This window comes from Acinetobacter sp. 148, from assembly GCF_031196675.1.
Classification (GTDB): Bacteria; Pseudomonadota; Gammaproteobacteria; order Pseudomonadales; family Moraxellaceae; genus Acinetobacter; species Acinetobacter baumannii.
The window spans coordinates 173015-230685 of sequence record NZ_JAVIMT010000085.1 but is presented as its reverse complement, the minus strand read 5'-3'; the positions used below and the strand labels follow the sequence as shown (position 1 = coordinate 230685).

The window sequence follows — 57671 nt, the reverse complement described above, 5'->3', positions numbered from 1 at the left end:
CTAATTGTGTTTTATCAGCGTGTTTGTAATAGTACTGATAGTGGGGTGTTTCAAAACCACTATCAAGATATTGGGTTGCATCAGAAAATTGGGCTTTTGCAACGGGCTTATCCTTTTTAAATTTAACAATAATAGGATTAACGGAATTTAATTTAACAGGAACACCGTTCTCGAATTTGGCTGTTTCAATGAGTAGAGATATTTTAAAATCACCAAATACTACACAAAACTGTCCTCCATTTTCTGTTTTAATTTCTCGATCATGAAAAAGTTCTTTAAATAAATTTTTTAATGATTCTCTATGCTTGTCTAAAGCTAACTGAAAATCATGATCTTGCTGTTCTAGTTTCTCTTGCTCTTCTTTTAGCAATTTGGCCTGTTTTTCGATAGTTGTAAAATCCAAATTCATCTTAATTCTCCTTGTTGTGTTTTAAAACTATATATGGCAACCATTTGTTAAGTTTTAAAGAAACATACATTCTTTGTTACAACGCAATAATTAAGATGAATTTGTGTGATCATTACTTTGTGCAAGGCTTAGCTATAAGTGCAGGACGTTTAATCTGAATAAATCCTCCACTACTCATCACGCCAAGCATGACTAAAGCTGTGCCTATAAGTTGCCAGATATTAAGTGATTGACCAGCTAACAAGGCAACTAACATACTAAAAACTGGAACAAAGTTAAAAAAGATTGATGCTCGGCCTGCACCTAGTTTTTGAATACCATTAAACCAAAATAAATAAGCAATCATGGTAGAACAAATAATGACGTATCCCATAGCTAAGTGTGCAGTGATAGGCGCCATAGCAATTGCTTGAGAAGGGTGCTCAAAAATTACACTTAATATGATTAAAGTCAAAGCACCGAACATCATAGAAAATGTTGTGGTCTCTAAAGGTGTAGCATTTTTTACATAACGGCGTGATAGCACATTCGCTAAACAAAAACTGACACCACCTAGTAAGATGAATAAGTCACCGATTGCTATTTTTAAGTATAATAGCGTTGAAATATGGCCATGACTAATAACAAAAAGTACACCACTTAAGCCAAATACAACACCAATAGACTTATTAAGTGTTAGTTTTTCTCCATCAAGTAAAATTGTTAACAATAAAGTAATTAAAGGTGTTGTGGCCATGATTAAAGCGCCATTGACTGCTGAGGTGGTTTGTAAACCATAGAAACAGCCTAGGTTAAAACCGGCAATACCTATAATTCCAATAATAAGATAGATAGCTAAATTTTGCCGTAATGCGGCCCAACGTAGCTTTCCTATAGCTGCAAAAAGAATAAATAGACCAAGGCTTGCAATTGTAAAACGTTCAGCTGCTGCTGAAAGAGGTGGCATATATTGAATCACATAAGACATCGCATTAAATGCCGAGCCCCAAAACAGCATTGTGATTACAACACCAGTATAGGCATACACCATTGATTTATTCATGATTAGGCTCCGAAAAAGAATGTCTTTATTCTGAGTAATCACATAAAGGTGTACAATTCCATATTAATTCATCTCTGATGTGAAAATTTGCACAATGATTGATTGGGAAAATTTACATTACTTTTCAGTTTTTTCTGAAGAGAAGACACTTTCAGCTGCTGCAAGAAAGTTAGGTGTTGACCATGCTACTGTTGCAAGAAGAATTGCCCAGTTAGAAGATAATTTAAAACTAAAATTAGTGGACCGTAGACCTCGTACTTATATTTTAACTTCAGAGGGGGAGCGTCTGGCCAAAATTGTGACACGTATGATGGAAGAAACATTTTCTATTGAACGTCTGGCTCAGGCAGGACAACAGGAAATTAGTGGAGTAGTTTCGGTAAGTCTACCGCCAGCTACGGCTGCACATTTGGTAATGCCTCATCTTGGTAAGTTTTATCGTCAATATCCTGAGCTACAATTGAGAATACTCGGTGATGTTCATTATGCCTCCTTACAGCATCGCGAAGCAGATATCGCAGTTCGCTTTGGACGCCCTAAAGATGATTATCTAATTGCGCGTAAAGCTGGTGAAGTTCCTTTTGGCATATATGCAGCCCAAGAATATTTGGATGCTATACAAGAAGAAAACTATGAATGGATTAGCGTTGAAGTTGGTGGAGTTCAAGGACAAAAACAGCAAAAGCTAAAACAACGGTTAAATTATAAAGAGCCTGTTATGGTTACGAATCATCCTGAGCTTCAATGGCGGGCTACTTGTGGAGCAGTTGGCTTAGCTGTACTACCTGATTTTTTAGGCCAGCAAGGTCATTTAGTAAAATTACCTGATGATGACCCAATGAGTGCTGAAATTTGGTTAGTAATTCATGAAGATCTGCGGAGTAGTCCTGCAGTAAGGGTAGTAATGGATTTTCTTTTAGATTGTTTTGAATCTTTTCGTGTTTAATATTGCTTAAGCCTTGACTTCAATTAGCTTAATTAATTTTTATTGATCAGGAAAACTTCCTGCATCTTCTCTTGCTTGCTTCAAGGCTAGAAAAAAACACAGCAGAAAAAGTAAGCCAATAAAAAATAAGAAAAAATCTAAATAACTAATACCTAAACCAACTCCGAAAGCCCCTAAACTTAATAATAAAATACAAAATATTTTCCAAATAATGAGCATGTGGTTTTGTAATAAAAACTTGAAGTTAGGCTGTAATTGAAAAATATTTCCAGATATGTGTTTGTTTTTTTTCTTATAGGTTATGTAAAGCTTTATAATTTATCGAATTACATAATATTTACTTTTAACTAAACCCTCCTATTTGAGTACTTTTTAATTTTACTATACATTCGTATATATAAAATTTATGTTTTTTGAATTAATAGAATGATAATTCTTTAGAAAGCCTGTAAAATAGAAATTGCAAACTTTATTTTTAATTTATTTTTATTTAAAATTAAGGGGTTAAATAAATTTATCAAACTTTTGTTAAAAAAAAGACTTGATATTTAAGCTAAATTTTGAAATTATAGTCATGCAAATTGTGATCTATTTCCCACAATTTGTATTTCAGGTTAAGTGGTTATCACTAATGCTCATTAGCTTTTTTCGCTTATGAGCATTTTTTTAATTTATTTATTAGTAAAATTTAAAAAATAATGTGTGTGATCATTTGACTTTTTTAGTATTAATTAAAAATTATTCATTCTATAAAGCCCACTACTTACTACTAAGCTCTAGCGCTCAGAAGAAATACTAATCATATTGGATCGTTACTGTTGCATTAGCTTTGACTTCACCGGCTGTTACATTCGAAGCAGTTTGATAATAACGCGCCGTTAAAGGAATATCGTACTGTACTGTCTGGTTAGAACTTACTGTACCAATATCTAGTTTATTTCCTTTTCGAATAGGATTGTTCGCGCCATTCATATTCCATAACAATTCAACACCAACTCCGTTCGCTTTAGTTGAGTCAGCAGCACTGTTATTAATAACCTGACTATTTGAAGTATCAGAAATGTAGTCAAAGCTTAAACTCAGTGTATTACTCGTTGGTACACCCGAGTTATTTTCCCCACCATTACAAAGAATCGATAAATTAAAGTTTTTCTCACCTTGAGTTGATCCAATGGCTCTAAAACCTGACTTCATCACAGTGGGAAGCTGAACAACCGTATCTATACCGTTTTGAATTTCACAAGAAGATGATGCAATAAGAATAGGGGAGCTGCTCAATACTGTAGTTGTTAAGAAAGGACGATTTTGTTGTCCTGTTACATAATAGGTACTGTAACGACCAGCAACTAATGCACCTGAACCTGTAGTTGCAGCAGTTTTAATCACTTCCATGACAAAATATCCTGGTGAAAGCGTATATGTTGTATTAGGAGTCAAGGTACGTTTATAAGGGTAATATCCAGAAAAATCTGTAGAGTCGAATGCCTCTCTATAAAGTCGAATACCTATACCCGGAATATTGGTTGCATACACATTATTTCCAATCGAGCTAACAGGATAGTTTAATGGAAGTGCCGCTGTAATTTGGTCACTGGCACGGTTGCAAGTTGCAGTAGAATTATTGGGTGAAATAGTAAAAGTATTCTTTTGGAGAACTGTTCCGATTGGATCGGTCGGGCGTACTACAATAGTCCCAATCGTCATTGGAATATCGACTGTGGTAAAGCCCTTGCTTAAAGTACAGTTGGCATAGGTTTGGTTATAAATAAAAAAACTAGTAATGAGTAAACCGCTCTTTATAAGCATTTTTTTCATTTGCAGACTGCCTCTGTCATAATAATTAATTGTTTTTCCTGTAAGATTTTTGATTGAATGTCATAATCAAGTTGACATTCTTCACTATTACTTTGTCCCCATTTCACATAAAGATGATCTTGAGTTAGGGGAGTACGTAAATAAATCCGGCTACCTTGGGCTACCATTCCGACTATTTCATTGTTTTGATTAAAAACTTGTGCTGCAAATGGCAAATGGCCGCCATTAGGTGTTTGGGTGCTAATAAAAACTGCATATCCCGTTTTTGTTGAAAAGTTAACTTTAGTGATTGATCCTGCATACGGGGCAATACGATGACTTGTTTCCGTAAGTTCAACAGTTGATGGCATCCCTTGAGGGTCAAGGCTAATGTCATTTAAGCGATAGGGGGTTACATAAGGAATGACAGCATAACCTTGTTTATTAATGCTTAGACCAGAGGTATTGCCGACTCGAGCACCAGTTGCTTGAGGCGCATATACCAATACCATGGTCTGTACTTGGTCTGGGCCAAATAAAATACCTTGTGAGTGAGCGACCAAGCTTCCATTTAAATTGATCATTTCTTGTTGGTATGTATCGGACTGACCAAAAGAAGCGCCTATAGTTGTATAGTTAGTACGGTAGGTGCCATTAATATTTAGGCTTGTCTGTCCTTGATCTTGATATGAAATTGATGAGCCATAATCAAAGCGGTTTCCGATATAACCACTCATTCCTAAAGTTCGGCTATCTTCTGAAATAGAACTATTAAAATTAACGGTATTTTTTTTAAATTGAAGTGGAAAAGATAAAGACAACAAATATTGAGTTTCATGACCAGAATTTTGATTTTCTTGGTCAAGCTCATGAGTAATTGCAGAAATACTGTAAGTCAGATCTTTAAATTGATTGCTATATCCAAATTGGAATTGTTGATTACGATTAGGCTGGTTCCAATAATTAATCCACGAGCCTACTAAATAAAAATTACCCCATTGATTTGGAAGGCCTTGGTTTAATGTGATCTGAAATTCACTTTTTTGTTTCCCCACGGAAAAGCTATCAATATCTTGTTGTTGCAAGTCTCGAATTAAAATTGAATCGCGTAATTTCAAATAATTTTCTGTGGAATATTTATACGTAGCTAAAGTTAAATTGGTGTTGGTTGAAGTAAATAGTCGGTTATAACTTAAACGATAACTTCGTCCTTTAAGGGTGGGCTTTTGTTCGAACTCAGCTGACGACTGAGTTGCATCAAATGAAATTGCACCGATTGGGGTTGCAAATGCGCTACCTATTAAAAAAGACTGGTAGTTTTCAGTTGCCTGAAAGCCTGTATAGCTTGTTAAATAGTTATTGATACCTCTTTGATATTTACCTTGCACTAGCCATGGTTTTAGATTGATATTGGCATCTCTAAAATGTCCCAAAGTAAAAGAATATCGGCTCATTTTAGGTCTTAGCATCTCAATGACAGAAGCATAAGGAATAGAAAACTTTTGAATTTCTCCATTTGTTTCATATATAGAGACTTGTAATTCGCCACCGAAGCCTGTGGGATAAAGATCATTAATTTCAAAACTTCCGGGTGTAACAGTCGTTTGATAAATTAAATTTCCTTGCTGACGTACCTCTACTTTTGCATTGGTTTTGGCATAACCTCGAATTTGGGGAGCATATCCGAGCATACTGTTAGGAAGCATGCGGTCATCACTTGATATGTTAATCCCACGATAAGGTAGGGCATCAAAAAAATTATTATTGGTAAAATAATCACCTAAAGTAACAACACTATTGAGCTTGGGAAAAGCCTTTTGGGCATATGTATTATTTGATGTGTAGGAAGAAACCTTTTCTTGTATTTCATTATGATCTTGCCATTTCCACTGCCCAGTATGGCGTAATTGCCAATCATAGAGATTTAGACCAACATTTGTACCCATAAACGCATGATTTGTTTCATGGTTATTATTTACAATACGATAGGCAGAAGCATTGTATGCAAAAAAAGCTGCATTTATACCACGGTCCCATAAACGTGGGTCGACATACCCTTGAGCATTCTTTTGTAAAGCAACTTGTGGTATTGAAATATCAAGTCTCAGACGAGAAGTATCAAATTGATAAAAAGCATCGTTAACCCACTTGTCTAAGTCATTACAGGTAAGGGTGCTACTTACTTCATGATGAAGAATTTCTGGTTTAACTCCATATTCTAAAAGCATATCTGGGGTAAAACAGGTCTTTGCATTCTCATTCGAATGAGTGCTTTTAAAAACAAACTTTCGTTTTCCTAACCACTGCCCATTAATATAGACGTCAAGACTATATTCACCCGGTAAAATAGGATTGCCGTACTTAAATCGACCAATATCAATTTTCTGTGCATTTCCCACTAAAAAATTAGTATCAAAGTCAGCTTTTAAAATATTTTCCCTATTCATATTGTCTGATGCATATACAGTTAAGGGGATATTAATTGCGAGACTCAATACTAAATAATATGTAGTGCGCTTTTTAAAGCATATACTGGATATGAACCATTCTGACATCGTCTTTATGCCTGTTCATGAGTAGGTGTTTAAATTAAAAAGTAGGTAAGCTTAGAACCTTATTACTTGTTCAATTCTTCCACCATAATCATTTATATAAACAAAGCTCATATTTGTTATATTGCTATTTTTAAGTTTTATTTGATCTTCTGAAAAAGGAGAAAGCATTAAACCCTGTTTTAATAAATCTGTTTTTTGATGATTTATTTCTTGAAAAACTGAGCTTATTGTAATGTAAAAGGGAGTAGGGTTTTTAATAAGCAAGTTTTCACCATTTTTTACCCACTGAATTTTTTCACTTAATGTATTAATATTTTCTTCTAGACTTACTGGTCGATAAAAGAACTTAATTCGTGAACGTATCGCTAATTGAAGAAAATTATTGGTTAATACTTCATTATTTTCTTGTTTTTTACCTTCCGGCCTTGGTGGTATATCTAATACATTAAGCCAAAATACACTTTCTTTATTTTGGTTTAATTGAGAAGCATTAGGTAGTGCAGTAATTCGTAAAGTTTGCCCTTTAGAGGGTTCTACTCTTGAAATAGGTGGTGTAATGATAAAAGGGACATTCGCTTCATCGGGAGTTGATTTAGCGTTTCCATCATCAATCCAAGCTTGAACCAAGGAAGGTGCTGTACCGTTATTGCTGAGTTGTAAGTTTACTTCTCGAGCATCTGATGGATAGATTACACGTGTACCATGAAGTACTATTTCGGCATGCCCTATAGTAGCAATTAATGCTTGAAGACAAGCCATTCCCCAAAAAAATTTACGACCACGAAAAAGCATGAGTCATATTCTCAATAATAAATAATAGATGAGATATAGCTTCTATTTAAAAATAGAAGCTGGTTTTAATTTATTGATAAATAATCGTGTATTTCACTTGTGACGTTACAGTACCTGCTGTAGATGCTCCAGTTGCATAATATTCAGCATAATAGTTAAGATCGGCATTCCCCCCAGCAGAAACATTTACCCATTGTGAGTTATCTTGTGCACCAGAAGCACCTTTCGCAATTACAGGAATTACTGCATTGTTGCTACCCAATAATTGGATGTTGACATTGGCAGCTGCACCAGAGGTAGCTTGGTTCAATAGTCGACCAGTATTAAAATCAACTGTTGCGCCTGGTTCAAAATAAGTCGCGACTTTACCAACTGAAGCACAATTCGTTAAATTGATTTGAAAAGGTGTACGACCAGCAACATCGCCCGCATTTTTCAAAGATTGAGATGATACTGTTGGTAAATTTACAGTAAGATTTTTATCACCAGTATCAATCGTACACGTATTATCAGTTACTAAACCATTAATAGTGATCGTACCATCAGCTGCTTGTGCTGCTGCAATATTAAAAAGAGAACTAGCCGCAATAAAAATAAATTTTTTCATAAAATCCCCAGAATATTCAATAAATATCGCTTTATTACTCTTCAGTGCTTTTATTCTGATCAAGTAATGCGGTTGAAATATAGCACCTTTCAAGTAAAAAACAAGAATAACATTATATTTTTATGTATTTTGATTGGTTATTTTTTATTGATAAATGCGGTTTTTATTTTAATTTATACCATATGGTAAAATATCATGAAATTATTTTATTTGAATTAATTTGATAATAATTTTCATTTAAGTTTTTTAATTTTTAAGAATTGATTTTTTTATTGTAATTTTATATAAATTATATATTTTTGGATAAATTAACTGGTTGATTTTTATTATTAAAATTAATTTTTATATATCGTGTAAATATATTTATTTTTTTAAGAAAATTTTAAGGTTTAATTCCTAGTGTTTTAGTTGTAATTCAATAAAAGATCATCTGGAGTTTGGTTCCATGAACAACATGAAATACACGTATAAACCGAATTATTTTTTCTTTGCTCATAAATTAGTCTTGTTTTTAAAAGACTATTTACTCAAACATCCTACTGAACAGAACACGACGTTTAATTTACAAACAATTTATGATGTCTTTAGCCACGATCTAGCCTCTAGCACAACAAATCTAGAAGGTATTCTAAACATTGCGGATGAGTATGTTTTAGAAACAGAAGAGGGCCTTTTACCATTGATTAGTAGCCACTCAATCAATTTAAAGAATCATGTACTTTCTTTAGAGTTTTCACCTAAAGCGTTAACAAGCTTATTGTCGGGGCGTTCATTAGTGAATCCGAAGGCTGCTTAGATTTTCTTTTAAGGTAGAATGAACTCATATAGAATTCATAAAATTTATTTTTAAGAGTTATTTATGAGTAAAGACTTTAAAGCCTTAACTTATATTGCGGATGATAATATAGCAGATACAGTGACTTGGCTCTTACATCATCAAGATGTTTTTGAAACTTTTCACTTTGATGTATTGAGCCAAGAATTATCGGTTACCCATGCGGCAGGTAGGGATATTATTCGAGTTGGAACCTTTCTGAATGCTACTTATGGCATATTAGTCACTTCTGTATAAATGAAAAAAAGCCCTGAATGATCAGGGCTTTTCAATTTTGATGAGGTTAAGCACTCATCGCATCTACTGATAAATCAGAAACAGTTGGTTTTGGCTTTTCAGCTGTTAACCCTAATTTATTAAATAATGCTTGGTCTTTACCTTCACCTGCATTTGGCGTCGTAAGTAATTTATCACCAGAGAACAGAGAATTTGCACCCGCCATAAATGCTAAAGCTTGATCTGAGTCACTTAAAGATTCACGACCAGCAGATAAACGAATATAACTATGCGGCATAATGATACGTGCTACCGCAATAGTACGAATCCATTCAATAACATCTAGTTTTTCAACATCAGCTAATGGTGTACCTTCAATTGGAACAAGCATGTTGATTGGCACAGATTCTGGATGAATAGGTAAGGTTGCTAACTCATGTAACAAACCAATGCGATCTTCACGGCTTTCACCTAAACCAACAATACCACCACTACATACTTTCATACCAGCTTGACGTACATAATCTAAAGTATTCAAACGGTCATCAAAAGTACGTGTGCTGATGATGTGGGAATAATACTCGCGAGAAGTATCAAGGTTATGGTTGTAATAGTCTAAACCAGCATCTTTTAGGCGTTCTGCTTGTGATTGATTAAGCATACCTAAAGTCATACAGGTTTCCATACCTAATGCTTTAACTTCACGTACCATTTCTAAAACATAAGGCATATCGCGCTCATGAGGGTTACGCCAAGCAGCACCCATACAAAAACGAGATGAACCTGAATCTTTTGCAGCTTTTGCTTCGCTAATTACTTTTTCAACAGCAATACGTTTTTCTGCTTCTAATTTTGAATCGTAATGTGCAGATTGAGAGCAATATTTGCAATCTTCAGGACATTTACCCGTTTTAATAGATAAAAGGGTGCTGACCTGAATTGTATTGGCAGTGAAGTGCTCACGGTGTACTTGTTGAGCCTTAAAAACTAAATCCAAAAAAGGTTGTTCATATAGAGCTTGGATTTCTTCACGAGTCCAATCATTACGTAGAGTCATTGTCATATCCATGATGATGGCATTAATTCACTGTACATAATCATACAGAATTCGTATTAAAGCTATAGGGCAAAAAACATCATTTTTTTAATTTGATAGCTAAAGTTGATTAAGTTGCTGTTCAATTGCCCAATCAATATGCACATTGACGATTTCGTCATGTAAACTTTTGCCTTTGTTTAGCTGATCTACAATTTCTTTTGAGTACGGTGCGTTGCCTAAACCGATAGCAATATTACGTTTGAAGGATTGATAACCTGTACGTCGTATTGGGCTGCCTTCTGTATTGGCTAAAAAAGTAGCTTCGTCCCACTGCCAAATATCAAGCAGACTAATATTATCTAAACCATGTCTAGGATTGAAATCGGGAATAGACGCTGTTTTAGCAAAACTATTCCACGGGCAAATTAATTGGCAGTCATCACAACCAAATATCCGGTTACCAATGCCTGCACGTAATTCTTCTGCAATGATTCCTTTATATTCGATGGTGAGATAAGCAATACAGCGTCTAGCATCTAACATATAAGGTTCGACAATCGCTTGTGTCGGGCAAATATCAATACACGCACTACAAGAACCGCAGTGAGAAGTAGCAGGTTCATCAAAAGGTAAGTCGAGTGATGTAAATAGTTCACCTAAGACAAAGAATGAACCCGACTTTTTATGAATGAGTAAAGTATGCTTACCTGTCCAGCCCATTCCAGCACTTTCAGCTAATGATTTCTCAAAAATAGGTGCCGAGTCTGCAAAAGGGCGGGATTCAAAATCTCCCACTTTTTCACGGATACGTGTGGCTAACGTTTTTAATCTGCCACGCATCACCTTATGGTAATCACGACCACGAGCATAACGGGCAATAATCGCAGAGTTTGGTTCGAAGGGTACATATCGTGGTTTTGGTGATTCCACCAAATAATTCATACGTACGCAAATAATACTTTTTGTTCCTGGCACCAATAAAGTTGGATCTGCTCGCTTTTCCAGATTTTCTTCTAAATAGGTCATATCTGCATGATAACCACGTTCAAGGTATTCTAAAAAACGTGGCATTTGCTCTTGAGCATCTGGTTTGGCAATGACACAATCAGCAAAACCCAAGTCTAATGCTTGAGCTTTGATCCATGCTTTTAATTCATGTGGATCAATTTGTTGCACTGCAATGCGTGATGTGTTGGAAGATGTCATAAACCGAAAAATGCAAGAGGATAAGAATATGCAGGCGGTAGTTTACCATAGCCAAGATATCCAGGCATGGGAGCAACGTTGGTTTGCTGCGCAAAACTCCTCATTAGGCCTAATGCAACAAGCAGCTTGGTCAATCACTCAACAACTCATTGTACTTTTTCAAAAACAAAATTTTAAGAATATTGCTGTTTGGTGCGGACAGGGCAATAACGCAGGTGATGGATATTTTATAGCGAGTTATTTAAAACAGACTGGATTCCATGTAGAGATATTTGCGGCTGAGTTGGGCGAGTCAGCTGATTTACACCACGCTGTCCATTTTGCTAAAGCAAATCATGTTCAAATACACCAAGGTTTTGAGATCAACGGGACATTTGATTGTCATATTGATGCATTGTTTAGGATTGGTTTAAACCGTGAATTAAACGGTTATTGGCAACACGCTATTCAACAATTTAATGGGCAAGCTGGGCTAAAAATTTCGATTGATATACCAAGTGGTTTACATGCAAATACTGGCTCTACCTTATCTTGTGCAATACGGGCTGATCATACATTTACTGTTTTAGGCCTTAAAGCAGGATTATTTACAGGCCAAGGCAAAGAATATGCAGGACAAATTCATTTAATTAATTTAATACCAATAGACCAAGAGCTGAAACCTCTTGCTTACTTGACGCCAACACATATCAAACTTCCTAAACGTTTGGCTTTTGGACATAAAGGAAGTTATGGGCATGTTTTGGTGATAGGTGGACATGAGCAAATGGGTGGGGCTGTTATTATGGCTGCTGAAGCTGCTTTTCATGCGGGTGCAGGCAAAGTGACAGTGGTTTGTCATAGCAACCACCATCAGGCTATTTTGTCGCGAGCTCCTAATATTATGCTTCGTGATATTAATGATTTCGATGAAAACGGTATTAAAGAAATTTTATCTCAGGTTGATGCAGTATGTTTCGGAATGGGATTAGGCCGTGATGAGTGGGCACACCAAATCTATCAACAGTGGTTTAATTATTTAAATCAGACTTCACATTTAGAAGTTGTATTAGATGCAGATGCCCTATGGTTTCTCGCAAAGCAGCCTGAAAAATTGAGTTTACATATTTATGCAACACCTCATCCGGGGGAGGCCGCTACATTACTTGGTTGTTCTACTTGGCAAATTGAAAATGACAGAATTGCTGCGATTTATGCGTTGCAGCAAAAATATGCAGGCCAGTGGGTGCTTAAAGGAGCAGGCAGCTTAATTTTAGAAGATAACTTGTATATTTGTACCCAAGGTAATGCAGGTATGGGAACTGGTGGAATGGGAGATGTGTTGGCGGGCATGATTGCAAGCTTAAAAGCCCAGTTCCACAAAGCAGTTACCCTACATGAGATCGTAACTCTCCATGCTCAGGCAGGTGACCAACTTGCCAAACAAGGCATGCGCGGTTTACAAGCTTATGAGATGAATCAAGCAATTACTCAAGTAGTAAATCAATAAACAATAAAACTTTAGCGTCTACGGCTACTAGAGCGACTTCGTCCACGAGCCATACCACCTAAGGCATTCAAGACGGTTAGTTTGCTCATACTTCCTGAAGCGTGGGCATGACAAATTGCAGCAGCAAGAGCATCGGCTGCATCGGCTTGAGGTTTAATGGTCAGGTTAAGTAAACGCATCACCATCATTTGTACTTGTTCTTTATCGGCAGCACCATATCCCACTACAGACTGTTTAATCTGGCGTGCAGTATATTCTGCAACTTGTAAATCTAAATTCACTAAAGCGGCTATAGCAGCTCCACGGGCTTGACCAAGTTTTAAGGCAGAGTCGGGGTTCTGTGCCATAAAGACTTGCTCGACCGCAGCTTCAGTAGGACCATGAAATTTCACAATTCGTTCAACACCAGCAAAAATACGCTTCAAGCGCTCTGGCATCTCTTGAGTTTCCGTTCGGATTGTACCGGCATCAACAAAACGTAGTTTACTACCATCTTTTTCAATGATTCCGTAACCTGTTAAGCGTGAACCTGGATCAATTCCAATAATCAATGGCATGTGAAGACTTACTTAAATAGTTTAGAGGGTATTGTTACATAGCCAAATCGGTTCTGCATGAGTAATTTAAAGAATGCTGCTATGAATGGTTATTTTTCGGTTTTTAATCCTAAAGATTTATATTGTCCACCCAATTTTCCATATATTCATAATGAAGAGTTTGAAATCATTTGATGTAATTCTATTTTAATGGAATACTTATCTATAATGATGGAATTGAGCTTCTTTAATGGATGATATCAATATAAGGATTGCACATCGAATACGAGAGCTGCGTTTAGCACGTGGATATACTTTAGATGTATTAGCTGCCCGTTGCCAAGTTAGCCGTTCAGCTATTTCTTTAATTGAAAGAGGAGAAACGAGTCCTACGGCAGTTGTTCTTGAAAAACTAGCAAATGGTCTTGAAGTACCTTTAACTCAAATTTTTACGAATGAAGCTGGGAATTCATCATCTCAACCGCTTATTCGTCGGAATGAACAAGCTGAGTGGCGAGATCCGGAAACTGGCTATATACGCCGTACAGTTTCACCTCCGAACTTAAAATTACCCTTCCAGATTGTTGAAATTGAATTTCCGCCTCATTCTCGAATTACTTATGAAACTAATGAAAGCTCTAGAGTGGTACAGCAGCAGCTTTGGGTCGTTGAAGGGAAAATTGAAATTCAATTAGGTGAAACTTCTTATGCATTAGGTCAAGGGGATTGCTTGGCAATGCAATTAGATCAACCTGTCATATACAGTAATCATTCAGCTCAAGTTGCTCGTTATATTTTAGTCGTTTCTAATCAACTGGTGCCCGCTCTTAAGGAATCTTTATGAACTATTCCCTCGATTCTAATTTCCGTTTAATTGATTGTAATGAAGCAGAGCATGCGGTAGCAATATTAGAAATTCTAAATGATGCGATTGTTAACTCTACCGCATTGTATGACTATGTTCCCCGTTCACTTGATTCAATGAAAACATGGTTTTCGGTAAAAAGAGAAAATGGTTTCCCTGTCATTGGGGTAGTAGATGAGTTAGGTAAGTTATTAGGATTTGCTAGTTGGGGAACATTTAGAGCGTTTCCAGCTTATAAATATACGGTTGAGCATAGTATCTATATTCATCATGAACATCGTGGCTGTGGTCTAAGTAAAGTTTTAATGCAAGCGTTAATTCAACGTGCTCAACAGGCTCAACTTCATGTGCTCATTGGTTGTATTGATGCGACAAATCAAGCCAGTATAGGCCTTCATGAGAAAATGGGCTTTACCCACGCTGGTACTTTTAAACAAGTGGGCTTTAAATTTGGGCAATGGCTTGACGCTGCTTTTTACCAATTAATTTTGAATACTCCATTTGAACCAATGGATGGATAGATTAGCAGTTTTAAAATAGCAATGGCCCAGATCATAATGGTAAAAAGTGAACTGGGCTATAAACTAACTCTATAAAATACCTAATTGTTCTAAACTTTTATAAGTAATCTCTTTTCGAACAGAGCTAGGTATTCCTTTTTTCATTTCTAAGTTAAGGGAGAACGCTACAATATTTCCTTGAGGCTGAACAACCCATCCAGTTAACCAGCCTACTTGTGGGTCTACATCCCATCCCCAACCACTTTTTGCGTATATTTTATTTCCATTCTTTTCTTCTATGAATAACATGGATTGCACTTCATCTTGGACTTTTAGGCTAAATGGAAGCGTTTTATTAGCTAGCTTGTAAGCAAACTGTGCCTCTTGCTGAGGAGTAATTTTTAAAGGACCCACCAGCCAAAAATTATCGACTTGGGTACCGATATCTGCATTGCCATAACCAACACGCTTCACTTCCTTAGACATGAGTTCAAGTCCAATACGACGAGCTAAATCTTGATAAACCGGAATAGCGGAAGCTTTCATAGCATCACCTAGGGTCATGTCCTTTTCCCATTCTGGGAACAGCCTTTTTTGCCCGTCCCACTTAAATATTTCTGTGGTGGTTGCCTTATGGTGCTCAAGGCCGATCAAAGCATTAAGCATTTTGAAGGTCGAAGCAGGTACATACTCGGTCGAAGCACGAGCAAGATCATTACCATAGCTTTGTTGAGTTTGGCCTTGTTGGATAACTAAAACACCCGTAGTGTGTGCTTCGTTAAATAAATTTTTAATTTTCTCTGCTTTTTCATCAGATTTTGAAGTGCTGTGATTTGGATTAGCAGTCACTATATAAGGTGAGCAGGCTGAAATAAAAATAGTGCTTGTTATAAGTAAGAGTGCTTTAATGTTCATAAGACTTATAAAATTGAATTTGAAGTTTAGCTAATTAATGTAACTTGAGTAGATCAATTATTAGATATCAAAAATGTAAGTTAAATTTTATAGAAAAGCTGCTAATAGATAAAAGCATCGGCCAATTCATGAAAAAATTGAAATCTTGTAGAAAAAACACTTGATAAAGTTGATATAGCACTCATTAATAATAGTGTATGACTGTTTTATTAAGTTAGAATCAGTCTTATTTATAGTATTGCAGAAACTTAGTTTAGCTATGATTTTAGGTTACAACAAAAACATTGTCTAAGCTTTGCAACTAAATTTAATCCATGGTTTCAAATGAAAAATGGATGAGTTTAGTTAAGTAGTAACAACTGCAATGAATTTTCTTTTTGAGATAGATAAAGTTTTACATGAATTTACTTCTTATTGTGGTTCTGGGCGCGATTGTTGAAATTGCCGTATGGATTGGCGTAGCACAGTTCATCAGTGGATGGTATGTGTTTTTCTGGTTCATTATTGCTTTCTTTATTGGTCTAACGCTTATTCGTAATAGTACGGCTGGTATTATGCCGCAATTACAACAAATGCAGATGACTGGACAATTGGGTAATGATCCGACTGTGACTAAAAAATTAGCTTATGCTTTTGCTGGTTTTTTATTAATGTTGCCAGGTCTGGTATCGGATGTATTAGCGCTCTTAATTCTTATTCCGGGCGTCCAAACTGCGTTTCGTAATATTGCAATGAGAACACTGGCAAAACGTCAGCAAGCCATGATGAACAAAATGATGGGCGGCATGGGTGGTGCAGGTGCTGGTCAAAACCCATTTGCAGATTTAATGCGTCAAATGCAGGATATGCAGAATCAACAAGGTGGTGGTAGCCAATATCATGATTCAAGTGTTATTGATGGCGAAGCGAGAGAAGTTACTCCAGACCACAAGAAAATTGAGCATAAAAATAAAAATTAATTAATCCATTATACAAAAAGGGCCTAAATCTAAAAGTTTTAGGCCCTTTTTAATTTATAACAGTTAATCATCTGAAGTTTCAGCAGTACCTGCTTTTGCTTGAATCATCTCGCTTTGATTATCTTGGAGTTTAGTTTGAGGTTGATACTTTTTTGAAGGCAGAGCTACTTGCTTGTTTTCAGATTGTTGATATTTTCGGCTTCTATTGGCTCTTTCACGAAAGCCACCTTTATTAATGAGCTGTGTCATAAATTCGCCTAGAAAATAAAATATATTTCTATTTTAACAAATTCAACAAAATATCAAAATAAGAAAAATAGTGCTAAAAAAATAATATTTAGTCTATCTCTTTGTATAAATTAAATATTTGAAATTTGAACGGATTGTTCATTCAGATTGAATTATCTTTTCATTTCACATAGGATAAATATAAAGGATGTATAAATTTAAAAATGTAGCAAACCTATTAAAACAACAACGGTTGAAGTGAGGGAAGGAGGGTTACCTATGCTATATCAATATCATTGTGCTTGTTGCGACAAAGTTGTGGCATCCACTGATAAATCATGTCCATATTGCGGTTCACACCATATTCGTAGTCCATATGGCCTATGGATGTTTTGCGTGATGGCTTGTCTAGCAGTTGTTGTCGTATTCAAAGTTGTTCATCTTTATATCCAGAATCATCAAGATACACCTGTGCAATCGACTCTGTTAGATGTATTAAATGAAGGTGATAAGAGCACAAAACAATAATATTGCTTAATACTCACTACATGCCTTTAAATAATGTATGTTGAAGGGGCTGTTATTTAATTTTAATCAAATACAAAAATAATAAAAAAGCCCGCTAAAGAGCGGGCTTTTAATATAATCAGCTTAAAGGCCTGCGGCATCTTTAAGTGCTTCAACTTTATCAGTTTTTTCCCATGTAAATGCAGTATCTGAACCTTCACGACCAAAGTGGCCGTAAGCAGCTGTTTGTTTATACATAGGTTGAATTAAGTTAAGCATGCGAGTAATACCAAACGGACGTAAATCGAAATGTTCACGTACTAACTGGATAATTAACTCATCAGAAACTTTTGCAGTACCAAAAGTATTGATTGAAATAGACGTTGGCTCTGCAACACCAATTGCATAACTCACCTGAATTTCACATTTGTCCGCAAGACCAGCAGCAACAATATTTTTAGCTACATAACGACCAGCATACGCAGCTGAACGGTCTACTTTAGATGGATCTTTACCAGAGAATGCACCACCGCCGTGACGAGCCATACCGCCATAAGTATCAACGATGATTTTACGGCCAGTTAAACCACAGTCACCCACAGGCCCACCGATAACAAACATACCAGTCGGGTTAATGTGGAATTTAGTTGCTGCATGGAACATTTCAGCAGGAATGATCGGTTTAATAATTTCTTCAATTACAGCTTCTTTAAGCTGAGTTTGAGTAATTTCAGGATCATGCTGTGTAGAAAGTACTACTGCGTCTAAACGTACAGGTTTGCCATTTTCATAAGCAAAAGTTACCTGACTTTTTGCATCTGGACGTAACCATGGTAATGCGCCTGAACGACGAAGTTCAGCTTGGCGTTCCATTAAACGGTGAGCATAAGAAATAGGGGCTGGCATAAGCACGTCGGTTTCACGACTTGCATAACCAAACATTAAACCTTGGTCTCCAGCACCTTGATCTTCAGGTTTTTGTCGGTCTACACCTTGTGCAATCTCTGGTGATTGTTTACCAATCATGTTGATTACAGCACAAGTTGAACCATCAAAGCCTAAATCTGAATGGTGATAGCCGATACCGTTAACAGTTTGGCGAACAACAGCTTCTACATCAATATTCGCAGTTGTTGTGATTTCACCTGCAAGTACAACAGCGCCTGTTTTTACCAGTGTTTCACAAGCAACACGTGCGTATGGGTCTTCTTTTAAGATTGCATCCAAAATAGCGTCGCTAATTTGGTCGGCCATTTTATCGGGATGACCTTCGCTTACAGATTCCGAGGTAAAAACAGCGTACTCGCGCATGAAAGTCCTATCTTGGTTATTTCAAAAAGACATAATATGTTACATCGACTTGAGCTTGAGGACCAGTTCATACTGACTAAAAAGCATGAATTTCTTTCATTTCTACTATGTTTTAATTGATATGTGTATCAGGGAAATTGATATAGATAGATGAAAATTAATCATTTTTATATTAGAGTTTTAACAAAGTGTTTAAATTTTAAACATTTGATTTTGTTAAATATTAATCAAGAAGATTTAGATTATGAAGTGAAAAGCTATAAATAAAGAAAATAAATACAACTCTATATGTTGATTAAGAGGAAGAAGCTTACAATCGTTGAGCATGGAAATAAGCATAAATACTATTGTTTTACACAGCTTAAGAATCTAAATGTTTTTTGAGTAACCAAGAAATAGTTAAAAATAAAGAAATATACAGTGTTGGGGTTTACCCCTAGGCGTTTTTTTAAGACAATATAGCGGCATTGAATGGTTATTCATCTTCTTCTTTTCATCAATCTATTAAAATTGGATTCTGATCTATGACGACCCCTTTAAACGAACGTCGTATTGCAAACGCAATTCGTGTATTGGCAATGGATGCTGTGCAACAGGCAAACTCAGGGCATCCGGGTGCTCCAATGGGGATGGCAGATATTGCTGATGTCGTCTGGCGCGAGTTTTTAAATCACAACCCAAATAATCCACAATGGGCAAACCGTGACCGTTTTGTTTTATCAAATGGCCATGGTTCAATGTTGCAATATGCTTTGCTTCATTTAACAGGTTATGATCTTTCAATTGAAGATTTAAAACAATTCCGTCAATTGCACTCAAAAACTCCTGGTCACCCTGAATATGGTTACGCTCCAGGGATTGAAACAACGACAGGTCCTTTGGGTCAAGGTATTGCGAACGCTGTTGGTTTTGCATTAGCAGAAAAAACTTTAGCTGCTCAGTTTAATAAAGATGACTTAAAAGTAGTTGATCACTTTACCTATTGTTTCTTAGGTGATGGCTGTTTAATGGAAGGTATTTCTCATGAAGCATGTTCTTTAGCAGGTACTTTACAGCTTGGTAAATTGATTGCTTATTATGATGACAACGGCATTTCGATTGATGGTGAAGTAGAAGGCTGGTTCAGTGATGACACTGAAGAGCGTTTCAAGTCTTATGGTTGGCAAGTTCTTCGTGTAGATGGCCACGATGCTGATGCGATTCGTCAAGCAACAGTTGAAGCTAAAGCAGAAACTCAAAAACCAACGATTATTATTTGTAAAACAATTATTGGCTTAGGTTCTCCAAACAAGCAAGGTAAAGAAGACTGTCACGGTGCACCACTGGGTAAAGATGAAATTACCTTAACTCGTGAAGCTTTAGGTTGGACTGAAGAAGCATTTGTTATTCCTGCTGATGTATATGCTGCATGGGATGCTAAAGCAAAAGGTAATGAAGCTGAAGCAGCGTGGAATGAAGTATTTGCTCAATACCAAGCAAAATATCCAACGGAAGCGGCTGAGTTACTTCGTCGTATTAGCGGTGACTTACCAGCAGAATTTTCAGCTCAAGCAGATGCATTTATTCGTGAAACAAATGCTAAAGCTGAAACTGTAGCAACTCGTAAAGCGAGCCAAAACACATTACAAGCATTTGGTCCTTTATTACCTGAATTATTAGGTGGTTCTGCGGACTTGGCAGGTTCTAACTTAACACTTTGGAAAGGTTGCCAAGGCGTTCAAGAAAACCCGGCTGGTAACTACGTGTATTATGGTGTACGTGAGTTCGGTATGACTGCAATCGCTAACGGTGTTGCATTGCATGGCGGCTTCATTCCTTACGTTGCAACGTTCTTAATGTTTATGGAATATGCACGTAATGCGGTACGTATGTCTGCATTAATGAAACAGCGCGTGATTCATGTGTATACACATGACTCAATCGGTTTAGGTGAAGATGGTCCAACACACCAACCAATTGAACAAATTGCTTCTTTACGTGGTACACCAAACTTAAATACTTGGCGTCCTGCTGATACTGTAGAAACAGCGATTGCGTGGAAATCTGCTTTAGAGCGTAAAGATGGACCTACAGCACTTATTTTCTCTCGTCAAAACTTACCATTCCAAACGCGTACTGAAGAGCAAATCCAGAATGCGGCAAAAGGTGGTTATGTTCTTGCTCAAGAGAAAGGTGAGTTGAAAGCAATTATTATTGCTACTGGTTCAGAAGTTTCTTTAGCAATGGAAGCTTATGCTCAACTTGAAGGTGTTCGTGTTGTTTCTATGCCATGTGCAGAAGAGTTCATGAAACAAGATGCTGCATATCGTGAAGCAGTATTACCAGCTCACATTCGTGCACGTGTTGCTGTAGAAGCTGCTCACGTTGACTACTGGTGGAAGTTTGTTGGCCTTGATGGCAAAGTAATTGGTATGACAACTTATGGTGAGTCAGCACCAGCAAAAGACTTGTTCCAATTCTTCGGTATTACAACTGAGGCTGTAGTTGCTGCGGTAAAAGAGTTAACTGCTTAACCTTTTGAGCAGAATAAAAAGCGTCCCGATTGGGGCGCTTTTTTATGGGCTATTTAAATGTTAAGTTCAGTTTGGATCGTAATATTAGAAGTTAAAAGCTTATGAATAGGGCAGTTTTCAGCAACTTTTAATAATCTTTTATGCTGATCCTCAGTAAATTCACCTTTTAGAGTAATTTTACGCTCAATATTATTTTGACCTGCTTCTGGATCACCATTTGGATTTAATGCTAAATCAACTTGTACATGCTCAATTTTGATGCCTTTGTGATTTGCATACATCTCTAGTGTAATTGTAGTGCAAGCTCCTAAAGCCGATAATAAAAGCTGAACCGGATTTGGAGCTGTATCTCGTCCACCTTTATCGGTGGGTTCATCTGCAAACCATTGATGGCCTGAAGGATCGGTAAGCGTTACTCGATAAGGAGTAGAAGTACTTTGTGCTTGGGCAGTGTTAACCATGTTTTACCTTGTTATTTATCAATAAAATCGTAGTAAAAATTAATAAATCTGAAAGCTTCGAATAGAAGAATATCTATACTTTATAATATGGTTTTTGAATAACAACTGTAACGCTTTTATTGTTGCATGGATGAAACATATCGTTTTATAAAGAATAGTGAATTAAATTACTTGATGTATACACTAACGACTATATCAATAAAGGATACGAAAAATGCATCTTAAAACATTAAGCTTCGGTTTAGCAGTAGCATTGGCAAGTACAGTTACATTAGCTGCACCAGTGGACTATAAAATTGATCCAACACACACAGCTACTGTTTTCTCGTGGAATCACTTCGGTTTTTCAACCCCAAGTGCTAACTTCTCGGACATCCAAGGTGTAATTAAAGTTGACAATGCTAAACCAGCAAACTCATCTGTAAATGTGACCATTCCTTTAAGCAGTGTGAATACCAATGTACCTGCTTTAGATAAAGAGTTCCAAGAAGAAGCTTGGTTTAATGCGGCTAAATACCCAAACATTACTTTCAAAAGTACGAAAGTAGAAACTAAAGATAAAAAACATTTTAAAATTACTGGTGATTTGACTGTTAAAGGTATCACTAAGCCAGTTGTACTTGATGCTGTCTTAAATAAGCAAGGCGAGCACCCAATGGCAAAAGTTCCAGCGATTGGTTTTAACGCGACAACTTCGTTCAATCGCTCTGACTTTGGTTTAGGTAACTATGTACCAAACGTGGGTGATAAGATCACTGTAAACATTACAACTGAAGCAACTGCGGCTAGTGCAGCTAAAAAATAAGTTGTAAGTTTTCTAAAAAAGTCCTCAACTTGAGGACTTTTTTAATTAGATAGTTTCTTTTTTATCTGGTTCTATAAAGACTAAAGGTGAGGTTGGGTCTATATTTCTTTTTTCGGCTTTTTCTCTTAGAAATTGATAAGTCGGAATATTCATTTTTGCCTGATCACGTAATTTCTTTTTAATATAAAGAACAAGAGCAAAGCAGGTGGTTGCTACGGTTAGCATCATGCCATTCATATAGCTCATGATTGAACTCACGTAACCAATGGTGGTTAAACGATGCATCATACGCTCAACTTGAGTACTACTTTCGATACCAGTAATCGCCCAACTGCATAAATGCTCACAATTATTAATAATCAAATGATAATGGTTTTCATGCATACGTGAACGCATACGTCGTACAACAACTTTTCCTCTGTAGCGTGGTGCATCGTAAGAACGTACATGAATTTTCTTGCCATGCGAAAAGGCATCTAGGGAAGTGATTTCAATGGGCCGTTTTTTGATGAAATGTGCGAGGCCCGAATAATGAATAACTCGACCTCTCCCAGCATAGATACCATGATGGCTATAGCCGAGATGTTTTACAATAAGATGAGCCCCTAAAGGGTAGCGTTTATTTGTTTGTTGCATATTCACGCTGATCCAATAAAGTTTAATCACTTTTATACAAAGCTGTGACTATTATAACGAATATAGTTGTGTTCTAGTGTATTGATTAGGTGGAATAAGCGACTTTCGGGTATATATCACTTCAAACATTTTTTATTTAATAAAGTGTGTTTATGAAAATAAAATGACATCTAAGGTTTGGCATTAATGAAAATACTAGTACTGTGTATCGTGAACTTCATAATCTTTACACAATCCGCTTTAGCACTAGAGTATCGACAGATTAGAAATACTACTGATGATCAGTTTGAGGTAATTGAAATTTCTAATTTAGAACAATTACGCTTATTTTTGAAAAATCCGCAAACTCATCAATATTATAAAAGTTTCGACAATATTCAATATCAACTTAAAGCATGTGAAGAGCTTACTTTTGCGATGAATGGAGGCATGTTCCATTCCGGTTTTTCTCCAGTAGGACTATATATTGAAAACGGACGAGAGAACCAACCTTTAAATGAAGATAAAGGCTGGGGAAACTTCTTTTTGCAGCCTAATGGAGTTTTAGCATGGAATGACAAACAAGCCGTTATATTGACAACTGAACAATATAAAGCAAAAGTTTTTCAACCCGATTATGCTACGCAGTCCGGCCCTATGTTAGTGATTAATGGCAAAATAAATCCCTTATTCCTAGCAAATAGTGATTCAAAGAAAATACGTAATGGGGTAGGTATAAAAAATAATAAATTGTATTTTGTGATATCTAAAAATAGAGTGAATTTCTATAGTTTTGCTCAGTTCTTCCAAAAAAATCTTGAAGTCGAGCAAGCTCTATACCTTGACGGTTCTATCTCTAGTTTATATTTGCACAAGAATAATCGAAATGATAAAAGATTTAATATGGGGCCTATTATTGGATGGGTGGATCAGGCAGATTGTAGACCCAAGTAAAATATAAAAAAGCCAGTACAAGACTGGCTTTTTAATTAATGAATAGATGGTTTTTGAGTGAGTTCATTTAACTCTTTTCGGCTATAACCACGGGAAATAAGAACTTTCTTGATTCCCTTAATGACATCTTCATCAGTCGCTTGCGCAAGCGCACTTAGAAGTTGTTCATTAGTTTTACATGAGCAGTCATTTTCAACACAAGCAGTTTGGTTTTTATGCTCGTTATGCTGTTGATCTGCCAAGAACAGCTTTTGCCAAAAACTCATAGAGCCTTCATATACAACCTAACATAGCTCGAAATATAGCCAATATAAATTAAAATACAAGACTCTATATGTGATAAATCCACCAGTTGAACTAGAGAATTTTCGATAGTAATGGTCGAGTTAAACGAAATTATGACGAATAGATGACTTGATATTTTTTTAAAATTTAAATACTTAATTAAAAGACTTTGAAAAATAAGGAGATATTTTATCTCCTTATAAAATAGGGTTACATTGAAAAATTTTGTTTAAATCTTCTCAAGTAAGACACCAGACTCTACATGATGCGTATAAGGGAACTGATCAAATAAAGCAAACTTAGTAACGCGATGAGTTTGAGTGAGCGTTTTTAAATTTTCATATAAAGTGTCGGGGTTGCATGAAATGTAGATAATACGTTCAAAGCCCTGCAATAGTTTTAAAGTTTCATCGTCAATTCCTGCGCGTGGAGGATCAACGAATACCGTATCGAAGTCGTAGCTTTGAATATCAATATCTGCTTCTTGTAGACGGCGGAATTCACGTTCACCTTGATAGGCTTGAGTGAACTCTTCAGCCGATAGGCGAGCTACTTGAATATTATCAATCTGGTTCTGTTCGATATTCCACTGCGCCGCATAAACTGATGATTTTGCAAGTTCAGTCGCAAGTACTCTTTCAAATTTTAAAGAGAGTGGAAGCGTGAAATTACCATTACCACAATAAAGTTCTAATAGGTGTTTTTTTGATCCTTCAGCTGCATCACATGCCCATTGCAGCATTTTTTTGCAAACTTGTGCATTAGGCTGCGTAAAGCTACTTTCGATTTGTTTGTATTTAAATGAACGGTTTAAAAGTTCAAATTCTTCTACAACAAAGTCATCGCCAATAACAATTTTCTGGCCGCGGCTACGGCCCATAATTTTAATATTTAATTTTTCAGCAAGTGCTTTAGCTGCTTGTTCCCATTCCTGATTAAGCTTACGGTGATAAATCAAGGTAACTAACATTTCTCCGCTTAAAGTTGCGAGAAAGTCAATTTCAAATAAACGCTGAGAAAGTAAAGAGTTGGCTTTAAGTTCTGCTAAAAGGAGTGGCATTAAGTCATTAATGCTTTTATCTGCAATAGGAAACTCATCTATACGTACAACGGTTTTTTGCTTGCCATCATCATTACGTTCAAACATGGCATAAAACATATCATTTTCTGTATGCCAGATACGAAATTCAGCACGCATACGGAAATGTTGTTCAGGCGATTCAAACACTTCTAATGTAGGCGGTGTAAATTCAGAAAATTGAGTAGTAATGCGATCAATTTTAGCTTGAAGTTGTTGACGATAAGAAGAAGTCATAGACAAAGAAAATTTAGACAGAATCAAATGGTGAATGGTACCAAAAAATTGAGCTTAAAGGAGCCAATTTTAGTTAGTTATTCATAAAGAAAAAATACTTACACTAGGAGTGACTTAAAACGCGTTCAATAAAATTAGATTTTACTGCTCTATATTGGTCATGATCTAAGTGAGTGGACTCTAACTTTAATTGATTATATTCATTAACTAATGTTGGAGAAGCTATAAGCTTATCTCTAAAGGTTAAGAAAAATGTGAATATTGAACCGGTTACTACAACTTGAAAGGCAACATCATCGTTGTTGAGTGACTCGAGCATGCAAAGCTCATTTGTTCTTAATGTATTTTGCTTTTCTATAAAATTAAGCGTTTTTAACTGTTCTATTGCAAACTCAAATTGATCGGGTAGAACCTCAATATAAATGTCTAAATCACCTTTTGAGAATGCATTAGGTATTGCAGATGAACCTATATGCTCAATTTGGGCAGATGGTAGCAGAGCGGAAATTTGTTTTCGGTATAAGTTAAAAAGCTGAGTGCATTTTTTTTGGTATTGTTCTGGTTCAAAAAAAATCATTATTAAAAACTCAAATTGATAAAATTTATATATTTAAGAATAGATTATTTTATTAAACAAAAAAGCCCAAATATCGTAATTTGGGCTTTTTAGAAAATTACTTAATTATTCAGACATTGTCATTAAGCTTGCATTACCGCCAGCCGCAGCTGTATTTACGCTAATTGCACGTTCAATTACCAAACGTTCAAGTGGAATCGACTCATTTGGTTCAACATGAGTAATACCAACAATTGCGCCAGAACGGCTAGCAATTTCTTGCTGTAATGAGAAGATCTCTTCGCGGTTGCCATGATGTAAAACTGCATCAAAATCATCTGTAGTGATGTTTTTAATGGTAGTAATCGCATCAAGTACATCTTTTGGCAACGTTTGTTTATGTTTTGCCAATAATGGACTATTTGGCATTACAGCAGCTTGGCTGCCAACTGCAAAGATTGCAAGTAACTGATGCAATTGATCTTGTTCTGTATCAGCAATTGAAAGAACACGATGACGCGGCAAAATAATATATTGGTTACTTTCCCCAGTAGGGCCTTGTAACTCATAAAACTTACCAACACCAAAAGGTTCAATTTCACGGTTTGCTTGTGGTAAATGTTGTTTCGCCCAGTTTTGTAAGCTTTGATAAACCTCACGGTTAAAGCCTTCAAAAATGGTTTGCTCATTTTTTACCGCAAATGGAGTTGCTAATACTTTGTTAGAACAATGCTGCATTAAGCGATACATATAAAGAGGGCCACCCGCTTTAGGGCCTGTACCAGATAAACCTTCACCACCGAATGGTTGTACGCCAACAACAGCACCAACAATATTACGGTTGATATAAAGGTTACCCACTTCAGCATGTTGAATTACGGTTTGGATGGTTTCATCAATACGGGTATGAAGACCCATAGTTAAACCATAACCTTTAGCGTTGATTCTTGAGATGAGTTGCTCAAGTTCACCATACTTATAGGTAATGATGTGTAAAACCGGACCAAAAACTTCACGTTGTAAGTCATCAAGATTAGGAAGTTCAATTGCTGTTGGCACAACAAAAGTTCCTTTATCTAATTCTGTTTGGCTTGTTGCACCAAACATCAATTGATGTACCGGATAACCCTTCGATTTCATTTTCTGGATGTGCTGGTCAATCGTCTGTTTTGCTTCGTCATCAATAACAGGACCAATGTCAGTTTTTAAAATTGCAGGGTTACCTACGATCAACTGTTGCATTGCACCTTTAAGCATTTTAATAACGGTTGCAGCACTGTCTTCTTGTACACATAAAATACGTAAAGCAGAGCAGCGTTGACCTGCGCTATCAAAAGCAGAACTTACAACATCTAATACAACTTGTTCAGTTAAAGCAGATGAGTCAACAATCATTGCATTTTGACCGCCAGTCTCTGCAATGAGCGGAATAGATTGACCATTTTCAGATAAACGTTTTGCAACGGTCTTCTGTAAAATTTTTGCAACTTCAGTCGAGCCAGTAAACATGATGCCATTGATACGGCTATCTTGGCTGAGCTGAGCACCTACTGTTTCACCGCGGCCAGGAAGTAGCTGTACAGCACCATGTGGAATACCAGCTTCCCATAAAATCTGAACTGCTTGGGCTGCGATCAATGGAGTTTGTTCAGCTGGTTTAGCAATAACACAGTTACCACTGACTAATGCCGCAGCAATTTGACCTGAGAAAATTGCAAGAGGGAAGTTCCATGGGCTAATACAAAGTACAGTACCTAAAGGCTGAATAACTGTATTTGCAGGAAGATTTTCAACTTGGGTTGCATAGTAACGTAGGAAATCTACAGCCTCACGAACTTCTGCAATCGCATTGGCATAAGTTTTACCACTTTCACGGCAAAGTAATACCATCAACTCTTGAATACGGCTTTCCATGAGGTCAGCTGCGTGTTTTAAGTATTGAGCGCGTTGATCCTTAGGCGTATTTGACCATTCTGATTGGGTTTGTTCAGCTGCAGTAAGAGCGATTTCGACATGCTTAAGATCAGCTTCTTGTACATAACCAACAATTTCATCATTTTGTGCTGGGTTTGTAATTGCAACAGAATGACCTTGTTCTAAAGAATCAGCATTAGCCAACAACGGATGGCTTTGCCAAATACGATTACGTAATTCTTGAGCTGTGCTATCTAAAGCTGCAAGTGGGGTGTCATTTGCTAAGTCATAACCTTTAGAGTTTTTACGAAGCGTTCCGTACATATCTAAAGGTAGTGGAATTGATGGATGTTTTAAACCAACTGAACCTTCAAGCTTAGCTGCATTACGAATATCATAAATTGGAGACTGGATAAGATCTTCAACTTTAAGTGTTTTATCGGCAATACGGTTAACAAATGAAGTATTCGCGCCATTTTCAAGTAAACGACGGACTAAATAAGCTAACAATGTTTCGTGGTTACCAACCGGAGCATAAATACGGCATGGCACGCCTAATTTATTTTGCTCACGTGGACCAACAACTTGTTCATAAAGCGGCTCGCCCATACCATGTAAGCATTGGAACTCATATTGACCAGCGTAATATTTGCTTGGGTCTGCTAAATGATAGATCGTTGCTAAAGTTTGAGCATTATGCGTCGCAAATTGCGGATAAATAAATTCTGGTGCTGCAAGTAATTTTTTAGCACAAGCGATATAAGACAAGTCAGTATGAACTTTACGTGTAAAGACAGGGTAGTCATCCATACCTTCGATTTGTGCTTTCTTAATTTCGCTATCCCAATATGCGCCTTTTACAAGACGGATCATCAGACGCTTTTGGCTACGCTTAGCAAGGTCAATAATATAATCAACCACAAAGAAGCAGCGTTTTTGATAAGCTTGAATTACGAAACCAATGCCTTTCCAGTTAGCAAGTTCTGGCTCAAAACAAAGACGCTCAAGTAACTCAAGAGAAATTTCTAAACGCTCTGATTCTTCTGCATCGATATTTAAACCAATATTGTACTGTTTAGCTAAACGAGCGAGTTCAAATACTTTGCCGTAGAGTTCTTTGTGAACACGTTCAATTTGCGCACGTTGGTAACGTGGATGTAAAGCTGAAAGCTTAATTGAGATACCAGGGCCATCATATACGCCTTTACCATTAGACGCTTTACCAATTGCATGAATGGCTTGTGTGTAATCATTAAAGTAACGTTCAGCATCATGGTCGGTTAAGGCAGCTTCACCTAACATGTCATAAGAATAGCGGAAACCTTTATCCTCAAGTACTTTTGCATGGTCGACAGCTTCTTCGATGGTTTCACCAGTCACAAACTGTTCACCCATCATACGCATTGCAACGTCAACTGCTTTACGAATAATGCCACGGCCACTACGTGCTAAAAGTCCAGTAAGTACACTTGAAAGACTGGTTTGCTTTGGTGTTTCCATAAGCTTACCAGTTAACATGAGACCCCATGCAGCAGCATTCACAAACATTAAGCTGCTTTGGCCAACATGTTCTTTCCAGTTACCTTGATTGATTTTATCGCGAATGAGCAAATCACGTGTTGCTGTGTCTGGAATACGAAGCAAAGCTTCAGCAAGACACATGAGCGCCACGCCTTCTTGTGAAGAAAGAGAAAATTCTTGTAATAACCCTTGAACAATACCTGCTTTACCTGAAGAAGTCTTACGTTCACGTAAATTATGGGCAAGGTTAAATGCAAGGTCATAAATTTTATGATCTAAATCATCAGATACCGCAGCAGCTTGTAATAGCTCTTCTACAGCTTCAGGTTCGGCACGTCGCCAAGCTGTATTAATGCGTTGTTCAAACTCACTTTTATCGTTGAATTCGGTGATATAGCCTTGGTGAGATTTATCCATTTGATGAAAAGTATCCATTGTGTTCATATCTATTTCCGCCAACCAGCTCTCGTAAACTCATCTTGAGTAGAGAGGTTTAGATAATTTATCATTACAGAAGAAACACCGAATAACTCACTATATTTTGCCCATTTTTTAGAGGAAAATTCAGATGAATGGCCCATTATTAAGCCTTGATCGCACCGATTTAAAAATTTTGGATATTCTTCAAACAGATGGGCGTATTTCCAACAGCAAATTAGCTGAACTCGTCAATTTGTCTCCAACAGCAGTTATGGCACGAGTACAGAAGCTCACCAAAGATGAATTCATCTTAGGTTATGAAGCTAAATTAAATCCAGTTAAGTTAAATGCAAATTTTTTGGTTTTTGTCGAAGTCTTACTTGATAAAACCACACCTAATGTTTTAGATGAGTTTATTGACGCAGTCGTGCATTATCCAGAAATCGTTGAATGCCATATGGTTAGTGGGGGATTTGATTTTTTAATTAAATTACGCAGTGGAAGTATGGAGGAGTTTCGACGTATCGCAGGGCAAGTGCTATGGCAATTACCCGGTGTAAAAGAGACTCGTAGTTATCCCGTGATGCAAGTTGTGAAAGATAGTTCAAAAATTAAAATCAAAACTAAAAATAAATAAGGGGCCGAAGCCCCTTTATTTATTTCAATGAGTTATGTACTTTCTTTATAGAGTTTATCTGCTTGCTCAAAGCGACCAGTCACATCAGAGTTTGGCGCTTTGCTGATCAAGCTTACTACGATGATGCTGATAAATGCACAGATAAAGCCTGGAATAATTTCGTAAACACCAGTGCTTGCGAAAAGGTTTTTCCAACCGATTACAACAACAGCACCTACGATCATACCTGCTAAAGCACCTTCTAAAGTCATACGTTTCCAGAACAATGACAAGATGATGAGTGGCCCAAATGCAGCACCAAAACCAGCCCAAGCATAAGCAACAAGGCCAAGAACTTTACTGTCAGGGTTACCCGCAAGCACAATTGCTAGAACGGCAATTGCAAGAACCATGATACGCCCAACCCATACAAGCTCTTTTTGAGATGCATTTTTACGAATGAAGCCTTTGTACAAATCTTCAGTTAGTGCACTTGAACATACCAAAAGCTGACAGCTTAATGTACTCATAACCGCAGCTAAAATAGCAGCTAGAATGATACCGACAATCCATGGATTAAATAAAATTTTAGTCAATTCCATAAATACAGTTTCAGGGTTTTTACTTACCACACCTGCAAGTTCAGGGTGTTGCTGGAAGTAAGCAATACCAAAGAAACCAGCACCGACAGCACCGACTAAACATAAAATCATCCAGGTCATACCGATACGGCGAGCAGCAGGAATTGATTTTACAGAGTCAGCAGCCATGAAACGTACAAGGATATGCGGTTGGCCAAAATAGCCTAAGCCCCAAGCCATGGAAGATAAAACGGCCACCACACTTAAATCAGAAATGATGTTAAATGCATGTGGACGAGCAGTTTCAATAAGCGTCACAAACTGAGTTGTGTCACCAATTGCGAGGTAAGTCACGATTGGAGTGAGCAAGAGGGCAAAAATCATTAAGCCCGCTTGGAAAGTATCAGTCCAGCTAATTGCTAAGAAACCACCAATACAAACATAACTGATTGTTGCAATAGCACTTAACCAGATGGCGGTGGTATATGACATACCGAATAAATTTTCAAATAAACGGGCACCAGCTACCATGCCTGAAGCACAGTAAATAGCGAAGAAAACCAAGATAATAACGGCAGAGAAAATACGAAGTATCTTTTTCTGGTCATCAAATCGACTTGTAAAATAATCTGGCAGAGTGAGTGCATTATTTTGGATTTCAGTATGAACGCGTAATCGACCAGCAACCAGTAACCAGTTAAGCCAAGCACCGATAATTAGACCAATTGCAATCCACGCTTCAGATAAACCAGAAAGATAAATCGCTCCTGGTAAGCCCATGAGTAACCAACCACTCATGTCCGATGCGCCTGCGGATAATGCAGTAACGAAACTGCCTAAACTACGACCACCAAGAATATAATCAGAGAAGTCGCTTGTAGCACGGTAGGCAAATAAGCCGATAAGTACCATTGCTACGATGTACACCATAAACATGATGAGGGTGGGATCAAAATAACTCATAATGGATGTGTGTCCTTATATCCATAATCCGTGATTGTAACCTAATCCAGGTCGCTGTTTTCTTGTACGGCATTTCAAGAGGTTGAGATTCAACCATAAAAGAATTTTTTTGCTCTGTTATCTTTGTGATGTATTTTATGTATCTTTATGTAAACAAGTGTAACTTTGATTACATATTAAATTTAGTTTAATAAAATCAATTAATTATGAATTTAAAATAATATAAAAACTTATTAAAAAACTAATAATTTAAAAAATCTAAGAGTTAAATTCAGTTTTTTAGTTACAAAAATAATAATGACAGCATGTCTTTTAAGAAAAGTTATTATTTAGATGAATAATTTCTCATCAATTTTACGCGAAAAAAATGGTTTTAATAAGAAAAAAAGAATATCAAAAGAGGAATATTAACTCGTCAATTGATTAAATAACTCGTGCATACCTTCTGTAGCCGTCATATTTAATAATTTATATTGAGGTGGAACACGAGAATGATCTGCTTGGGGATCTATATAATACGCTTTGGAATAATGAGGAATCTCATGGACCAAGGCGGCAACTGGATATACGCTTAATGTTGACCCGATTACAATAAAAATATCAGCACTTTGTACTAAACGAATTGCTTCTTCATAAGCAGGTACAGCTTCACCAAACCAAACGACATGAGGTCGAAGCGGGTAACCATTTGGACAAAAGTCCTGTTCTAAATCGAGCTTCCAACCATTAACTTCATAAAATTGAGTTGTATATTGTGCATCTGGCCCAGAACTTTTCGCTAGTCGAATATTGCCATGTAGATGTAAGACATTTTGGCTTCCAGCACGCTCATGTAGATCATCAATATTTTGTGTAATGACTTGTACATCATAATGGTCTTGTAGTTTAGCAATATATTGATGAGCTTCGTTCGGCTGGGCTTCTAAAATATTTTTACGACGTTCGTTGTAAAAGCGTTGAACTAAAGCTGGATTTCTTTCCCACGCTTCGGGAGTGGCAACTTGTTGTATATCATAATTTTCCCAGAGACCATTACTATCGCGGAAAGTACTAATTCCACTTTCTGCACTCATACCGGCGCCGGAAAATACCACAAGTTTTGTCATATGAATGACCCATTCATGAATTTGGTTTTTAAATCTGATCTATACATATATAAAAAAACCAGTTAAATCTAAACTGGTTTTTTTATTAAAACTATATCTATATTATAGACCAGCTTCATACTCTGCATTTGTTAAAAGTTTTTCAACATCTGCAATATTGTCTGGTTTGATTTTATAAATCCAGCCTTTGCCATATGGATCTTCATTTACAAAATCCGGATCATCTTCAAGATCAGTATTAACTTCTACTACTGTACCAGAGACAGGGGCATGAATATCAGAAGCAGTTTTAACTGATTCAACAACTCCGGCTTGTTCGCCAGCTGTTACTTGGCTACCCACTTCAGGAGTTTCAACATAGACCAAATCTCCAAGCTCATCTTGTGCATGGTCGGTAATCCCTGTAATAACAAGGTCTCCTTCAATTTTTACCCACTCATGTGTACGTGCATACTTCAATTCTGAAGGATGGTTCATGACAACTCCTTAAGCTTGTGTCCAATATTTTAATAACATTATAAATAGGGGTCTTTGCGCCAGTTGCTCGGACTGCGACCGCTCCAGCGTTTAAAAGCGCGACTGAAATTTGCGACATCCGAGTAACCAAGTTCATCTGCAATTTGTTCAAGACTATAATCTGTACGCGAAAGCAGAGAGGTCGCATGACGATATCGAACTTCATCTACTAAAGTAGAAAATGAAGTACCTTCGGCTGCCAATTGTCGCTTTAAGGTACGATCTGACATATGTAAATATTCTGCTACATTCTCTATGCTTAAGTAATGTTGTTCAGAATTACTTAAAATATCACGTACACGCATGGCTAGACGTCGGCGTTCACCTAAAGCAGATAGTTCCGCTTCACATTGGTTAATAGCAATTTGACTTGCGATTGGATCGGCATTAACTAACTTAAAACCTAAATATTTTTTATCAAAACTAGAGATTAGATGAGGCTGGTTAAAGCGGATGGTGCTGCTTAGCTTGCTTCTATACTTATCAAAACCTTCCGGTTCTGGAAAGTCTAAATCAACATCGCCCGCTAAATCTTCAATACCCGTAATCGCTTTAGCCATGGTCATAATACCAATAGTTAAACCTAAAACGATCTCAGTACGAAGAGGCTCTAACTCAATATCACATTGCAATTGTAATGTGGCTTTTGGTCCGAAAGTAGAAAAATATAATTGTAAAAAAGGTAAGCGTAATTGGATAAAACGGGCAGCGAGAGCAATCGCTTCTGTAATATCTTTTGCTGTCATTATCGCGTAGCCAATAAATCCGTGAATGGAAATACGCATTTGAGTGCCAATATGATAACCCAGTGTACTTTCACCGGTAAGATTTAAGGCATGTTTGACCAGCTCATTTGCTACGGGTGTTGAAATACGATATTCAGGATCGGCCAATTGCTCACTAGTAAGATGAAAAGGAGCAAATAATGTTTCATCGTTGTATCCCCAACGTGAAACTACATCTAATAGCAATAAGCCATAGACTCCTGGAATACCTTGATCTTGACGAGCTGAGGTAATTTTCATATGCGTTCCGTTGCTCTCATCAATTTTCTACGTGCATTTCTTACACATCTTGTCATGAAATATAATTTGAGTTTATAAAAACTGTTAGACAATCATATCAACGATTCATTAAACATTCTTTTTAAAGACAACGATTTTTGTCGTTGAAATAAGTAAAACATCCCCATGCTGATTTAAGGCTTGCGTAACGTAGCTTACAATACCACGATCCAATTTTGTTTTGGATGGCGTAATAGCGGAAATTTCAGCTTCAACATGAATACGGTCCCCAGGCCGAGTAGGGCGTGGCCAACGTAGACTAGATTCTGAGCCTACTAGTCCACCATGAATCGGCATGCATTCAGTCCATAAGCGCATAGTAATTGCCGAGGTATGCCACCCGCTAGCGGCGATACCTTTAAAGATTGGATCTTCTTTGGCTAACTCTTCATCTGTATGGAAAGGTTGAGGGTCATAGTGGCTTGCAAATTGTTTAATTTCATCAAGTGTAATTTCATACTCACGACTGATAAAACGATCACCAATTTTTAAATCTTCTAAATAAAGCATTAATCTTGACCCTGTACTACTTTTTGCTCAATAAGAAAACCGCCCGTTTGACGTTTCCATAATTGTGCATATATACCATTTTTAGCAATTAATTCTTCATGAGTACCTTGCTCTGCAATTTTACCTTCATCAAGAACAATTAAACGGTCCATTTGAGCAATGGTAGACAAACGGTGAGCAATTGCAATAACTGTTTTATCTACCATCAGGTCATTTAAACTAGACTGAATAGCTGCTTCAACTTCTGAGTCTAAAGCGCTAGTTGCTTCATCTAAGATTAAAATTGGTGCATCTTTTAAGAAAACACGCGCAATAGCGATACGTTGTCTTTGACCACCTGACAGTTTGACACCACGTTCACCCACTTGTGCCTCATAACCTGAACGTCCTTTTAAGTCGACAAGTTGAGGAATAAATTCAGCTGCTTTTGCCTTATGCACGGCACTTTGCATATCTTGATCAGTTGCATCTGGACGGCCATATTTAATATTTTCGGCAACTGAGCGATGTAGTAGAGAAGTGTCTTGAGTAACTAAAGCAATATTTGCTCTCAAACTATCTTGCGTAACATCTTCAATATTCTGCCCATCAATTAAAATTGCACCTTCTTTAAGATGATAAAAGTGTAAAAGTAATTGGATGAGGGTAGATTTACCTGCACCTGAACGGCCAACGATACCAATCTTTTCACCTGCTTTAATGTGTAGATTAAAGTGATCGATGACATTTTTATTGTTATAAGCAAAGGTCACATCTTTAAATACAATTTCACCTTGTGTGACTGTAAGTGGTTTTGCATCTGGCTTGTCTTGAATATTGATTTTCTTACCAAGTGTTTGCATGCCATCTTGAATGGTACCAACATTTTCAAATAATGCTGACATATGCCACATCATAAACTCAGCCATGCTATTAAGTTTTAAAATCATGGCAGTAGTGGCTGCAATTACGCCTAACGCTGCTAAACCTTGAGTCCATAACCAAACTGCGGTACCAATTACCCCAACAAATAAAACAGCAGACAGTAAATTAATGCTAACTTCAAAAAGAGTACCTAGACGCATTTGCGCATAGACTGTGGTCATAAACTCTTTCATTGACGCTTTTGCATATTGGCTTTCACGCCCAGCATGCGCAAAGAGTTTTACAGTTTGAATATTAGTGTAGGCGTCAGTTACACGACCAGTCATTACAGCGCGTGCATCGGCTTGTTGTTGTGATACTTTGCTTAAACGTGGAATAAAGAACCATGCGCTTAATAAAAATAACCCTAACCAAACCATAAGTGGAATAAGTAATGTGGGTGAGATTGCACCAAGAACAATACTTACAGTAATAAAGTAAATGCTGACGTAAGCCAACATGTCGCCTAAAATAATCCAGAATTCACGGACTGCTAAAGCTGTTTGCATGACCTTTGCAGAAAGTCGACCAGCAAAATCATTATGGAAAAAGTCTAGGCTTTGTTTCAATAAAAGGTTATGGAAGCGCCAACGCAAGCGCATTGGAAAAGTACTATATAAAATTTGATGTTTTATAATAGATTGAATATTAACAAATAAAATATTACCAAATAACACGCTAATGAGAATAAGGATGTTTGACGCATGTTGGCTTAAGAAACTTTCAGGCTGACTATTACTAAGCCAATCTACAAGTTGCCCAATTTTTGAAAAGAGCAGGGCTTCAAAGCTAGCTGCACCAGCTGTACATATAATAAGTAGCAATAAATATGGACGCACACCTTCAGTAGCTTGCCAAACAAATGGGAAAAAGCGTGTTGGTAAGGGCTCATCCAAACCTTTGGTTGGATAAGGATCTACAAGTTTTTCAAACCACTTCAGCATGAATGACTACCTTTATACATCAGCTACTTTAGTAAAATTTCGCAATTTAATTTGCAATAAAGTCAGTTAGATCAAACTTAATTAAGGTATTGATCTGTTGGGTGTGTGGATACACGTCAAAGTTTATGTTGTATATCTTTGGCTAAAACTGACATGATTTAGTCAAGACATAAATTTGGAATCGGGAAGAAGCCTAAAAGGCATCGTAAAGACAAAAAATGTTTTATTCATTATATCGATAATAATAGATGAAGTGGTGAATGAATTTGGCTTGAATGTAATTTTTATAAATTTTTTAATAAATGATAAAATATTAATATTTATTTTAAGCAGTATGAGCCTTTATCCGAATATTGATAAAGGCTCATAACAGTTACCACATTAAGTCATCCGGAATTACATATGCTGCATATGGATCTTCTTCATCAGTAGTTTGTTCATTTTTCTCAGCATTATTGATCAAAATAAATCCTTTCATTTTTTGATCAATTTTTTCAGCTAAGGCTTTAGGAAGGTAAGCATATTGATCTTGATCTTTAGCAATCACTAAACTGCCTGTAACAAGTGCATTATAAACTTGCTGAGATAGGTAAACCTTTTTAATCTTATTCTCGTCAATAAATTGATAAGCCACATCTCCGGCAAAATCTACAATTTTGTGTTGCTTGATCATTTGAATGATTGAAGCCTTTAATGCTTTTTCTTCGAGTTGCTGTTGCTTTTCTAGATTCAAAGCTTGGTCTTTTGCTTGTTTCTCTTTTTGAGCTTTTTCAATATTAGCTTTAATTTCTGCTTCATTACTTTGACCAGTGCGCTGCTCATGCTGAGCTTGTTTGGTAAGTTTTTTCGCTTTTTTATTGTCTACTAAACCAGCTTTGAGTAACTGAGCTTGTAAGGCATTTTTAACCATGACTTAATCCGAATTTGAAGAGGAAGAACTATGAAAGTAAACTGCCCAATACGAAATACTGAGAGTTAAGCTTAAAATTGCTGGAAGCAAAAATGATTGCAATTTTAAATAAGGGTGAACTAAAGCAGCAATTATACCGCCAGATAGAAAACCTATAAAAATAAGTAGATGCAAAATAATGCGGCGATTCTCTACTTTTAAACCTCGTGCTATATAACCAAGTGCAAGCCCAAGATCTGTTAAGACACCCGATAAGTGAGTAGTCCTAATAATGGTTCCTTTATAGTGACTTACCATTGCATTTTGTAGCCCCATGGCGACACAAGCCCATAATAGACCATATTTTGGAAAATAAGGCAGCAGTAACCAACAGAGAAAAATAAATAGTGAAACTAGACTTAAAGGAAGGCCATACCGGCGGCCTAATTTGAAATGGCTATTGCCTAAAATAAAACCACTGTAAAATGATCCACATACATAACATAATATAACTAGTACTAAATATATGATGTGTTCAAACTGCCAGTTTACCAAACTCATGGCTAGCATACTGACATTACCAGTCATATGCGACACCGATTGATGTAAAAGGGTGATAAGCCCTAATACATTAATCATTCCGGCATTTATTGCCAGTAAAAAGGCGCCAAGTTGGAACCAGTTTGGTAAACTTTGAAATGGCATGTTCTCTATGAGTTTTGTCTTGAGCGAATATCAACTGCGGCTGTAAATAAAACATCAGTAGATGAGTTAAGCGCCGTTTCTGTTGAATCTTGTAATACACTAATAATCATACCCACTGCAACAACTTGCATTGCAATTTCTGATGAAATACCAAATAAGCTACATGCGACTGGAATTAGAAGTAGGGAACCACCTGCAACACCAGATGCACCACATGCTGATATTGTAGCTACAACAGATAAAATAATCATTGTTGCCAAATCAACATGAATTCCTAACGTATGCACAGTTGCTAAAGTAAGTACAGTAATCGTAACTGCTGCACCAGCCATGTTAACAGTAGCACCTAAAGGAATTGAAACGCTCGCAGTTGAAGGATTTACGCCTAAACGTTCAGCTAAATCAAGGTTTACAGGAATATTAGCTGCTGAGCTGCGTGTAAAGAACGCTGTGATACCGCTTTCTTTTAAGCATTTAAATACTAATGGGTAGGGATTACCGCGAATTGTTAAACCTACCAGAATTGGGTTAATCACTAGAGCAACAAACAGCATTGTTCCTAATAGAACAGCAAGTAATTGTGCATAACTTTCAAGTGTTGCTAGTCCAGCATCTGCAAAAGTTACTGCAACTAGACCGAAAATACCAACAGGTGCAAACGCAATGACTTTATGAATAATAGCGCTTACAGCATGTGAAACATCCTGCATTACTTGTTTGGTTGTATCCGAGCTATGGCGCATTGCTAAGCCGAGACCAATTGCCCACGCAAGAATACCAATAAAGTTCGCTTCACTGATTGCTTGAACAGGGTTTGCAATAAAACTTAAAAGCAGATTTTTTAATATATCAGCGAGACTACCAGGCGCTTGCAAATTATTATGTGAAACAGTGTTGAGATAAAGCGTACTAGGAAAAGATAAGCTAGCGATCACAGCACTAAAAGCAGCTAATAACATACCTACTACATAGAGTAGTAATACTGGGCGTAAATTTGCACTATGACCGACTTGGAAGTTGGCAATAGATGAGAGAACCAGTACAAAGACTAAAATAGGAGCAACCGATTTTAATGCTTTAATAAATAGTTCACCAAACAAGCTTAAGTACGGCGTAACGGTTGGAAATAATAGTGCGACGCCTATCCCTAAAATAATGGCGATAATAATTTTAGTGACTAAGCTTAATCGAGAAAAGAATTCAAGCATATAAAGGCCTTATTAACCTATTCATGGCTAAAGGTTGAACAAGCTGAGTATTTTATACGTAAGTGATGTGAATCTTAAGCTTTTTTATATCAAGTCATCAGTTTTATAAGGTTTGGTAATATTAAGTATTTGTTTTTAAATAAAGAAAATTGATTGGTTAAAGTTTGGCATTTGATGTTTTGCTTATATTACAGCCAGTAACCTTAAGTTCTTATTATTTGCCATAAAAATTAGTGAAGAGGGAGAAAAGATATAAAAAGAAATAGGAGAGGTTATTTTTGTTTTTTAATAGATTGGAATGCTAGAAAAACTACGCGAATTTTCAATCCTCTTTGCTCGGATAATTACCAGCTACCAAGTTGAAAAATCGCATATTTCAGGAATACATTAATATTATTATAATTTTATAAGTTTAGAGCAGTTATTCTATGCAGTATAACTGGTAAAGCATATTTAAAATTGAATGCATCTTATCATCCTTGATCGAATAGAAGATTTGCTTGCCATCACGTCGTGTTGAAACGACATCACTTTTACGTAGCATCATCAATTGTTGTGAAAGGGTGGGTTGGGTGATTTGTGTTTTCTCTTCAATTTGAGAGACATTTAACTCCTCATGGGCTAAGTGACATAAAATTAATAAACGGTCAGTGTTAGCTAAAGATTTTAATGTTCCTACGACTGAATCCGCCGCATTTTTCATTTCTTCAATTTGGAGTCCATCTTTCATACTTTATACCTATATCAATATGGCCGGCATAGTATAGATTGATCTTAAGAAAATGAATGTAGCAAAACTAATCAATCCAATTGTTTTTGTTGAAAAGGTTTATAAGTGTAATTGATAAATATATAACATTATTAAGGTAAAACAAGAATTTGTATTTGTTTTGTGTCAAAAGTGTTGCTTTGTGTGAGAAGCGTAATTGTTAAGTATAAATGAAACAAAGTCAAAGAAAATAAATTCTATTTTTCTCTCTATCAATAGTTAAATCTGATTTATATATAAAAGGGCAAGAAAAAAAGATTGTGTTTTTATTTTCTAAAGTTATAATCGACCATGTACAGACAGGTCTGTATATTCTAGTTTGGGATGATAATTTAAAAAATGTCAAACTCTAAGCTAGAATGACTTTCAGACGCAGCGTGATGAATAAGAAGAAGATTCAACAAGATAAGAAGAATAATATCACGCTTTATTTTTTAATGTGCAATTTTTTCAAATTCAATGAGTTTCTCTACACGCTTCCAATAGTCATCAATTTTTACTGAACCATGCTCAACTTGAGCTTGAATGGTCATACCCTCTAAAATATTGACTAAAAGCAATGCCAAAGGTCGAGACTCTTTAATTTCATATTGAATAAGAAGATCTTGCATTAATTGTGTTAACCAGATTTTGTATAAAGTTGCTGGTTGATGTGTTGACGGGTATTGTTTTAATACTTCTTCTAAGGCTTTTTGGAACATGCAACCATTAAAGTCTTCACTATTAAACCAATCTGAATACCATAAAAAGATGGCTTTAATACGAGCTAGTGGGGTGGTTTCGTCTTCTTTAGAGATTGCCGCAGTAAGAGAATTTTGTAAAAGTGAGTTTCTTAATAATAAACACTCTTCAATAAGTTTCTCTTTTGAAGGAAAGTATTTATAAAATGTCATTTTCGCTACACCAGATTCACTGATGATACGATCTACCCCTATAGAATTATAACTATATGAATTAAAAAGTCTTAAAGCAGTGGTAATAATGTCATCTTTTTTTGACATATTTTAGTAGCCTCACACAAATATTTTGCTATTAGCCTAAAGGTCGAGTGTACAAATAAAAAGCACGAACGCGAAATTTTACATTGTATTGACTGTTATTGATAGAAAAAAATAGGTTTTTTAAAAATAATAAAAGAACAAAACTCAATGCTAAGCATTAATTTTTTTATAATTGAATAGCTATGTTTAGTAGTTAATTTTTTGATTTGGTAAGGTGGTTTTTTACTATAAGTGGGCCTTTATAACTTTGATTTAAAGATTGGTATATTTAAACATTTATTTATAAAAGAAAAAAGGAGAAATTTTATAATTTCTCCTTTTTATATATTTAGTTAGTATTACTCTGCAGGAGGTAACAACATAAGAATTGAATTATTTAATAATTGAACAATGTTTTCTAAAATATCTGTATTGTTAAGCTCACTATTGAAAGGAATGCTTTTCCCATCGGCAATCGATTTGAGTTGGGTGGCAAAAGATTCCACAATCGGTAATTCTTCTCCATTACCCCAAAACTTTAAAACGCCATTTTGTTCTGTATAAAGTAGACGCGAAGCAGGTTCGAGTAGCAGCTCATAGCCTTCTGACAAAATAGCATTTAGGTCTTCCACCTCTATTTCATCTGGTTCTGGAATATTGTCTGGATATTTAGGCTCGCTCATGTACGACATGAGGGCAGCATCAAGTACTGTTGAATTTTTCAATTGAGCTAGCACTAAATCTCTTAAATAAGCCAACTCTTCCGTGTTTATTTCCCCAATTTGAGGAGGATTCTTACGGGTAATATCGACAACAGGATTTTGAAGTAATTCATCAGTAGCAAATTGATCGCTAATTCTATCGATCATGCCTGAAATATTAGGCATACGGAAACCAAAGGAGAAAGTTAAACAATCATCTTCGGCAACGCCATAATGTGATAATCCAGGTGGAACATATAATAAGTCGCCAGGAGCTAATACTTCATCAAAATGAACATCTATTTCTGGTAGCAACTTTAAAGGTTGATTAGGTACAAATTCAGTGCTTGCATCACACATTTGGCCGAGTTGCCAGCGTCGATGACCATATCCTTGAACAAGAAAAACATCATAAAAGTCAAAATGTTTTCCTACTGAACCACCTTTTGGGGCATAAGAGATCATAATGTCATCACGGCGCCATTGCGGAATAAAAGGAAATTTCTTCCACAATTCAGCTATATCAAATGAATAATGGTCTACTGCTTGAACCAAAAGTGTCCATAACTTTGGTAGTTTTTGAAAATCACCTTTAGTTAAGGGAGACGATTTTACATGCCATTCATTTGGATTTTTATCTTTTTGACGGATAAGACGAGCAGTTACATGGTCTTCTAAAGCGAGTTCTTTTACATCATTCGGCTCTAACATACCCACAATTTCAGGCATAGCATTACGTACAAGTAATGGTTTTTTCTGCCAATACTCTGTTAAAAACTGTTCAGCAGTAATACCGCCTAAAACGGTTAAAGCTTCTGTCATGGAAATAACCTATAAATAAGCTAATAAATATTAAGGAATTTGGAGATTGAGTTGTCTTAAAATCTGACAAAGCTGAATCATGGGTAAACCCATCAGCGTGGTTTGGTCTTGGCCTATCATTTTTTCAAATAAACTAATGCCGAGACTTTCACACTTAAAACTTCCTGCGCATTGTAAGGGCAGATCTAAGTCGACGTATCTTTCGATTTCAGGCGCGCTTAAATTGCGAAACTTAACTTGATAATGCTCAACAAGTGTATGTTCAAAACTTTTTTCAAGGCACTGCACACTTAAAGCAGTACTAAAAAAGACTGTTCGGCCAGAGTTTGCTGCTAATTGAGCTTTGGCATTTTCAATTGTTAAGGGTTTGCCAATAAAATCATGAGGAGCATGCTCTCGCCATGCAACCTGATCTGATCCAATTACAATTGCTTCAGGATTTTTTTGTGCAATTACCTGTGCTTTAGTAAATGCCAGTCTTTTTGCTAAATCATCGGCATGCGTTTCACCACAAGGACTCTCGTCAATATCTGGGCTAATACAGATATATTCGATTCCTAAACGATTCATTAAATCTTTACGTGTCTGACTGCTTGATGCCAAAATAATTTTGGGTTGTTTCATTACACTGCAAATTCCATTAATACATCTAATGGAACATAGCTCAATACAGCTTGATGACAAGCATGAAGTTTAACAGGGGGGGCTTGACCAGCTTGATAAGCTTCTACCCAACGAGTTACACAAATGCACCAGAAGTCTCCCGGTTGTAGGCCAAGGAAGCCTGCTTCAGGTAGAGGAGTGATCAGATCGTTTCCGACTTTTTGTGAAAAATTTAAAAACTCAGAAGTCATTTGGGCGCACACCGTATGTTGACCAAGATCTGTTACGGCTGTATGGCAAAAACCATTCCGGAAGTAGCCAGTAATAGGGTCAAAACAACAGCTTGCTAAGGGTTCACCTAAAACATTTAAACGATTAATTTGTGGATCTGGATGAATAGACATAATGGATGAAATATTAGATGACTACCTCTATCATAATCAAAACTTTGGCTTTCTACAGCTTTTATGCAAAAAAACTAACCTTTTTTGATGTAATCATTTAAAATTGGCGCGTTTTTAAAATCATAAAGAGAGCTTTACATGAATTTTCAGCGCATGACTGACCTTAATTTAGCAGGTAAACGTGTCCTTATTCGTGAAGATTTAAACGTTCCTGTTAAAAATGGTGTGATTACCAGCGATGCTCGTTTACGTGCCGCACTTCCAACAATAAAAGCTGCTTTAGAAAAAGGCGCTGCTGTAATGGTATTTTCACATTTAGGTCGTCCTGTGGAAGGTGAGCCAAAGCCTGAACAATCACTTGCACCAGTGGCTGCATATTTAACTGAAGCATTAGGTCAAGAAGTTAAATTATTTACTGATTATTTAGATGGTGTTGAAGTTGAAGCAGGACAAGTTGTTTTGCTTGAAAATGTTCGTTTTAATCCGGGTGAAAAGAAAAATAATCCTGAACTTGCACAAAAATATGCAGCTCTATGTGATGTGTTTGTAATGGATGCTTTTGGTACTGCTCACCGTGCAGAAGCTTCTACAGAAGGTGTAGCGCGTTTTGCACCTGTTGCAGCGGCAGGCCCATTATTGGCTGCTGAATTAGATGCACTTGGCCGTGCAATGCAAACACCTGAAAAACCAATGGTGGCAATTGTCGCTGGTTCTAAAGTTTCAACAAAACTTGATGTATTAAATTCATTATCTGGTATTTGTGACCAACTGATTGTGGGCGGTGGTATTGCAAATACTTTCTTGGCGGCTGCTGGTTACAATGTTGGTAAATCTTTATATGAAGCTGACTTGGTTGAAACTGCAAAACAAATTGCTGCTAAAGTAAGTGTTCCACTTCCTACAGATGTAGTTGTAGCTGATGCTTCACAAATTAACTTCGAAGATTTCTTAGGTTCTTTGGCAGCAGCGCAAGCAGTAATTAAGAAAGTTGAAGATGTAACAGCAAATGATATGATTTTGGATGTTGGCCCTGAAACAGCTAAAGCATTTGCAAATATTTTAACAACTTCAAAAACGATTCTTTGGAATGGTCCTGTTGGTGTATTTGAAGTTGATCAATTTGGTGAAGGTACTAAAGCACTTTCTCTTGCAGTTGCACAATCTGATGCATTCTCAATTGCTGGTGGTGGTGATACTTTAGCTGCGATCGATAAATATAATGTAGCTGATCAAATTGGTTATATTTCAACAGGTGGTGGTGCATTCCTTGAATTTGTTGAAGGAAAAACATTGCCAGCAGTTGCCGTTTTACTTGAACGTGCTTAAAAACTGTTATATTGAAATAAGAAGGGATTGAGTTATCAATCCCTTTTTCATTGATAAGTCATTAAATTGTCATATTCCTGAAATAATATAATGAGTACTAAATCACCAATTGTGGAAAATAGTGATGAATTTAAAACTTACCTTTGCTGCTTTGTTAATTGTCCCAATGATGTTGACTGCTTGTGCGAAAAAAGAAGAGGCGACTCAAGCAGGCCAGGATGCGGCATCTACAGCTGTTGCTGACAAAGTAACTCCTGAACAACAAGCTGCAATCGATGCGCTTGATAAGCCAGTTTTAGATGAAAAGAATACAGATGTGGTTGAAGGTAGTACGGCTAGCGAGTCGGCTGCTTCAGAAACGCATTAATTTGTTGTTTTTTGTTAAAAATTCCCTGCAAATGCAGGGATTTTTTTTGAAATACTGTGATTTGTTGCTGAATTGAAATAAATGACAAGGTAGAATAAGCCGCACTACCTGGGAGGATATTATGGCACTCATTTCAATGCGCCAGCTCTTGGATCACGCTGCGGAACATAACTACGGCGTACCAGCATTTAACGTAAATAACTTAGAACAAATGCGTGCAATTATGCTTGCCGCAGATGCTACCAATTCACCTGTAATTGTTCAGGCATCTGCTGGAGCTCGCAAATATGCAGGCGCTCCATTCTTACGCCATCTTATTTTGGCTGCAATTGAAGAATGGCCACACATTCCAGTGGTAATGCACCAAGACCATGGTACAAGCCCTGATGTATGCCAACGTTCTATTCAACTTGGTTTTAGCTCAGTGATGATGGACGGTTCATTAGGCGCTGATGGTAAAACTCCTACAACTTACGATTACAACGTAGATGTAACTCGTCAAGTGGTAGCAATGGCTCATGCTTGTGGTGTATCTGTTGAAGGTGAGATCGGTTGCTTAGGTAGCCTTGAAACAGGTATGGCTGGAGAAGAAGACGGTGTGGGTGCAGAAGGTGTACTTGACCATTCTCAGCTTTTAACCTCTGTTGAAGAAGCAAAACAATTCGTTGCTGATACAAATGTTGATGCTTTAGCAATTGCTGTAGGTACTTCACACGGTGCTTATAAATTTACACGTCCACCTACAGGGGATATTTTAGCAATTGACCGTATTAAAGAAATTCATGCGGCATTGCCAAATACTCACCTTGTAATGCACGGTTCAAGCTCTGTACCACAAGAATGGTTAAAAGTAATTAACGAGTTTGGTGGTAATATTGGTGAGACTTATGGTGTACCAGTTGAACAGCTTGTAGAAGCGATTAAACATGGTGTACGTAAAATCAATATCGATACTGACTTGCGTTTAGCTTCAACAGGTGCAATTCGTCGTTTCATGGCGGAAAACCCAGCTGAATTTGACCCACGTAAGTATTTCGCTAAAACTGTCGATTCAATGAAACAAATTTGTATCGATCGTTATGAAGCTTTCGGTACAGCTGGTAATGCTGACAAGATTCGCCCAATTTCTTTAGAGAAAATGGTTGATCGTTATAAATAATTCCCGTTAGGGTTTGATTTATAGAAACCGGTTATTTATATAACCGGTTTTTTATTGGCTGAGTTTTTTTATAAAAAAACCTGTGATCAACACAGGTTTTAACGACAAAAGATTAACTTATTTTTGTAAGTTCTTTTTGTCGAGGCTTGGATCTTTAATTTCTACATAAGCATTTGCACGTACTTCACGCAACCAGCTATCAATTTCAGTGTTAAATTGACGCTCACCTAAAATTTGACGTGCCATACGCTCTTGATATTCATGTGTCATATCTTTTTCGCGTTTGTCTGTCACTTGTAAGATATGCCAGCCGAATTGAGTTTGGAAAGGTTCACTAATTTCACCTACAGGAATTTCCTGCATTTTTTTATCAAACTCAGGAACCATCATACCTGGCGTAACCCAACCTAGACTGCCGCCATCACGTGCTGAACCTGTATCGTTTGAATAAGTTGCAGCAAGAGTAGCGAAATCTTCACCCGCTTTTAATCGCTTGTAAATGTTATCAATTATTTGTTTCGCATTTTCAGGGCTTACCACTTCGGAAGGTTGAATAAGAATATGGCGTGTCTGATATTGCGGTACTAATGCTTTCTGTTCATTTTGCTTACGTTCTAAAAGTTTTAGAACATGTACACCATCGCGTACAGAAATTAAGTCAGTTGTTTGACCGTCTTGCAGTGGAGTAATACGAGCAGCAAGTTCAGCCGGTATATCAGAAAGAGGACGGAATCCCATATCTGCACCTTCAACTTTTACAGTCGCAGTTGAAAGCTTTTTAAGAGCGTTTAAATCATTGCTTTGAGCAAGTTGTGAACGAACTTCTTTTGCTACATTTTGAACTTCTTGAGGGTTGTCTCCGGAAATTCGCATATGAATCACATGGGCTTGATTACCTAAAGCAGCTTGTCCTTGTGGTGACTTCAAGAAGTTATCTACATCTTGATCACTGATTTTAATGCGAGACATAACTTGCTGTTGACGCAGACGATTAATTGCTAAATCTTCAGCAATACGGCTACGTAAGTTTTCATAAGTTCCAGGTGCAATCGCATCTAATTTTTGTTGAAAGGCTTCTAGGCTTTTGCTACCTGATTGACTTGCAACTTTAAGTACAGCCTCATTTAGACTTTTCTCATCAGGTTTGATGCCATATTTTTTAACTTGTTCAAGTTGTGCTTGACGTAAGATGAGCTGGTCTAATACTTGAAATTGTAAGTATTGTTGAGGTGGAACTTCTTTTTTTTGTGCTTGCAATTCGTGAGCTGCTTCAGCCATTCCTTGTTCAAGGTCACTTTTTAAAATTACGCTATTGTCCACAATTGCCACAACTTCATCAGTAGGTTGGGCAAAACTATGCATTGATGAAGATATTAATACAGCAAGGGTTGTCGCTTTAAAAAACTGTTTAAGATGTTTTGTCTTCATTAACGTTGTGTCCAAGATTGATTAATTTTGTTAAAACCTAAAACGCGATTTTCAAGTAAAGACGCGAGTTTATTGTTTAAACCACCTAAACCTTTGAGTGTAATTTCGGCCATGATCGCGCGCTTTTCACTAACATCTGGAGATTTTGGATCGTCTAGATCGTTATAGTATGAACGGCCATAGACAGAAATGCCCCAGCAACACGATTCATAATTAACACCTAGTAATAATTCACGGGCAACATCATTGTCCATGTCATATTGTACGTGCCCCATAATACGCCAATTGTCTTTAATTGGTTGTATAAACGATGCAACAACTTGGTCATAAGTGTCTTGACGACCAGGAATATCTTTACGATAGAAATAGCCTAAGTTATATAGATTTCCTTTATCGCCTGTATAGTAAAGTTGAAAATCACGCTGTGCATTATCACCATTTGACATCCATGCCGAGTTGGCAGCAATGGTAAAGTTTTGATTAAGTTGACTTGATAAGCTAACAACAGGACCTGTATTACGTTCAGTATCAATTTCATCTTGTTGTTTCAAGGTGACGCGGCGATCTTCAAAATAATAGCTTTGGCCCACACTTGCGCGTAAACGCTCTAAGCCTACTGTGTCAAAAAGACTATAGCTTACACCTAACGATAAAAAGTTATTGTCTTCAAGGCGGTCATGTCCATAGAAGCGGTAAGGGTTAAATAACTGATCGTAACTAATTGACGCAGTGGTTGAGTCAAAGTTTGGGTAGCCATCTTGATTTTTGTATGGCGCATAGGCATAGAAGGCGCGTGGTGTAAGTGTTTGTAAATATTTGCCCTCACGCTCAAAATTCAATCCAGTGTCCAATGTAAATTGTGGCACAACGACTGATTTGTTTTCAGAACCGCCATCTAAACCTTGAGAGGCGATACTGTCCTTGTCATAGAAGGTTTGAATAGAACGTACAGAAACCTCAGGAATTACAAAGGCTGCTGGTGTTCGATAGTTATAACGTGTTGCAAACTGGTTATAAATACGCGTACCGCTACTTTCTTGTGCAGAATCATCGTTAATTGATTTCTTAAAATAAGCAGTATCGTTATTAAATTCGTATTGTAGTCCTAGTGGATTACCAGTGACATAATTTAATAAAAATTGAGGTAAGCGGGCGTATGGTTTATTGACGTCTTTTACTTCTGGGTCAAGGGTCTGGAAGTCTTCGACCTTAAGCTGAGCTTTTAACCCTGGTATACCATGCTGATAGTTAAGTTCCCAAGCTCTACGCAAGTTAAGATCTGTTTTAGAGTTAGGGCTACTATCTAAATCAGAGAAATAGTCTTTATCTGATGCGTAGTTATATTCAAGGTTGGTAGACCATTGGTCGTTGATATCCCAATTATGTAAAAAATGGAAATCTTTACGGTCTTTATCATCATATTCTTTATCAGATGGCAAAATGCCGCCCCAAATCTGTCCGGCACCAAACCCATCCGTCAAATATCGGAATTCACCTTGTAACATTGCCCCACGATCTGCTAAGTAACGTGGCGTAATTGTTGCATCGTAATTAGGCGCAAGGTTTAAATAAACAGGAACCGAAAGTTCAATACCACCATCGTTTGAGAAACCAAATTGTGGGTTGAGGATACCTGTAGTACGGCGGTCATCAATCGGGAAGTTAAAGTAGGGAACTGCTAGAACTGGAACATCTTTTACATATAGTTTTGTTCCGCGCGTAACACCGCGCCCAGTTTCTTGGTTCAACTCAATTTTGTTGGCTTGAATTTTCCAACCTGGTTTCTGGCCTGGCGGACAGGTTGTGTAAGTCGCATCATTGAGAACCATTACATTCGGAGAGGTTCTCTCGATCTTCCCAGCATGACCATGGGCATGTTGTTGTTCAGAAATATAAAAACTATTATCTAAATTTCCGGTTTGAGTCTTTAGATTGTAATCAATTTCATCACTTTGAGAGAGTAAGCCGCCTTGAGCTAATTGTACTCGGCCTTGTGCATGTGCAAATGTTTGAGTTTTATCGATGGTGACTTTATCGGCACGAACTGTACGGCCTTCCTGATCTATCACCACGTTTCCTTCCAACACAGAGTCGCCGGCAGGGTTGTAGTGCCCATAATCAGCCGTTACAACTGAAGTAGCCTTATCTGCATCTAACGCTTTAGTTTCAGGATTAATTGGTGTAATCCAAGTTCCTTGGCAGAATGCTGAACTCAAATATTTATTATTGCGCAATTGCGCCTCAGGAGCAGATTTATCAACATAATATTGTTGAAAGAATTCCTGCCCTGGATAGGCTTCTTTAATACTCGCCTTAAGTTGATTATTGTCTATGTTGGAGACAACACCAGCTGACTCAGCATAACTTGATTGTATGGAGCCACTACATAAGAGCGTAAAAATAGCGGTCGCTAAAGGATTAAATTTAAACTGATGCTTCATTGTCTCATTAACCAAGTATGCTAATTCACAATTAATTATTGTCGCATCATAGAGAAAAAGTTTATAAGTGGCTACACTTAACCCTTCAAAAATCTCAGCTTGTTTTAGATTTTATTGCAAATGAATACACAACGTGAACAATTGATACATACATGGCTTACATCTGTTCTTGAAAATGATCAATTTCAGATCGCTTATTTAGCAGGGGATGCAAGCTTTCGACGTTATGCTCGCATCCAGTTACAAAATAAAACGTATATGCTTATGGATGCACCTCCTGAAAAAGAAGACTGTGTTCCGTTTGTGACCATTGACGAGTTTTTTGCAGGGCATGGGGTTCGGGTACCTCAGATCGTTGCAAAAGATTTAAATCAAGGTTTTTTATTGTTAGAAGACTTTGGTGATGTGCTGCTGTCTACATTGTTAAATGATGAAACAGTTGATCAATATTATGAGCAGAGCTTTAAACAGCTTATTCATTTGCAATCGATTAATGGCGCTGAACACTTCCCGGCTTATTCTTATGAAAAGCTCTTATCGGAAATGCAGTTGTTAACAGATTGGATGTTACCGTCACTCGATATCCATCCAACAGTTGAGCAAAAGAAAACTATTGATGATGCATTTGATTTCTTGGCTCAGGCAGCATTAGCTCAACCGCAAGTTATTGTACATCGTGATTTTCATAGCCGTAATTTAATGAAAATTGCTAATGAAGAAGAGTTGGGAGTAATTGACTTCCAAGACGCGGTTATTGGTGCTGATACGTATGATTTGATCTCGATTACACGTGATGCATACGTGCAGTGGAATGCTGAGCGTGTTTATCAATGGTTTAAAGTGTTCTATGAGCTTTTACCAGCATCTGCTAGACAAAACCGAAGCTTTGACCAATTTAAACGTGATGCTGATTTAATGGCAATTCAACGCCATATCAAAATTTTAGGTATCTTTGTCCGTTTGTTCGAGCGAGATGGTAAGTCTGGTTATTTGAAAGATTTACCACGAGTCATGTGGTATTTACTTGAAGAGAGCCGCGGCTATCATGAGCTTGATGACTTCATGGCGTTTATTCACAGTTCAGTAATGCCTAAATTTATTGAAAAATATGGCCCTTATGAGGTTGCAGCATAATGAAAGCAATGATTCTAGCTGCTGGCTTGGGCAATCGTATGCGTCCACTCACACTATATACACCAAAGCCTCTGCTTGAGGTAGGTGGTAAGCCACTTATTGTGTGGCATATTGAAAAACTTAAGAAAATTGGTGTGACCGAAATAGTCATAAATTCTGCGTGGTTGGCCGATAAACTCATCAGTAGCTTGGGAGATGGCTCTCAATTTGGTGTGGATATCCGTTGGACACGAGAAGAAGAAGGGCTGGAAACCGCTGGTGGAGTTATTAATGCTTTGCCACTGCTTGGAACAGATCCTTTCATTCTGGTGAATGGAGATGTATGGACTACAATGGATTTTGAAGCCCTACGCCATATTAAGTTAAATGATGATTTGGCACATCTTGTATTAGTTGATAATCCTAAACAGCATCCCGAAGGCGACTTTACATTATTAAATGGACGCGCTTTTGCGTTTGATCAAGATGTGAAGGGCGAGAACCTCACTTTTAGTGGTGTATCTGTTATCCATCCTAAGCTTTTTGATGGATTGGAAGCTGGTAAGCGTCCTTTAGCCCCATTGTTGAAGCAAGCGATGCACAATCAAAAAATATCTGGTGAAAAGCTTAAAGGTGCATGGGTAGATGTGGGAACGCCTGAGCGTTTAATGGAGCTAGATTTGCAAATTCGTGAAGGCTTCTACGATTAACTGCGTAATCCCTAATCGTTAACTAGTGTTCCACGATGCATAAATGGGTATACTTTGTTTTAAATTTTACTTAGATGTTATCTGTTTATGCATCCGTTTTTTCAAGAGTTACAACAGGGTAGTCAAAAATTAGGTTTATCGCTTAGCGATGAAGCTTTGACATTATTGTTGAAGTATCAAGATGCTTTGGTACTTTGGAACAAAGCTTATAATCTAACAGCGATTCGTGATCCAAAAGAAATGTTAGTGAAGCATTTGTTGGATAGCCTAAGTATTTTGAAAGATTTGCCAGCAGGTCGTTTGCTCGATGTAGGCACAGGTGGTGGCATGCCAGGCATGATCATTGCTTTATGTCAGCCAGAACGCTCTTGTGTATTGCTTGATTCAAATGGTAAGAAAATTCGTTTTTTGAAACAGTTTATTGCTGACCTTAAGCTTAAAAACGTAATAGCTGTGCAAACGCGTGTTGAAAATCAAGATACAATTGATGAACTTGGCCAATTTGATGTAATAACAAGTCGTGCATTTGCATCATTAACAGATTTTGTTAAGGCTGCGCGTCCATATTTACATGAGCAGAGTATAATTGCCGCGATGAAAGGACTGATTCCAGTTGAAGAAATGGAAGAGCTTAAGCAGGAATTTTCATGTAAAGTGATTGAACTGCATGTACCGAGACTTGATGAACAACGTCATTTACTTTTACTTCAACGAATTTAAATAAAAAGTATTAGGGTTACCATGGCTCAAATTATTGCGATTGCAAACCAAAAGGGTGGTGTTGGTAAAACAACGACTGCAGTAAATCTTGCAGCGTCACTAGCTGTATTGAAAAAACGTGTGCTACTTGTCGATATAGATTCGCAAGGTAATGCTACGATGGGGTCTGGTATTCAAAAGAATGATCTACTTTACTCAATTACGGATGTGTTATTGGGTGAAGTGCCAATCGAAACGGCAATTCAAAAAGCTGAGGTTGGATATAAAGTTTTGGGTTCAAACCGTGAACTTTCTGGTGTCGAGCTTGCCATTGCAGAGCAAGAAGGTCGTGAGTTCATTTTAAAGAATGCTTTGAATGAAATCCGGGACTCATTCGATTACATTATTGTTGATTGTGCGCCTAGCTTAAGTTTAATTACCGTGAATGCTTTAGCTGCAGTAGATGGTGTAATCATTCCAATGCAATGCGAGTACTATGCATTAGAAGGTTTGGCAGATTTAACTCAAACGATCGATCGTATTCAAAAAGCGTTAAATCCAGATTTGGAAATTATTGGTGTTTTACGCACCATGTATGATGCGCGTAATGCCTTAACTCGCGATGTATCTGCTGAGTTGGAACAATATTTTGGTAAGAAACTCTACGACACTGTGATTCCACGTAATGTTCGTTTGGCTGAAGCTCCAGCACATGGTTTGCCAGTAATTTATTTTGAAAAAAGTTCGAAAGGTGCAGTTGCATACTTAAATCTTGCGGCTGAGATGTTAAAGAAAAGTAAAGTGAAGAAAGGAAGTAAAGTATGAGCATCAAAAAACGCGGATTGGCGAAAGGTCGTGGTTTAGATGCATTACTTGGTTCAATTCAAAAAGAAAAATTACAACTAGAAGCTCAAGCGCTTGATCATGGTCAGTTAAAGCAAATTGATGTGAAGTTGTTGAAACGAGGTGAATATCAACCACGTCGTTTTATTCATGAGCATGATTTGCAAGAGTTGGCATCCTCTATTGAAAAACATGGGGTAATGCAGCCAATTGTTATTCGTCCTGTAGATGATGAAGCTCATCCTTACGAAATTATTGCAGGTGAGCGTCGTTGGCGCGCAGCTCAAATTGCTGGATTAACGGAAATCCCTGCAATTGTTCGTGATTTAAATGATCAGGTTGCTATTGCTTTAGCACTTATTGAAAATATTCAACGTCAAGATTTAAACCCGATTGATCAAGCGTTAGCGCTACAACGATTCCATGATGAATTCGGTTTAAGCCATCAAGAAATTGCTGATACAGTCGGTAAAGCAAGAACAACGGTAAGTAATCTATTACGTCTGTTGAGCTTGGCTGATGACATTAAAGAATTTATGCAGCAAGGCCAGCTTGATATGGGGCATGCTCGTGCCATCTTAACTTTAAAGGGCAAAGAACAACTTGAAGTTGCAAAAATTGTAATTGAAAAAGGATTATCTGTTCGTCAGACTGAGCAGTTAGTACGCGATTGGAACGAGCCTAAACAGGAAAAGGAAAAAGCTCCTGTTGCACCAGACATTGAGCAACTAACTCAGAAATTATCAGAACGTTTTGGTGCCAATGTTAAAATTGATCATAACCAGAAAGGTAAAGGTAAGCTTGTTATTCACTATCATTCACTCGATGAGTTAGATGGTATTTTGAATATTTGTTTACCAGATTAATTCTAAGTTAGGTCATATATTTCTAATTTATATTCTTGGGGAAGAAAATATGTGGGAACTTGTGAAAGCGGGCGGCTGGTTAATGCTGCCTTTAATTTTGTGTTCAATTTTAACCGTCGCAATTAGTATTGAGCGTTTTGTACGTTTAAGACGTTCACAAGTTTTACCTAAAGTACTAATGAATGATGGCAGTGCAGATATTTCTGTTGTCATAACAAATTTGGAACAGGATACTAATGCGCAAAGCACGGCATTGGGCAATATTCTAAAAGCTGGTTTTGAGCATCAGGAACATGGCGAACAATTTGCTCGAGCACAAATGGAAGCTATGGCTTCTCAAGAAATTTCTTATTTAGAAAAAAATATTAACTTCTTAGGGACCTTAAGTGCTATAGCGCCTCTACTAGGGCTGCTTGGAACAGTTGTGGGAATTATTGAGTCTTTTTTGGTTATTGATTTTGGTTCGGCAGGTAGTCCTAGTTTAATGATTCCCGGTATTTCCAAGGCTTTGATCACAACAGCAGTTGGTATGCTCATTGCAATTCCTGCACTTATTTCCTATCGATATTTTCAAAGAGTAGTGCAAGATTATATTGCTGAGTTAGAGCAACAATCTACGCTATTTCATGCCTCATTGTTTTACAAACGTTCTTCAGTCATGCAAGAACATCGCCGCGTTGGTTGATGGGTAGATCGCAATATGAAGTTTAAACGTTCTCAGGTTGAAGACATTCATATCAATCTAACACCTATGATTGACTGTTTATTGTTCATTCTAGTGTTTTTATTGTTATCTACCACTTTTAATCAGCCAAGTCGCATCAATTTAACTTTACCAGATGCACAAGGTGTTCCACCAAAACAGTACGATCGTAAAATTGAAGTCGTGGTAGACTCTAGCGGACATTACGCCGTGAATGGTCAGGCGCTATCTACCAAAGATGTGGCTGATTTGAGCACTGCAATTAAGCAAATTGCTCAAGAGCGACGTGACTTTATGTTTATCATTGCTGCTGATGCAAAAGCATCCCATCAGGATGTTATTCGTGTTATGGATGTAGCAGGACAACTCGGTTTTGTTAACATCAATATTAGTACCAAAGTTCCTTCTAGAGGTTTTTCTGAGTGAATCAAGATTTTAAGGTTTATTTGCGTCTCATATCCTATTTAAAACCTTATTGGGGCGTGGCCTTATTAGTTCTTATCGGGTTCGGTATGAACTCAGCAACGGAGGTTTCTGTTGCTAAGCTCATTAAATTTATTATTGATGCAATTCAAAATGCGAGTAGAGCGGATCTGGATTGGTTCCCTTTATTAATCATTTTATTGGTATTCTTCCGTGGCCTTGGCCTATTTATGGGGGGGTACTATACGGCTGTGATCTCGCGTAGTTTGGTTTTTAGTATTCGCCAAGAAGTTTATGCAAAACTTCTAAGACTGCCGGCTCAATATTATCTCGATAACTCTTCGGGTCATATTACTGCCAAAATTATGTATAACGTCGAGCAACTTACAGCTGCTTCATCTGAATCATTAAAAACCATTGTTCGAGATGGCATGATTACATTGGGGTTGTTAGGTTATTTGTTCTATACCAATTGGCGTTTAACAATTTGTATTATGGTGTTCTTACCTGTAATTGGGATTTTGGTGCGTAAAGCTTCAAAAAGAATGCGCAAGCTTTCGATGCAAGTTCAGGACACTATGGGTGATGTTAACCATGTAGTGCAAGAAAGTATTAATGGTAATGCAGTTGTTAAAAGTTTCGCTGGTGAAGAGTCAGAACAAGAGCGTTTCTATAAGTCATCGGAAGAAAACTTAAAACGTGGTTTAAAAATGGTGATTGTGCAAAACCTAAATAGTCCTGTTGTTCAAGTGGTAATGGCTTGTGCAATGGCTCTAATTGTATGGTTAGCATTAAGACCACAAATTTTAGGGAATACAACTGCTGGTGAGTTTGTTGCATATATTACGGCAGCAGGGTTACTTTCAAAGCCTGTTAAAAACTTGACAGATGTGAATGAAAAGTTACAGCGGGGTTTAGCAGCTGCACACTCAGTTTTTGAATTATTAGATTTACCTGAAGAGCAAAATAGTGGTGAACTTAAACCGCAGTTGCAAGGTGCAATTCGTTTTGACCATGTTGTACTTAACTATGCTGACAGTACGCAAGCGATTAAAGACTTTTCTTTAGATATTCGTCCAGGCGAAACTGTTGCATTGGTAGGGCGCTCTGGTGCTGGTAAAACTTCTTTAGTGAACATGTTGGTACGTTTCCAAGAAATCTCAAGTGGTCAAATTTATTTAGATGATTTGCCAATACGT

Annotated in this window: 58 protein-coding genes (2 of these 58 running past the window's edge); 23 read left to right on the top strand and 35 right to left on the bottom strand. The window is 37.1% G+C overall.

The window, feature by feature from the left end; all coding sequences use genetic code 11:
* Together RFX69_RS16470 and RFX69_RS16465 are read right to left on the bottom strand one after the other, a co-directional pair.
* A protein-coding gene (locus tag RFX69_RS16470) for a hypothetical protein (RefSeq protein ID WP_001046931.1) crosses the window boundary here: on the bottom strand, nt 1–409 show its 5' portion. The gene continues 56 nt to the left of window position 1, outside the view; the window shows 409 of its 465 coding nt (coding positions 1–409); the start codon lies at nt 407–409; its stop codon lies beyond the left edge, outside the window.
* 112 nt (nt 410–521) lie between these two features.
* Nucleotides 522–1451 (bottom strand): DMT family transporter, encoded by a 930-nt coding sequence (locus RFX69_RS16465; protein WP_210169952.1) that lies wholly within the window; start codon nt 1449–1451, stop codon nt 522–524.
* Nucleotides 1452–1545: 94 nt separating this feature from the next.
* Between RFX69_RS16465 and RFX69_RS16460 the strand changes: the two genes are divergently transcribed.
* A complete protein-coding gene (locus RFX69_RS16460; protein ID WP_000568093.1) occupies nt 1546–2397 on the top strand; it encodes a LysR family transcriptional regulator in 852 nt (283 codons plus the stop codon).
* 39 nt (nt 2398–2436) lie between these two features.
* Here RFX69_RS16460 and RFX69_RS16455 read toward each other — a convergent pair whose 3' ends face one another.
* From RFX69_RS16455 to RFX69_RS16435, 5 genes are all read right to left on the bottom strand, one after another.
* Nucleotides 2437–2616, bottom strand: coding sequence for a hypothetical protein (locus tag RFX69_RS16455; RefSeq protein WP_000905610.1), 180 nt, complete (start codon nt 2614–2616; stop codon nt 2437–2439).
* A gap of 576 nt (nt 2617–3192) precedes the next feature.
* Nucleotides 3193–4212, bottom strand: coding sequence for a fimbrial protein (locus RFX69_RS16450; protein WP_002133498.1), 1020 nt, complete (start codon nt 4210–4212; stop codon nt 3193–3195).
* On the bottom strand, nt 4209–6746 hold the full coding sequence (locus tag RFX69_RS16445; protein WP_168650283.1) for a fimbria/pilus outer membrane usher protein: 2538 nt from the start codon (nt 6744–6746) through the stop codon (nt 4209–4211). The genes RFX69_RS16450 and RFX69_RS16445 overlap by 4 nt, the downstream gene beginning before the upstream one ends.
* Nucleotides 6747–6797: 51 nt before the next feature.
* A complete protein-coding gene (locus RFX69_RS16440) occupies nt 6798–7538 on the bottom strand; it encodes a molecular chaperone (RefSeq protein WP_032034499.1) in 741 nt (246 codons plus the stop codon).
* A gap of 70 nt (nt 7539–7608) precedes the next feature.
* A complete protein-coding gene (locus RFX69_RS16435) occupies nt 7609–8145 on the bottom strand; it encodes a fimbrial protein (protein ID WP_000713424.1) in 537 nt (178 codons plus the stop codon).
* Between the two features lie 445 nt (nt 8146–8590).
* On the opposite strand from RFX69_RS16435, the gene RFX69_RS16430 reads away from it, so the two are divergent.
* Complete coding sequence (locus RFX69_RS16430; RefSeq protein ID WP_001061891.1) at nt 8591–8941, top strand: hypothetical protein; 351 nt, start codon at nt 8591–8593, stop codon at nt 8939–8941.
* A gap of 63 nt (nt 8942–9004) precedes the next feature.
* Nucleotides 9005–9217 (top strand): hypothetical protein, encoded by a 213-nt coding sequence (locus tag RFX69_RS16425; RefSeq protein ID WP_000030993.1) that lies wholly within the window; start codon nt 9005–9007, stop codon nt 9215–9217.
* Nucleotides 9218–9263: 46 nt separating this feature from the next.
* Here RFX69_RS16425 and bioB read toward each other — a convergent pair whose 3' ends face one another.
* Entirely contained in the window at nt 9264–10253 is a 990-nt protein-coding gene (gene bioB / locus RFX69_RS16420) for a biotin synthase BioB (protein ID WP_000175360.1), read from the bottom strand.
* Between the two features lie 99 nt (nt 10254–10352).
* A complete protein-coding gene (gene queG, locus RFX69_RS16415) occupies nt 10353–11441 on the bottom strand; it encodes a tRNA epoxyqueuosine(34) reductase QueG (RefSeq protein WP_000204462.1) in 1089 nt (362 codons plus the stop codon).
* A 28-nt stretch (nt 11442–11469) separates the two neighbouring features.
* Between queG and RFX69_RS16410 the strand changes: the two genes are divergently transcribed.
* Nucleotides 11470–12930, top strand: coding sequence for an NAD(P)H-hydrate dehydratase (locus RFX69_RS16410; RefSeq protein WP_289332443.1), 1461 nt, complete (start codon nt 11470–11472; stop codon nt 12928–12930).
* A gap of 11 nt (nt 12931–12941) precedes the next feature.
* On the opposite strand, the gene ruvC is transcribed toward RFX69_RS16410, so the two are convergent.
* Nucleotides 12942–13487 (bottom strand): crossover junction endodeoxyribonuclease RuvC, encoded by a 546-nt coding sequence (ruvC, locus tag RFX69_RS16405; RefSeq protein WP_001128330.1) that lies wholly within the window; start codon nt 13485–13487, stop codon nt 12942–12944.
* 229 nt (nt 13488–13716) lie between these two features.
* Between ruvC and RFX69_RS16400 the strand changes: the two genes are divergently transcribed.
* Together RFX69_RS16400 and RFX69_RS16395 are read left to right on the top strand one after the other, a co-directional pair.
* Nucleotides 13717–14310, top strand: a complete 594-nt coding sequence (locus RFX69_RS16400) for a helix-turn-helix domain-containing protein (protein WP_000340963.1) — start codon at nt 13717–13719, stop codon at nt 14308–14310.
* Nucleotides 14307–14852: a GNAT family N-acetyltransferase gene (locus RFX69_RS16395; RefSeq protein ID WP_289332444.1), complete on the top strand. Its 546-nt coding sequence runs from the start codon at nt 14307–14309 to the stop codon at nt 14850–14852. The genes RFX69_RS16400 and RFX69_RS16395 overlap by 4 nt, the downstream gene beginning before the upstream one ends.
* Before the next feature lie 69 nt (nt 14853–14921).
* Here RFX69_RS16395 and RFX69_RS16390 read toward each other — a convergent pair whose 3' ends face one another.
* Nucleotides 14922–15746: an OXA-51 family carbapenem-hydrolyzing class D beta-lactamase OXA-67 gene (locus RFX69_RS16390; RefSeq protein ID WP_063864529.1), complete on the bottom strand. Its 825-nt coding sequence runs from the start codon at nt 15744–15746 to the stop codon at nt 14922–14924.
* A 398-nt stretch (nt 15747–16144) separates the two neighbouring features.
* On the opposite strand from RFX69_RS16390, the gene RFX69_RS16385 reads away from it, so the two are divergent.
* On the top strand, nt 16145–16705 hold the full coding sequence (locus tag RFX69_RS16385; RefSeq protein WP_001050731.1) for an FxsA family protein: 561 nt from the start codon (nt 16145–16147) through the stop codon (nt 16703–16705).
* A gap of 63 nt (nt 16706–16768) precedes the next feature.
* Here the strand turns inward: RFX69_RS16385 and RFX69_RS16380 are convergent, their stop codons facing one another.
* Nucleotides 16769–16954: a hypothetical protein gene (locus tag RFX69_RS16380; RefSeq protein ID WP_000192618.1), complete on the bottom strand. Its 186-nt coding sequence runs from the start codon at nt 16952–16954 to the stop codon at nt 16769–16771.
* A gap of 258 nt (nt 16955–17212) precedes the next feature.
* Here RFX69_RS16380 and RFX69_RS16375 point away from each other — a divergent pair, with 258 nt between their 5' ends.
* The gene (locus tag RFX69_RS16375) at nt 17213–17461 is read left to right on the top strand and encodes a hypothetical protein (protein ID WP_000966850.1); all 249 of its coding nucleotides are present in this window, start codon (nt 17213–17215) and stop codon (nt 17459–17461) included.
* 123 nt (nt 17462–17584) lie between these two features.
* Here the strand turns inward: RFX69_RS16375 and metK are convergent, their stop codons facing one another.
* Nucleotides 17585–18751 (bottom strand): methionine adenosyltransferase, encoded by a 1167-nt coding sequence (gene metK, locus RFX69_RS16370; protein WP_001209544.1) that lies wholly within the window; start codon nt 18749–18751, stop codon nt 17585–17587.
* A gap of 524 nt (nt 18752–19275) precedes the next feature.
* Between metK and tkt the strand changes: the two genes are divergently transcribed.
* Nucleotides 19276–21264, top strand: coding sequence for a transketolase (gene tkt / locus RFX69_RS16365; protein ID WP_289332445.1), 1989 nt, complete (start codon nt 19276–19278; stop codon nt 21262–21264).
* A gap of 53 nt (nt 21265–21317) precedes the next feature.
* On the opposite strand, the gene RFX69_RS16360 is transcribed toward tkt, so the two are convergent.
* The gene (locus tag RFX69_RS16360) at nt 21318–21725 is read right to left on the bottom strand and encodes an OsmC family protein (protein ID WP_000248287.1); all 408 of its coding nucleotides are present in this window, start codon (nt 21723–21725) and stop codon (nt 21318–21320) included.
* 214 nt (nt 21726–21939) lie between these two features.
* Between RFX69_RS16360 and RFX69_RS16355 the strand changes: the two genes are divergently transcribed.
* Nucleotides 21940–22530 carry a YceI family protein gene (locus RFX69_RS16355; protein WP_000550331.1) on the top strand — a complete coding sequence of 197 codons (591 nt, stop codon included), beginning with the start codon at nt 21940–21942 and terminating at the stop codon, nt 22528–22530.
* 45 nt (nt 22531–22575) lie between these two features.
* Here RFX69_RS16355 and RFX69_RS16350 read toward each other — a convergent pair whose 3' ends face one another.
* A complete protein-coding gene (locus RFX69_RS16350) occupies nt 22576–23166 on the bottom strand; it encodes a lecithin retinol acyltransferase family protein (protein ID WP_001187976.1) in 591 nt (196 codons plus the stop codon).
* A 186-nt stretch (nt 23167–23352) separates the two neighbouring features.
* Here RFX69_RS16350 and RFX69_RS16345 point away from each other — a divergent pair, with 186 nt between their 5' ends.
* On the top strand, nt 23353–24099 hold the full coding sequence (locus RFX69_RS16345) for a phosphodiester glycosidase family protein (protein WP_289332446.1): 747 nt from the start codon (nt 23353–23355) through the stop codon (nt 24097–24099).
* Nucleotides 24100–24134: 35 nt separating this feature from the next.
* On the opposite strand, the gene RFX69_RS16340 is transcribed toward RFX69_RS16345, so the two are convergent.
* From RFX69_RS16340 to putA, 4 genes are all read right to left on the bottom strand, one after another.
* A complete protein-coding gene (locus tag RFX69_RS16340) occupies nt 24135–24365 on the bottom strand; it encodes a hypothetical protein (RefSeq protein ID WP_000011679.1) in 231 nt (76 codons plus the stop codon).
* Nucleotides 24366–24613: 248 nt separating this feature from the next.
* Nucleotides 24614–25699 carry a tRNA (uridine(54)-C5)-methyltransferase TrmA gene (gene trmA, locus RFX69_RS16335; protein ID WP_000204676.1) on the bottom strand — a complete coding sequence of 362 codons (1086 nt, stop codon included), beginning with the start codon at nt 25697–25699 and terminating at the stop codon, nt 24614–24616.
* 103 nt (nt 25700–25802) lie between these two features.
* Nucleotides 25803–26276, bottom strand: a complete 474-nt coding sequence (locus RFX69_RS16330; RefSeq protein WP_000575815.1) for a GrpB family protein — start codon at nt 26274–26276, stop codon at nt 25803–25805.
* A gap of 105 nt (nt 26277–26381) precedes the next feature.
* Nucleotides 26382–30134, bottom strand: a complete 3753-nt coding sequence (gene putA, locus RFX69_RS16325; protein ID WP_005128807.1) for a trifunctional transcriptional regulator/proline dehydrogenase/L-glutamate gamma-semialdehyde dehydrogenase — start codon at nt 30132–30134, stop codon at nt 26382–26384.
* Nucleotides 30135–30258: 124 nt separating this feature from the next.
* On the opposite strand from putA, the gene RFX69_RS16320 reads away from it, so the two are divergent.
* On the top strand, nt 30259–30747 hold the full coding sequence (locus RFX69_RS16320; RefSeq protein WP_001014233.1) for an Lrp/AsnC ligand binding domain-containing protein: 489 nt from the start codon (nt 30259–30261) through the stop codon (nt 30745–30747).
* Between the two features lie 32 nt (nt 30748–30779).
* Here RFX69_RS16320 and putP read toward each other — a convergent pair whose 3' ends face one another.
* The 14 genes from putP to RFX69_RS16250 form a co-directional block, all read right to left on the bottom strand.
* Nucleotides 30780–32270 (bottom strand): sodium/proline symporter PutP, encoded by a 1491-nt coding sequence (putP, locus tag RFX69_RS16315; RefSeq protein ID WP_000119795.1) that lies wholly within the window; start codon nt 32268–32270, stop codon nt 30780–30782.
* Nucleotides 32271–32677: 407 nt separating this feature from the next.
* On the bottom strand, nt 32678–33376 hold the full coding sequence (locus RFX69_RS16310) for a Sir2 family NAD-dependent protein deacetylase (protein WP_000164256.1): 699 nt from the start codon (nt 33374–33376) through the stop codon (nt 32678–32680).
* A 102-nt stretch (nt 33377–33478) separates the two neighbouring features.
* Nucleotides 33479–33853 (bottom strand): glycine cleavage system protein GcvH, encoded by a 375-nt coding sequence (gcvH, locus tag RFX69_RS16305; RefSeq protein WP_001016343.1) that lies wholly within the window; start codon nt 33851–33853, stop codon nt 33479–33481.
* Nucleotides 33854–33891: 38 nt separating this feature from the next.
* Nucleotides 33892–34917 carry an AraC family transcriptional regulator gene (locus RFX69_RS16300; protein WP_000705524.1) on the bottom strand — a complete coding sequence of 342 codons (1026 nt, stop codon included), beginning with the start codon at nt 34915–34917 and terminating at the stop codon, nt 33892–33894.
* A gap of 108 nt (nt 34918–35025) precedes the next feature.
* Nucleotides 35026–35466, bottom strand: a complete 441-nt coding sequence (locus tag RFX69_RS16295; RefSeq protein WP_000966086.1) for a MaoC family dehydratase — start codon at nt 35464–35466, stop codon at nt 35026–35028.
* Nucleotides 35466–37313 (bottom strand): ABC transporter ATP-binding protein, encoded by a 1848-nt coding sequence (locus tag RFX69_RS16290; RefSeq protein WP_289332447.1) that lies wholly within the window; start codon nt 37311–37313, stop codon nt 35466–35468. The genes RFX69_RS16295 and RFX69_RS16290 overlap by 1 nt, the downstream gene beginning before the upstream one ends.
* A gap of 373 nt (nt 37314–37686) precedes the next feature.
* On the bottom strand, nt 37687–38223 hold the full coding sequence (locus tag RFX69_RS16285) for a DUF2058 domain-containing protein (RefSeq protein WP_000240310.1): 537 nt from the start codon (nt 38221–38223) through the stop codon (nt 37687–37689).
* 3 nt (nt 38224–38226) lie between these two features.
* Nucleotides 38227–38907, bottom strand: coding sequence for a YoaK family protein (locus RFX69_RS16280; protein ID WP_001116532.1), 681 nt, complete (start codon nt 38905–38907; stop codon nt 38227–38229).
* Between the two features lie 5 nt (nt 38908–38912).
* Nucleotides 38913–40115, bottom strand: a complete 1203-nt coding sequence (sstT, locus tag RFX69_RS16275) for a serine/threonine transporter SstT (protein WP_000889007.1) — start codon at nt 40113–40115, stop codon at nt 38913–38915.
* A 421-nt stretch (nt 40116–40536) separates the two neighbouring features.
* Nucleotides 40537–40845, bottom strand: a complete 309-nt coding sequence (locus RFX69_RS16270) for a metalloregulator ArsR/SmtB family transcription factor (RefSeq protein WP_000651464.1) — start codon at nt 40843–40845, stop codon at nt 40537–40539.
* A 473-nt stretch (nt 40846–41318) separates the two neighbouring features.
* A complete protein-coding gene (locus RFX69_RS16265) occupies nt 41319–41885 on the bottom strand; it encodes a TetR/AcrR family transcriptional regulator (protein WP_289332448.1) in 567 nt (188 codons plus the stop codon).
* 338 nt (nt 41886–42223) lie between these two features.
* Nucleotides 42224–43387: a cupin domain-containing protein gene (locus tag RFX69_RS16260; protein WP_289332449.1), complete on the bottom strand. Its 1164-nt coding sequence runs from the start codon at nt 43385–43387 to the stop codon at nt 42224–42226.
* Between the two features lie 30 nt (nt 43388–43417).
* Complete coding sequence (locus RFX69_RS16255; RefSeq protein ID WP_000812873.1) at nt 43418–44011, bottom strand: nucleoside triphosphate pyrophosphatase; 594 nt, start codon at nt 44009–44011, stop codon at nt 43418–43420.
* Nucleotides 44011–44394 (bottom strand): DUF2237 family protein, encoded by a 384-nt coding sequence (locus RFX69_RS16250; RefSeq protein ID WP_249497927.1) that lies wholly within the window; start codon nt 44392–44394, stop codon nt 44011–44013. Before RFX69_RS16250 ends, RFX69_RS16255 begins: the two co-directional genes overlap by 1 nt.
* A gap of 138 nt (nt 44395–44532) precedes the next feature.
* Between RFX69_RS16250 and RFX69_RS16245 the strand changes: the two genes are divergently transcribed.
* The 3 genes from RFX69_RS16245 to fba all read left to right on the top strand — a co-directional run bounded on the left by RFX69_RS16245 (nt 44533) and on the right by fba (nt 47246).
* Nucleotides 44533–45720, top strand: coding sequence for a phosphoglycerate kinase (locus tag RFX69_RS16245; protein ID WP_001011093.1), 1188 nt, complete (start codon nt 44533–44535; stop codon nt 45718–45720).
* 124 nt (nt 45721–45844) lie between these two features.
* Nucleotides 45845–46087, top strand: a complete 243-nt coding sequence (locus RFX69_RS16240) for a hypothetical protein (protein ID WP_001049825.1) — start codon at nt 45845–45847, stop codon at nt 46085–46087.
* Nucleotides 46088–46208: 121 nt separating this feature from the next.
* Nucleotides 46209–47246: a class II fructose-bisphosphate aldolase gene (gene fba, locus RFX69_RS16235; protein WP_001174011.1), complete on the top strand. Its 1038-nt coding sequence runs from the start codon at nt 46209–46211 to the stop codon at nt 47244–47246.
* 117 nt (nt 47247–47363) lie between these two features.
* Here the strand turns inward: fba and RFX69_RS16230 are convergent, their stop codons facing one another.
* The gene (locus tag RFX69_RS16230) at nt 47364–48674 is read right to left on the bottom strand and encodes a peptidylprolyl isomerase (protein WP_215763526.1); all 1311 of its coding nucleotides are present in this window, start codon (nt 48672–48674) and stop codon (nt 47364–47366) included.
* Nucleotides 48674–51115 (bottom strand): LPS-assembly protein LptD, encoded by a 2442-nt coding sequence (locus RFX69_RS16225; protein ID WP_000682630.1) that lies wholly within the window; start codon nt 51113–51115, stop codon nt 48674–48676. Before RFX69_RS16225 ends, RFX69_RS16230 begins: the two co-directional genes overlap by 1 nt.
* Nucleotides 51116–51235: 120 nt before the next feature.
* Between RFX69_RS16225 and RFX69_RS16220 the strand changes: the two genes are divergently transcribed.
* The 8 genes from RFX69_RS16220 to msbA form a co-directional block, all read left to right on the top strand.
* Nucleotides 51236–52249 (top strand): aminoglycoside phosphotransferase family protein, encoded by a 1014-nt coding sequence (locus RFX69_RS16220; protein WP_005111009.1) that lies wholly within the window; start codon nt 51236–51238, stop codon nt 52247–52249.
* Complete coding sequence (gene murU / locus RFX69_RS16215; RefSeq protein ID WP_005111008.1) at nt 52249–52938, top strand: N-acetylmuramate alpha-1-phosphate uridylyltransferase MurU; 690 nt, start codon at nt 52249–52251, stop codon at nt 52936–52938. Before RFX69_RS16220 ends, murU begins: the two co-directional genes overlap by 1 nt.
* Nucleotides 52939–53025: 87 nt before the next feature.
* Nucleotides 53026–53658 (top strand): 16S rRNA (guanine(527)-N(7))-methyltransferase RsmG, encoded by a 633-nt coding sequence (gene rsmG, locus RFX69_RS16210; protein ID WP_215763527.1) that lies wholly within the window; start codon nt 53026–53028, stop codon nt 53656–53658.
* A 21-nt stretch (nt 53659–53679) separates the two neighbouring features.
* Nucleotides 53680–54462: a ParA family protein gene (locus tag RFX69_RS16205; protein ID WP_000057212.1), complete on the top strand. Its 783-nt coding sequence runs from the start codon at nt 53680–53682 to the stop codon at nt 54460–54462.
* A complete protein-coding gene (locus RFX69_RS16200; RefSeq protein WP_000023429.1) occupies nt 54459–55346 on the top strand; it encodes a ParB/RepB/Spo0J family partition protein in 888 nt (295 codons plus the stop codon). Before RFX69_RS16205 ends, RFX69_RS16200 begins: the two co-directional genes overlap by 4 nt.
* 49 nt (nt 55347–55395) lie before the next feature.
* Complete coding sequence (locus RFX69_RS16195) at nt 55396–56031, top strand: MotA/TolQ/ExbB proton channel family protein (protein WP_000264037.1); 636 nt, start codon at nt 55396–55398, stop codon at nt 56029–56031.
* A 15-nt stretch (nt 56032–56046) separates the two neighbouring features.
* Nucleotides 56047–56475 (top strand): biopolymer transporter ExbD, encoded by a 429-nt coding sequence (locus RFX69_RS16190; RefSeq protein ID WP_215763528.1) that lies wholly within the window; start codon nt 56047–56049, stop codon nt 56473–56475.
* Nucleotides 56472–57671 carry the 5' portion of a lipid A export permease/ATP-binding protein MsbA gene (msbA, locus tag RFX69_RS16185; protein WP_005128798.1) on the top strand. The gene runs 528 nt beyond the window's last position, so 1200 of the gene's 1728 nt are visible here — the first part of the coding sequence; it begins with the start codon at nt 56472–56474; the stop codon falls past the right edge of the window. The genes RFX69_RS16190 and msbA overlap by 4 nt, the downstream gene beginning before the upstream one ends.

Bases quoted from the DNA above. Each gene is read 5' to 3' on its own strand.
- RFX69_RS16465 (WP_210169952.1), bottom strand. From the start codon at position 1,451: ATGAATAAATCAATGGTGTATGCCTATACTGGTGTTGTAATCACAATG.
- RFX69_RS16460 (WP_000568093.1), top strand. From the start codon at position 1,546: ATGATTGATTGGGAAAATTTACATTACTTTTCAGTTTTTTCTGAAGAG.
- RFX69_RS16455 (WP_000905610.1), bottom strand. From the start codon at position 2,616: ATGCTCATTATTTGGAAAATATTTTGTATTTTATTATTAAGTTTAGGG.
- RFX69_RS16450 (WP_002133498.1), bottom strand. From the start codon at position 4,212: ATGAAAAAAATGCTTATAAAGAGCGGTTTACTCATTACTAGTTTTTTT.
- RFX69_RS16445 (WP_168650283.1), bottom strand. From the start codon at position 6,746: ATGTCAGAATGGTTCATATCCAGTATATGCTTTAAAAAGCGCACTACA.
- RFX69_RS16440 (WP_032034499.1), bottom strand. From the start codon at position 7,538: ATGCTTTTTCGTGGTCGTAAATTTTTTTGGGGAATGGCTTGTCTTCAA.
- RFX69_RS16435 (WP_000713424.1), bottom strand. From the start codon at position 8,145: ATGAAAAAATTTATTTTTATTGCGGCTAGTTCTCTTTTTAATATTGCA.
- RFX69_RS16430 (WP_001061891.1), top strand. From the start codon at position 8,591: ATGAACAACATGAAATACACGTATAAACCGAATTATTTTTTCTTTGCT.
- RFX69_RS16425 (WP_000030993.1), top strand. From the start codon at position 9,005: ATGAGTAAAGACTTTAAAGCCTTAACTTATATTGCGGATGATAATATA.
- bioB (WP_000175360.1), bottom strand. From the start codon at position 10,253: ATGACTCTACGTAATGATTGGACTCGTGAAGAAATCCAAGCTCTATAT.
- queG (WP_000204462.1), bottom strand. From the start codon at position 11,441: ATGACATCTTCCAACACATCACGCATTGCAGTGCAACAAATTGATCCA.
- RFX69_RS16410 (WP_289332443.1), top strand. From the start codon at position 11,470: ATGCAGGCGGTAGTTTACCATAGCCAAGATATCCAGGCATGGGAGCAA.
- ruvC (WP_001128330.1), bottom strand. From the start codon at position 13,487: ATGCCATTGATTATTGGAATTGATCCAGGTTCACGCTTAACAGGTTAC.
- RFX69_RS16400 (WP_000340963.1), top strand. From the start codon at position 13,717: ATGGATGATATCAATATAAGGATTGCACATCGAATACGAGAGCTGCGT.
- RFX69_RS16395 (WP_289332444.1), top strand. From the start codon at position 14,307: ATGAACTATTCCCTCGATTCTAATTTCCGTTTAATTGATTGTAATGAA.
- RFX69_RS16390 (WP_063864529.1), bottom strand. From the start codon at position 15,746: ATGAACATTAAAGCACTCTTACTTATAACAAGCACTATTTTTATTTCA.
- RFX69_RS16385 (WP_001050731.1), top strand. From the start codon at position 16,145: ATGAATTTACTTCTTATTGTGGTTCTGGGCGCGATTGTTGAAATTGCC.
- RFX69_RS16380 (WP_000192618.1), bottom strand. From the start codon at position 16,954: ATGACACAGCTCATTAATAAAGGTGGCTTTCGTGAAAGAGCCAATAGA.
- RFX69_RS16375 (WP_000966850.1), top strand. From the start codon at position 17,213: ATGCTATATCAATATCATTGTGCTTGTTGCGACAAAGTTGTGGCATCC.
- metK (WP_001209544.1), bottom strand. From the start codon at position 18,751: ATGCGCGAGTACGCTGTTTTTACCTCGGAATCTGTAAGCGAAGGTCAT.
- tkt (WP_289332445.1), top strand. From the start codon at position 19,276: ATGACGACCCCTTTAAACGAACGTCGTATTGCAAACGCAATTCGTGTA.
- RFX69_RS16360 (WP_000248287.1), bottom strand. From the start codon at position 21,725: ATGGTTAACACTGCCCAAGCACAAAGTACTTCTACTCCTTATCGAGTA.
- RFX69_RS16355 (WP_000550331.1), top strand. From the start codon at position 21,940: ATGCATCTTAAAACATTAAGCTTCGGTTTAGCAGTAGCATTGGCAAGT.
- RFX69_RS16350 (WP_001187976.1), bottom strand. From the start codon at position 23,166: ATGCAACAAACAAATAAACGCTACCCTTTAGGGGCTCATCTTATTGTA.
- RFX69_RS16345 (WP_289332446.1), top strand. From the start codon at position 23,353: ATGAAAATACTAGTACTGTGTATCGTGAACTTCATAATCTTTACACAA.
- RFX69_RS16340 (WP_000011679.1), bottom strand. From the start codon at position 24,365: ATGAGTTTTTGGCAAAAGCTGTTCTTGGCAGATCAACAGCATAACGAG.
- trmA (WP_000204676.1), bottom strand. From the start codon at position 25,699: ATGACTTCTTCTTATCGTCAACAACTTCAAGCTAAAATTGATCGCATT.
- RFX69_RS16330 (WP_000575815.1), bottom strand. From the start codon at position 26,276: ATGATTTTTTTTGAACCAGAACAATACCAAAAAAAATGCACTCAGCTT.
- putA (WP_005128807.1), bottom strand. From the start codon at position 30,134: ATGAACACAATGGATACTTTTCATCAAATGGATAAATCTCACCAAGGC.
- RFX69_RS16320 (WP_001014233.1), top strand. From the start codon at position 30,259: ATGAATGGCCCATTATTAAGCCTTGATCGCACCGATTTAAAAATTTTG.
- putP (WP_000119795.1), bottom strand. From the start codon at position 32,270: ATGAGTTATTTTGATCCCACCCTCATCATGTTTATGGTGTACATCGTA.
- RFX69_RS16310 (WP_000164256.1), bottom strand. From the start codon at position 33,376: ATGACAAAACTTGTGGTATTTTCCGGCGCCGGTATGAGTGCAGAAAGT.
- gcvH (WP_001016343.1), bottom strand. From the start codon at position 33,853: ATGAACCATCCTTCAGAATTGAAGTATGCACGTACACATGAGTGGGTA.
- RFX69_RS16300 (WP_000705524.1), bottom strand. From the start codon at position 34,917: ATGAAAATTACCTCAGCTCGTCAAGATCAAGGTATTCCAGGAGTCTAT.
- RFX69_RS16295 (WP_000966086.1), bottom strand. From the start codon at position 35,466: ATGCTTTATTTAGAAGATTTAAAAATTGGTGATCGTTTTATCAGTCGT.
- RFX69_RS16290 (WP_289332447.1), bottom strand. From the start codon at position 37,313: ATGCTGAAGTGGTTTGAAAAACTTGTAGATCCTTATCCAACCAAAGGT.
- RFX69_RS16285 (WP_000240310.1), bottom strand. From the start codon at position 38,223: ATGGTTAAAAATGCCTTACAAGCTCAGTTACTCAAAGCTGGTTTAGTA.
- RFX69_RS16280 (WP_001116532.1), bottom strand. From the start codon at position 38,907: ATGCCATTTCAAAGTTTACCAAACTGGTTCCAACTTGGCGCCTTTTTA.
- sstT (WP_000889007.1), bottom strand. From the start codon at position 40,115: ATGCTTGAATTCTTTTCTCGATTAAGCTTAGTCACTAAAATTATTATC.
- RFX69_RS16270 (WP_000651464.1), bottom strand. From the start codon at position 40,845: ATGAAAGATGGACTCCAAATTGAAGAAATGAAAAATGCGGCGGATTCA.
- RFX69_RS16265 (WP_289332448.1), bottom strand. From the start codon at position 41,885: ATGTCAAAAAAAGATGACATTATTACCACTGCTTTAAGACTTTTTAAT.
- RFX69_RS16260 (WP_289332449.1), bottom strand. From the start codon at position 43,387: ATGACAGAAGCTTTAACCGTTTTAGGCGGTATTACTGCTGAACAGTTT.
- RFX69_RS16255 (WP_000812873.1), bottom strand. From the start codon at position 44,011: ATGAAACAACCCAAAATTATTTTGGCATCAAGCAGTCAGACACGTAAA.
- RFX69_RS16250 (WP_249497927.1), bottom strand. From the start codon at position 44,394: ATGTCTATTCATCCAGATCCACAAATTAATCGTTTAAATGTTTTAGGT.
- RFX69_RS16245 (WP_001011093.1), top strand. From the start codon at position 44,533: ATGAATTTTCAGCGCATGACTGACCTTAATTTAGCAGGTAAACGTGTC.
- RFX69_RS16240 (WP_001049825.1), top strand. From the start codon at position 45,845: ATGAATTTAAAACTTACCTTTGCTGCTTTGTTAATTGTCCCAATGATG.
- fba (WP_001174011.1), top strand. From the start codon at position 46,209: ATGGCACTCATTTCAATGCGCCAGCTCTTGGATCACGCTGCGGAACAT.
- RFX69_RS16230 (WP_215763526.1), bottom strand. From the start codon at position 48,674: ATGAAGACAAAACATCTTAAACAGTTTTTTAAAGCGACAACCCTTGCT.
- RFX69_RS16225 (WP_000682630.1), bottom strand. From the start codon at position 51,115: ATGAAGCATCAGTTTAAATTTAATCCTTTAGCGACCGCTATTTTTACG.
- RFX69_RS16220 (WP_005111009.1), top strand. From the start codon at position 51,236: ATGAATACACAACGTGAACAATTGATACATACATGGCTTACATCTGTT.
- murU (WP_005111008.1), top strand. From the start codon at position 52,249: ATGAAAGCAATGATTCTAGCTGCTGGCTTGGGCAATCGTATGCGTCCA.
- rsmG (WP_215763527.1), top strand. From the start codon at position 53,026: ATGCATCCGTTTTTTCAAGAGTTACAACAGGGTAGTCAAAAATTAGGT.
- RFX69_RS16205 (WP_000057212.1), top strand. From the start codon at position 53,680: ATGGCTCAAATTATTGCGATTGCAAACCAAAAGGGTGGTGTTGGTAAA.
- RFX69_RS16200 (WP_000023429.1), top strand. From the start codon at position 54,459: ATGAGCATCAAAAAACGCGGATTGGCGAAAGGTCGTGGTTTAGATGCA.
- RFX69_RS16195 (WP_000264037.1), top strand. From the start codon at position 55,396: ATGTGGGAACTTGTGAAAGCGGGCGGCTGGTTAATGCTGCCTTTAATT.
- RFX69_RS16190 (WP_215763528.1), top strand. From the start codon at position 56,047: ATGAAGTTTAAACGTTCTCAGGTTGAAGACATTCATATCAATCTAACA.